We start from the raw sequence: 55,234 nt of genomic DNA, 5'->3' as shown, positions 1-55,234 counted from the left end.
GGTAAACTGGCGGCGAAGAAAACCGCAGGCGTGCTGGGCGATGATTTATCGCTTAACGCTCAACAGGTGAGTGGGGTGAGGGCCAACCGCGAACTGCCGGTGGTGTGGGGCGTGGCGAAAGGCTCCTTCCTGAATAAGGTGATTCTGGTGCCGCTGGCGCTGCTGATCAGCGCCTTTATTCCCTGGGCGATCACGCCGCTGCTGATGATCGGCGGGGCATTTCTCTGCTTTGAAGGCGTGGAGAAAGTGCTGCACTCCTTTAGCGCGCGCAAGGAGAGCGATACTCCGGAAATGCGCCAGCAGCGTCTTGAAGCGCTGGCCGCACAGGATCCGAAAACCTTCGAGCGCGATAAGGTCAAAGGCGCCATTCGGACCGACTTTATCCTGTCCGCAGAAATTGTCGCCATTACGCTGGGCATTGTGTCTGACGCACCGCTCCTGAATCAGGTCCTGATCCTCTCCGGCATCGCGATTCTGGTCACGGTAGGCGTGTACGGTCTGGTAGGATTGATCGTTAAGCTGGATGATATTGGCTACTGGCTTGAGGAGAAATCGAGCGCGGTGGCAAGAGGCATCGGTAAGAGCTTACTGGTGCTGGCCCCCTGGCTGATGAAAAGTTTGTCCGTGGTGGGCACGCTGGCAATGTTCCTCGTGGGCGGCGGTATTGTGGTTCACGGCATTGCTCCGCTGCACCATGCTATCGAACATTTCTCCTCGGAGCAGGGTGCTGTTGTCGCGGCGATACTGCCCACGCTGCTGAATCTGGTGCTCGGCTTTATCATTGGCGCTATCGTGGTCGCGGCGGTGAAGCTGGTTGAGAAATTACGCGGCACGGCGCACTAATTGTTACCCGCTGTGGGATGCAAAAAGACCGTTCCTCGTCTAAATTGAAACAGTTTCACCCTGATACAGGAGGCAGGTATGGTCTTTTTGGTCAGTGATGAAGTTAAGCCTAAGAAGGGCGGCCCACGTATGATTGTGACCGGGTATTCCAGCGGAATGGTGGAATGTCGGTGGCACGATGGCTATAGCATCAAGCGGGAAGCATTTCGTGAAGATGAGCTTCAGCCGGGTGACGGGCAGCACAAGCGGGATAAGGCTTAATCTCATAACGCCCGGCTTTGCCGGGCGTTTTTATCTCAAGTACCAGGCGTAAGGCAGTCATCAGGGAGTGTGTGTGCAGCGCGATACCTTTGTTGTAAAACAATCTTTTCTACAATGGCTGCATAAGCGTAGCAATCCTGGGTTGATTGTTAATCTCTGTTTTTTGACCGTTCTGGTGTTTTCCACGCTTCTGACCTGGCGTGAGGTGGTAGTGCTGGAAGAAGCGTATATCTCCAGCCAGCGTAACCATCTGGATACGGTGGCCAGTTCCCTGGACCGGCAGCTACAGAACAGCGTGGACAGGATGCTGTTGTTCCGCCAGGGCATGCGCGATGCGATCCAGACGCCGCTGGCGTTTGATGTCCTACAGAATGCGGTGTCACGCTTTAACACGGTCCGCATGCTCCCCACCTGGCAGCTTGCCGTTGAGAAAAAACGCACCCTCCCCATAAACGGCGTATCAGATGCCTTTGTTGAAAAAACCACGCTTCTGGATCGTGACGCTGAGCGCATCAGTCATGAAATTTCTGCCGCGCTCGAAGTGGGGTATCTGCTCAGGCTGGCCTCGTCGAGAGCGCAAACGGAATCGCGGGTCATCTACGTCTCCCGCGCCGGTTTTTTTCTTTCCACCGACACGCCGGATCGGGCGGGCGATATCACCGCCCGCTACTACCACCTGGTTACGCAAGCCTGGTTTACCCAGCAGTCGGAACGTAACAACCGCGCGCGCGCGGTGCGCTGGTTTATCTCCACGCCTTCATCCTGGACCAATGACGAACGCACGATCACCGCCAGCGTCCCCATCTATTTCGATCATTACTGGTATGGCGTCGTGGCGATGGATTTTACGTTGAACACGATGCAGAGCCTGCTGGCCGACGCAACGGAAGACCGAACGGAGGGGGAGTATCAGCTGTACGACACCCGGCTCAACCTGATTGCCACCTCTGCCCAGGCGGGAAACCCGATTAACCACTTCGACGAACGCGAGACGGCGCAGATTGCTCAGGCGATTGAGTACGATACCGGGGGCGGCATACGCCTCGGAAGCCGTTTTGTTAGCTGGGAGCGGCTCGATCACTTCGACGGCGTCGTCCTGCGGATCCACACCCTGCATGAAGGGGTGCAGGACGACTTCGGCAGCATCAGCATCGTGCTGGCGCTGCTGTGGGCGCTCTTTACCGCCATGCTATTGATCTCGTGGCTGGTTATCCGCCGGATGGTGAGTAACATGTACACGCTTCAGCATTCGCTACAGTGGCAGGCCTGGCATGATCCGCTTACCCGGCTGAACAATCGCGGCGCGCTGTTCGATCGCGCAAAAATGCTGGCGGAAACCTGTCGCCAGAAATCCCTGCCTTTTTCGGTGATTCAGATCGATCTCGACCATTTTAAAAACATCAACGACCGTTTCGGCCATCAGGCCGGGGATAAAGTGCTATCCCACACGGCGGGGCTGATTGCCAGCGCGTTACGCAAGAATGATGTGGCAGGACGCGTCGGCGGAGAAGAGTTTTGTGTCGTCCTGCCGGGGATCGATCTGGAGGAGGCGAGAGGCGTCGCGGACCGTATTCGCTGCCGAATCAACAGTAAGGAGATCCTGGTGAAGAAGAGTACCACGCTGCGCATCAGCGCGTCGTTGGGCGTCAGCGGTGCGGATGAGGCGGGGAACTACGATTTCGAGCAGCTGCAGTCCGTGGCGGACGCCCGGTTATATCAGGCTAAACAGGCCGGGCGTAACCGGGTCGTCTGGCGGGATCAGGACAGGAAGTGATCCAGCCCCTCGCGCCAGCCCGCAGGCCCGGGCTGCTGGGTGTGATACACCCGCTCGGGGTTGTCATCCCGTAGCGCGATGCCCTGGCGGTTAATGCCCTTAATCACCACCGCGTAGTCAACGCTGTCCAGCAGCGGCGCATCGTTAGGACCGTCGCCGAGCCCCAGGGTAGTGGGTTCGATCTCTTCCTGCTCATGGTACTGCTCAATTAGCCAGTTAACCGCCACGTCCTTGCCGCAGCGGACGTCCAGAATATGCCAGAAGCGCGCGCCCTGCAGGCATTGCAGGCCGCTCTGCGCCAGCGCCTCTTCAAACTGGAGCAGGTTCTCATCGGTGTCACGCCAGATGAGCGTAACGGAGGCTTCATGCCTGCGGGCAAGCGCCGAACGATAACGCGTCAGTCCCGTCCACTCGCTGATGACACGATCGTCCACGTCGTCAAAGGTGGTGAATTTATAGCCCATCTGCAGCCGGATTTGTTCGATTCGCGGGCGAATGTCCCGGTGCGTCATCCCTCTTATCTGACGCGGTACTTTTTCCCAACGCACGTCAGGCTGAATAACCGCGCCGTTCTCGGCAATAAAAGGTAAGCCTTCCAGCCCCAGATCCTGCTGGATATCCAGCATCTCAGCCGCCGTTTTGCTGCTGCAGAGAATGACCGGCACCTGGTTATCCAGCAGCCTGTCCAGCCAGGGCATTGCGGGTTGCCACGCATAGGTATGAATATCCAGCAGCGAGCCGTCCAGGTCAGAAAAAATCAGCAGTGAATCCCGCAGTGAAGGCATAGTGGCTCCTGGTAACGGCTGCGCTATGGGCTAAGAAAATTCCTAAAAAAATGCCGAGGTGGAAACCGGGAAAAGTGTACTGTCCCTGGCAAACCCGCATTCGGCGTATGTTATTGCTCATAACTAAAAGCATTACGTTAAAAATATTATATTCATCATGAGAATATATGCTTGTCAGACAATTTCGTTGGGGATAGTGTGGCATGTACATCAGATTTCCTGGTGTAACGAATTTTCAAGTGCTTCTTGCATAAGCAAGTTTTGATCCCGGCCATCCCCATGACCGGGATTTTTTTCGCCCTACCGATTGGCTTCCGACACGCTAAAGTCGTGAATATCCAGCTCGAAGGCCTCCGCCAGTTCACGATAGGTGTGATAATCCCTTCCGTTGACGATGACGTGGTCCGAATTGTCGTCCGACCGGCGGACTTCTGACTCACTGATCTCATTGATGGCGGCAAGCAGGGCATCGACGTCCACCTCGACTTCGCGCTTGATGGTGTCGCTGTACTCTTTATCGGTCTTCATTACGGGGTCCTCATTCAACCGTGTCCAGTGGTAAGTATAGACTGTGCATAAAAACGCCATTCACGCCGGGCAGCGATGTGCGTTTTTGCGTTTTGTTCTACACTGGCACAAAACCAGAGGAGGAATGTATGAAGGTCAACGATCGGGTAACCGTTAAAACGGACGGTGGGCCGCGCCGCCCGGGTGTGGTGCTGGCAATTGAAGAGTTTAGTGAGGGCACAATGTACCTGGTATCACTGGAAGACTACCCGCTCGGCATTTGGTTTTTTAACGAACTGGGGCATCCTGACGGCATTTTTGTTGAGAAAGCAGAGTAGTGAGGCGTCGGGTAGCGCATCGCATGCCCGACAACGTCCGCATAAGCAAAAATCTCTGGCCAGGCCAGAGATCAAAGGTAGGGTGCACAGGGTCTTTTCTTAAGCGACTAACGCATGTTGACGAAAATCCCGTTCGTCACATTATCGGTCAGGCGTACCACGTGGTAGATCACTTGCTTATTATGCGTTTTAATTTTCCTTTTAATATTTCCTTTGTGTGACGAAACGGTTTTAGCTTTAATATTCATCTGGTCGGAGATCTGAATAGTGCCCTGGCCCGCCATCCACATTCTCAGCATACTTGATTCAGTCCTGCTTAATGATAGGGTGGGTAAGTTAACCGCTCCTACATTTTTAACTTCTTTATTCAAATAATCACCCAGAATGTCATCCAGCGACTCTGGTTTAATCGATTTAGAACTGATCAATAAATTTTTACGGACCAACAAATACTCATCGAAATGGATATTTGCGATCGCCATAAAAACAATAAACAGGGTTTTTGGATGCTGATTAATGATTTGCTTAATGTGCTGACTGTTGGCTGGATCGTGAATGAAACAGTCCTCATTAATAAACACCACGCCTGGTTTTAGTTCGTCACAAGCGGCTGCGAGTTCGTCAACGGTGTGCGCATCGTTGATGTCTCTCTTTCTTACCCCTCTGCTTGCCAGGTACCCGGTTAACCCTAGCCGGGTGTAGCTGCATAAATCCATAATGATCGTTGACATGGCATACCCTCACTCAATGCGTAACGATAATTCACCATCTGCCTGAGAGCTCAAAACAGCCATACGGGATGGAAAAAATAATAAACCTGTGAGCATGACAAAGACTTTCAGGCGGACTCACTATCCCGTAAAGTTACGTATAATTTGCCAGGAATCTTCTTAAAGTAAAGTAAATATTAAGTATTGTGAGGTGGTTAGAAACAATTAAACCGCGTCAGATATATCCTGGAAGATGTTTTTCAGATTTTATTTTAGGAATATCCTCAGAAAGACAATACCAACAGTGAGGTTTATTATTTGCGAGGCAGTTCGCTGACAATATCCGCTAACAGGTTGAATATCTCGCCGAATAAATGTTCACAGAAGGGAGCGATAAGTGGCATCAGTAATGACATTAATAAAATTCCGACCGTCAGCGTCAGCGGAAAGCCAATCACAAACACCGACAGCTGCGGTGCCATTCGGTTCAGTAAACCTAATGCCAGGTTGACGGTCAGCAGCAGGGTGATGATCGGCAGTGCCAGCATCAGCCCGTTCAGGAATATCAGCCCCGCAGCGCGGGTGAGCGCCAGGAAGGCATTGCTGTTCACCGGATTTTCCCCAATCGGCAGCGTATGGAACGTATCCACCAGCATCGAGATAAGCCACAGATGGCCGTTGAACGACAGGAACAGCAGCATGGCGAGCAAATCGATAATGCGCGCCAGCACGGGCATGTTGAGATGACTGCCGGGATCAACAAACGTGGCGAACGATAACCCCATCTGCAGGCCAATCAGCTCCCCTGCGGTACGCACCGCGGCAAAGGCGAGCTGCATGGTAAAGCCTACGGCGACGCCAATCATGACCTGCTGCAAGGCCACCCATACCGCATTCGCCGAGAAAATCGGAATATCCACGGGGGGGAGGGACGGGGCGACGATAATGGAGATGATGATGCCCAGCCCCACCTTGACGCGTTTGGGGATCGATTTCTCGCTGAGAATCGGGGCGGTTGATATCAGCGCCATGATGCGCAGCATCGGCCAGAAATAGACGCCGAGCCACTGAACCCACTGGTCGCTGGTGAAGTGCAGCATCGTCAGGTCAGCCGATGATGTACGGCAGGTTGGTAAACAGGTTGCGCATATAGTCCAGCAGCAGGTTCAGCATCCACGGCCCGGCCACGATAATCGCCACGAACACGGCGATGATTTTCGGGATGAACGACAGCGTCATTTCGTTAATCTGGGTGGCGGCCTGAAGGATACTGATAATCAGACCGGTCACCAGCGCGACAAGCAGCAGTGGAGCGGCAACGGCAATGGCGATTTTCATCGCTTCCGTGCCCATCATCATGACCGATTCGGGTGTCATTGCCGTTCCTTAACTGTAGAAACTCTGCGCCAGCGAACTGACCAGCAGCTGCCAGCCATCGACCAGCACAAAGAGCATGATCTTAAAGGGCAGGGCAATGGTGGCGGGCGGAACCATCATCATCCCGAGCGCCATCAGGACGCTGGCGATCACCAGATCGATAATCAGGAACGGAATAAAGATGGTAAAGCCAATCTGGAACGCGGTCTTCAGCTCGCTGGTAACGTAGGCAGGTAGAAGAATGCGCATGGGCACCGCTTCCGGACCCTGCAGCTCGCCGGTGTTGGACAGGCGGGCAAAGAGGGCGAGGTCCGCTTCGCGCGTCTGGCGCAGCATAAATTCCCGCAGCGGCTGCGCGCCTTTATCCAGCGCCTCCTGCATGGAGATTTTATCTTCGCTGAACGGCTGGTAGGCGTCGGTGTAAATCTTATCGATCACCGGCGACATAATGAAAAAGGTCAAAAACAGCGCCAGCCCCAGCATAACCTGGTTTGGCGGAGCGGAAGGGGTTCCCAGCGCGTTTCGCAGCAAACCAAAAACGATGATGATGCGGGTGAAGCTGGTCATCATCAGCAGAATGGCCGGAATAAACGTCAGCGAGGTGATGAATACCAGCGTCTGCACCGGAAGCGACCAGCTTTGACCGCCGCCTGCGAGAGGGGTTGAAACCAGACCGGGCAGCTGCGCATAGACCGCGGGTGCAAACAGGCCAACGCCCGCAAGCGTCAGGGATAACAAACGGCGCATCAGGATCTCCCGGAACGCTTAAGCAAACTCTTCATGACGGACTGAAAATCCGCAGGGGCGTCTGCGCGCTCGTCCACCACAACAGGGGCGGGCGGCAGCTTATGTAATACGCTGATGTTTGAGGCCGTGACGCCCAGGACCAGGCGCGCGTCGTCCACTTCAACGATGACCACGCGTTCGCGAGGCCCCAGCGTGGTGCTGGCGCTGACCTTCAGGCCGCGGGTGCCGGCGGTTTTACCGGCCAGTCCAAAGCGCTTCGCCAGCCATGCGGCGATAAGAATAAAGGCAATAATACCGAGCAACGCCCCGCTCACCTGGAGCAGAGGTGAGCCGGGAACGGCAGAAGGTTGTGATATTGTTGCCTGGGTTTTCATGCTTAACGGCTCAGACGACGCATACGTTCAGACGGGGTAATGATGTCAGTGATACGTACGCCGTATTTATCAGCAACCACCACCACTTCACCCTGAGCAATCAGATAGCCGTTGATCAGGATATCCAGCGGCTCGCCGGCCAGGCCGTCAAGCGCTACCACGGAACCCTGCGTCAGGCGCAGCAGCTCTTTAATGGTCATGCGTGTGCGTCCCAGCTCAACGGTCAGCTTAACCGGGATGTCCATAATCAGGTCGATGTCCTGCAGCGTGCCGCTGACGTCACCGCCGCCGAGCTGCTGGAAGACGGCATCTGCAGCACTTTTAGCCGGTGTCGTTTTTTGCTCGTTTAACGCGTCAGCCCACAGATCGTCCAGTGCTCCGCTGTTTTCATCGGACGGATTGTTCATGTCACTCATTTGGGCTGTTCCTCATTCAGCGAATTCAAAATCGGGTTGATCAAGTGCTCAACGCGTAACGCATACTGACCGTTAATCGTGCCGTACTGGCTTGTCAGCACGGGGACACCATCCACGTGGGCAATAATGCGGTCGGGTTTTTCTATCGGCAAAACATCACCGGGTTGTAATTTCAGGATCTGAGATAACCGCAGCGGGATATCGGCGAAGCTCGCCACCAGCTCAAGCTGCGAATGCTGAACCTGGCGGACCAGGTTTTCACGCCAGTTCTGGTCTTCGTTGCGGGAGTTCTCCAGCGGTGGGTTCACCAGCAGCTCGCGCAGCGGTTCGATCATGCTGAACGGCAGGCAGATGTTGAACTCGCCGGTCAGGTTACCGATCTCTACGTGGAACGGCGTGTTCACGACGATATCGTTCGGGGAGGTGGTGATATTGGTAAATTTCACCTGCATCTCAGAACGAACGTACTCCACTTCCAGCGGGTTAATGGCTTTCCACGCGTCACTGTAAGACTCCAGCGCCAGCTTCAGCATGCGGTTAATGACGCGCTGTTCGGTGTGAGTGAATTCACGACCTTCTACTTTGGTCGGGAAACGCCCGTCGCCGCCGAACAGGTTATCCACCGCAATGAACACCAGGCTTGGTGAAAACACCACCAGACCGGTGCCGCGCAGCGGCTTCAGATGAATCAGGTTAAGGTTGGTTGGCACCGGCAGGTTGCGGGCAAACTCGTGATACGGCTGAATGCGGATCGCACCGACCGTAATGTCCGGGCTACGACGCAGCAGGTTAAACAGCCCCATACGGAACTGACGTGCAAAACGTTCGTTAATGATCTCCAGCGCCTGCAGACGTTCACGTACCACGCGACGCTGGGTATTCGGATCATAGGGACGAATATCGCTATCGCCGCCAATACCCGGTTGCGGATCGTCATTTTTATCGCTGTCGCCGTTAAGCAGCGCATCGATTTCTGCCTGAGAAAGAATACTGTCGCCCATGTCGTTACCGCAGAATGAAGGCTGTATACAGAACGTCAGTGACTTCCTGCTTGGGTTGGCCGTTTACCAGCGGGGTCGCCAGCGTTTGTTTAATGGCGTCGACCAGCTTTTGCTTACCCACATCGGTGGCCAGCGCCGAAGCGTCCTGACGAGAGAACAGCAGCAGAAGGCGGCTGCGCACCTCCGGGAGATAATCATTCAGCCGCGCGCGCGTGGCTTCATCCTTCAGGCGCAGCGTAATACCGACATACAGCACACGATCCGCATCACCGAGATTCACGGTGAAGGTGTCCAGAGGGAAAAATACCGGCGCCGGCGGTGGTGCAGGTTCGGCTTTGGCCGCAGCGGTCGAAGGTTCCTGCTGCATACGCCAGTAACTATAGCCCGCGGTAGCGCAGGCGGCGAGCGTGATCAACACCAGCAGCGGGATCCAGATGGAACGCTTACTTTTTTTGGTGATAGCGGAGTCAGTCATCTGATACGAGCTTCCTGTTTCGGTACAGCTTAATAAGGTGATTATCCCGTGTCCTGCTGTCGTCAAAGCGTGGAAAAGACGGGGATAATCACGCTACCTCTGGCGTTTAGGCGAAGATATCTACGGCACTGTTACCGCGCGCCGCGGATTGCAGGGCGGCTGGGACAGGCAGTAGCTCATCGCTCTCTTCATTAAAGCCGCCGGTATTGCCGGAACGCGAAGCCTGGTGCTGCTGCTGGGAGGAGGACTGCTGCTGCCCGGCAAAGCTCTCGCTGCTGACGCTGCTTTGCGTAAGCTGAATGCCGTTCTCCGCAAGCGAGGTCCGCAGGACCGGCAGCGCCGCTTCCAGTGCCGCACGGACATGGCCGTGCGCAGAGACCATCTGCAGCTGCGCCTGGTTATCATCCAGCTTAAGCGAGATTTGCACCTGACCCAGATCTTCCGGGTGCAGACGCAGCTCCGCTGTCTGCTGACCCTGCTTAGTGAACAGCGTGATGTGCTGGCTCAGGGATTGCTGCCATTCGTGGGTGCCCAGAGGCTGACTTAACACCGGCGCGGTGGCTACGGTGGCGGCTGGCTGGCTGGTCGCATGGCTGGAGATAATCGGTGCCAGTGTGGCCGTTGGCGACGTTGAGGAGGACGCGCTGGCGAATTCCTGCTTCTCTGCCGCAGCGGCCACGACCGGCGCAGCAGGCGCGTTGCCCGATAGCGCCGGTTCGCTGTTTTTCGCCAGGCCTTGGCTCAGGTTCTGGTAAGGCGCAGCCGTCTGCCCTTTATCATGGCTTCCCGGCAGGGCGTTCAGGGAGGGCTGGCCCGCACCCGCTTGTGCAGGCGTGGCGGAACCGAGCGCCGACCGTGCGGCAATACCATCGCTGGCTGCCGCGTGAGAGGTGCTGGTCTGCTGGTGCGGCAGCATGGCCATCAGCGCGCTTAATCCGGCCAGCTCTTCTTCGCTCAGGTCGCTTTTGCCGTTATCTTTGTCGCTGGCTGCGGTAAGCGTTTTCAGGGCATCGCCCTTTGATACCGGCACCAGCCCGGAAACCAGCGTTTCAGACAAGGCGGCAGGCGTGGTTTCATCGCCACGCAGCGCAGGCTGACGCGCGAGCAGGTCGGCAATTTTGGCCTGCAGGGTGGTATCGCCTTTGGCGTCCTGCGCGACGTTGGACAGCTTACTGCCGGCGGCTTTCAGGTCGGCCAGGGTCAGCGGCGCATCTTTGCCCTTGCCCGTTGCGTCCGTCAGGGCGACCGCCAGCAGAGAGAGAAAGTCTTGTGCACCGTCGGTACTTTTCCCCGTCTGCGTGCCGCCGGACAGGTCGCTGTCGCTCATCAGCAGTTGTTGCAGTGTGATCATTCCGGTTTCCTCATTGATGCGCGCTGGGCAAACTCATCCATTTTCTTCTGATCCAGGCGGTTTTCCGCCAGGGTCGTTGCCGCGATTTGTCGGTCCTGTAAGGTCTGCCAGGCCTGCAGTCGCTGCTTCTTCTCGCGCCAGAAATTCAGCGCGGTATCGACTTTTTGGGTCCACTGGTTAAGCTGCTGGCGATGCTGTTCTATCGCCTTCTCCAGCGTCTGGATAAACTGCTGATAGTTAATCCACCGCTGGCTGCCAATGCCCTGTGTCATATCGGTATTGAGGTTGGTGCGATATTCATGCTGATAGTCGATTAACATCTTCAACTGTTCTTCAGCCTGCTGGCACCCGCGTCGCATTGCGCCAAGCTGCAATGCGGCATCATCAACTTCTTTTTCTGCCAGATCTTTCAGCGTTGATAACGCGCTGTTTTGCGCCATGACCTTCGCCCTCCACCTGTGTTACGCCTGTGGGAAAATCAGCTCCAGTGCCTGAATTGAATCTTCCCAGTCGGCGCGTTCAAAAATGCCCTGTTGCAAAAATGCCTCCAGCTGCGGCCACAGGCTAATCGCTTTGTCGAGCATTGGGTCGCTGCCTTTGGCATACGCCCCGACGCTGACCAGATCGCGGTTGCGCTGGAAGCTGGAGAGGAGTTGTTTGAAGTTACGCACGCGGGCGTAGTGCTTCTCGGTTATCAGCGCCGTCATTGCGCGGCTGATAGAGGCTTCAATATCAATGGCCGGATAGTGCCCGGCTTCCGCCAGACGGCGCGACAGCACAATATGACCGTCAAGGATCGCGCGCGCGGAGTCGGCAATCGGGTCCTGCTGGTCATCACCTTCCGTCAGTACCGTATAGAACGCGGTGATAGAACCGCCGCCGCTGATGCCGTTCCCGGCACGCTCAACCAGGGCAGGGAGCTTGGCAAAGACCGAAGGCGGATAGCCTTTGGTCGCAGGCGGCTCACCGATGGCCAGCGCGATTTCACGCTGCGCCATTGCGTAGCGGGTCAGGGAGTCCATGATCAGCAGCACGTGCTTGCCGCGGTCACGAAAATCTTCGGCGATACGGGTGGCATATGCGGCACCCTGCATGCGCAGCAGCGGCGAAACGTCAGCCGGTGCGGCGATGACCACCGAGCGGGCGCGGCCTTCCGCACCCAGAATGTTTTCAATAAAGTCTTTTACTTCACGACCACGTTCGCCGATCAGCCCCACGACGATCACATCGGCCTGCGTGTAGCGCGCCATCATGCCGAGCAGGACGGATTTACCCACGCCTGACCCGGCGAACAGGCCCATACGTTGTCCGCGACCGACGGTCAGCAGGGCGTTAATCGGGCGTACGCCGGTATCCAGCACGTGCTCGATAGGGGTACGCTGCAGGGGGTTAAACGGTTGGGTGATCAGCGCGCCGGTTTCGGTGGTGTCCGGGGAAGGCAGACCGTCGAGCGGTTTCCCGCTGCCGTCCAGCACGCGGCCCAGCAGGGCAGGGCCAAGCGGCAGCTGTTTCCCACTTTGCAGCCCGTCGCCAGCGATGTTTTTGGCATACACGCGCGCGCCGGGCAGAATGCCTTCCACCTCTTCAAGCGGCATCAGAAACAGGCGTTGGCCGTTAAATCCGACCACTTCGCTTTCCACTTCCCGCGTATCCTGTCCATCCTGACGCTCAATCACGCAGGTCGCGCCCAGCGGCAGCTGCAGACCGGTGGCTTCAAGCACCAGGCCGGTGGCGCGCGTCAGTCGGCCATAACGACGCACGGATGGCAGCTGCGCCATCTTCGTCTCAAAGTTGTCGAGGGTGTTAAGCCAGCGGGTGAGGCGTGCGGTCATCAGACGACTCCCGGTGCCGCCAGGCGACACAGTTCCTGCCAGCGGGTGGCGACGCTGGCATCCAGGTCACCCTCGTCGGCAGAGACTTTACATCCGCCGTGATGTAACGACGGGTCACCGCGCAGGCGCCAGCCATGCAGGCTCAGCGTTGCCCCCAGGCTCTCTTCCACGCGCTGCAGGTCGTCCGGATGAACGCGCAGCTGCGGCTTGCCGCTGAACAGCGGCTCCTGCTGCAGCAGACCCTGAATTTGTTTGATCAGCGCCGTGTTATCCACCACGGGCGTCTGGCCGATAACCTGACGCGCGGCTTCCAGCGCCATCTGCATCAGCCGCGAGGCAATCACGCTGTCCAGCGCGTCCAGCGTATGCTGAAACTCGCTGACTAACTGCTGCATGCGGGCATGGATCGGTGCCTGCTGCTGGCGCGCCTGATCGATGCCGTGCTCTAGCCCTTTCGCCAGGCCCTCCTGATACCCCTGCTCGTGACCTTTCTGCCGGCCTTCGTTCACGCCGGCGTTATAGCCCTGCTCGTGCGCCTGCATTTGCAGCTGAGCCAGCATCTGTGCCTGCTGTTCTTCTTCGCTCAGCTCGGGCTGCTCGACGTCCGGGTCACTCTCCTCGGTCGCTATCACGGCTGGTGTGAACTCGGAGAGGGGAGGTGCCAGATCGTCCGGCGTCCAGCGCTTCCACGGCAGCTCATTAGACATAGGTGTCGTCTCCGCTGCCAATCACCATCTCGCCGGTTTCTGCCAGACGACGAACGATAAGCAGGATGGCTTTCTGTTCGTTTTCCACCTGAGACAGACGAACCGGGCCGCGGTTGGCAAGGTCGTCGCGCAGGATATCCGCCGCACGCTGCGACATGTTGCGCAGGAACTTCTCGCGCAGCGGCTGCTCGGCACCTTTGAGGGCGATAAGCAGAGACTCGGAATCCACTTCCTGGAGCAGGCGCTGGATGCTGCGGTCGTCCACTTCGACCAGGTTTTCGAACAGGAACATCTCGTCGATAATTTTCTGCGCCAGCTCGCCGTCGAATTCGCGAACCGCCGTAATGACCGCCTCTTCCTGCTGCGTTTTCATCAGGTTGATGATTTCCGCCGCCGTTCTCACGCCGCCCATTTTGCTGCGCTTGAGGTTCTGACCGTCGAGCAGGTTGTTCAGCACTTCGGTCAGCTCCGCCAGCGCGGCAGGCTGGACGCCACCGAAGGTCGCGATACGCAGCATCACATCGTGACGCAGACGCTCTTCGAACAGCGCCAGAATGTCGGCCGCCTGACCACGTTTGAGGTGGACAAGGATGGTGGCGATAATCTGCGGGTGCTCGTCGCGGATAAGGTCGGCGGCACTTTGCGGCTCCATAAAGTTAAGCGTTTCGATACCGCTGGCGGTATCGCGCGTTTCCAGAATGTCTTCCAGCAGGCTGGCGGCACGCTCTTCGCCCAGTGCCTTGACCAGCACGGAACGCAGGTAGTCATTGGCGTTGACGTTGAGCGCGGCAAACTGCTCGGCTTCCTGCTCAAACTCCGCCAGCACTTCGGTCAGCTGTTTGTTGGAGATCTGACGCACGTTGGCCATGGCCGCACTCAGAATTTGCACTTCCCGCTGGGAGAGGTGTTTAAACACCTCTGCCGCGCGATCTTCGCCAATGGTCATCAGCAGGATGACGCTTTTATCGGTGCCCGTAAGCGTATTACTCATGTTCGTTACCCATCCACTGGCGGATGACCAGCGCCACGACGCGCGGATCGTTATCTGACATTTCGCGAATGCGCTGGCTCATGACCTCAGCGCCCATGCGCTGGTTAGCACGACGCTGCTGCATCTGTTCATCTTTGCTGAGGCGGACTTCAACCGCTTCTTCCGTCTCCTGACGCGTGTTCATCTGCTCGCGAGCCGCTTTTTCGGCTTCAGCACGACGCTGGAGCTGTGGACGAACGCCCTTACGCCACAGCAGCCACGCGACAATCAGCACCAGCAGCCAGCGTCCTGCGGACAGCAGCTGGTCGATAAACGCCTGCTGTTGCCAGAACGGCAGTTCACCACCGGTCTCTTCAACCGAGTTGAACGGCGAGTTCACCACGTTGAGGCTATCGCCGCGCTTCTCGGAGTAACCCATCGCTTCACGGGTGAGGTCTTCGATCTGCTTCATCTGCTCGGCGGTCAGCGGCAGCGGTTTGCCATTCGGCAGCGTTTTGTAGTTCACGACCACGGCGACGGACAGACGCTGAATATCGCCCACGTTCAGTTTGGTGTGGCGAATCGTCCGGTCCACTTCGTAGTTTGTGGTTTCGTTACGGCTGCTGGTACGCGGACCGGCGCTAGTGGCCGTCGAGGTGGTTTGCTGATTTTGCTGACCGTTCTGCTGATTGGCCGGCGGCGTAGAGATTGGCGCCGCGTTAGCCGGGGCTGGCTGGTTAGACAGCGCGCCCGGCACGCCGCCCGGGTATGCACCACCGACCTGTTCATTTGAGTTGATCTGGCGCGAACGCATGACCGCCTGAGATGCATCGCCGTTCGGGCTGTACTGCTCTTCGGTTTGTTCTTTATTGGCGAAGTCAATCTGCGCGGTAACCTGCGCATGCACGTTGCTGTTGCCTACGACCGGACCGAGGATGGCTTCGATGCGACGCTGAAGACGGCTTTCGACATCGGCGGCATATTTCAGCTGCGCGTCGTTCAGATCGCGACCGGCGGTATTGGATTGCGTCAGCAGGTGGCCACTCTGGTCGACCAGCGTCACGTTACCCGGCGGCAGACCGGCCACGGCGCTGGAGACGAGGTGCGTCACCGCGCTGATTTGCCCTTCGTCCAGCGCGCGGCCAGGCTCGAGGTTCACGGTTACCGAAGCCGAAGGCGATTTCTGTTCGCGGACAAATAAGGAAGGTTTAGGCATTGCCAGGTGCACGCGGGCGCTCTTCACCGGGCCTAATGTTTCAATGGTGCGGGCCAGTTCACCTTCCAGCGCACGCTGGTAGTTCACCTGTTCGCTGAACTGGCTGATACCGAATTTTTCCTGATCCAGCAGTTCAAAGCCAACCGCGCCGCCCTTTGGCAGCCCCTGCTGTGCCAGACGCAGACGGAGTTCGTGCACCTTATCCGCAGGAACCTCAAGCGCGCCCCCGTTATCGGCAAAGCGATAAGGGATGTTCATCTGGGTCAACTGGGTGACGATGGCGCCGCCATCCTGATCGGAAAGGTTACTGTAGAGCGTCCGGTAGTCAGGGCTTTTCGCCCAAAGGACCATCGCTACAAGGATCGCAATTGCGGCAGCGCCTGCCACGATCAACGGGATTTTAGGATTCGCGCGAAGGCGGTTCATCCACTCGAGTGATTTATTCTGCGGCGCTGTCGATGCTGTTGCACTCATTGCGCACCTCTTAAATCCTGGTGGTTTACGTTATTCGTGTAGAGAAACAAAACTGACTCCCGGGTCGGCAAACACGACAAAAGTTCCATATTGATGGCCCTGCCATTATTTGATGATTCGTGATTTTCTATGCGTCAAATAACCTGGTTTTTTAACGCTATTTACCGCCATTATCTTATTGACAAGCTGTTAGTCTTGACCGCGTAAAAAACCATCCAGGGGAGAGTCATGGCTATTCAGGGTATTGAAGGGGTAATCAGTCAGCTGCAGGCGACGGCGATGACGGCCCGTAATCAGAATGTGGCAGATCAACAACCGAGCATCAGCTTTGCAGGGCAACTGCATGCCGCGCTTGACCGTATCAGTGATACCCAAACCGCCGCGCGCACCCAGGCAGAGAAGTTCACCCTCGGCGAGCCGGGCGTGGCGCTGAATGACGTCATGACCGATTTGCAAAAAGCCTCGGTTTCCCTGCAGATGGGGATCCAGGTGCGTAACAAGCTGGTGTCGGCCTATCAGGAAGTGATGGGGATGCAGGTTTAACGCCTGTCGATCTTCGCTGGCAGCCTTAGCGCTTTAATGCCACAATATTTTTTTCTTCGAATGCAGGAAAGATGATGAAAAAAATAGCAATTGCTGGCGCGCTGCTGGCACTGACCGGATGCGTTCAGGTGGATAACTATCAGGATGTGATCAAGCATCCTGTCCCGGCGCATCTGGCGGGATACTGGCAGTCGAAAGGGCCGCAGAGCAAAATGGTCAGCCCGGAGGCGATTGCCACGCTGGTGGTGACGGAGGAGGGCGATACGCTGGACTGCCGTCAGTGGCAGCGCGTAATTGCCGTGCCGGGTAAAATCATGCTGCGTTCAGACAGCTATTACAACGTGACCCGCAAGCTGGATATCTATCCGCTGGAGCGCGATGGCTCTGTGCTGGAGTACGACGGAATGGAGCTGCAGAAGGTCGACCGTCCAACGGTTGAGTGCGCCGATTACCTGAGCAAGAATCCGCTGGAGAGTAAACTTCCGTAGCCGTTTTTGCTGTTTGCGCCCTCTCCCTGTGGGCTGAGGGATCCCCACAAAATAATACCTGCACAGACGCCCCCTCTCCCTTGAGGGAGAGGGCTGGGGTGAGGGGGACATACGGCTGTGGAGGTTATTCCGTTCACTTTATGTTCCTTGCTACTCTGTAACGACAATACCTGTGAACGTGCCAGGGTGGCTCACTCGCCACCACCCTGGCGACCCGGGCTCCCGGCGGTAAATCGCCGCTTCGCGGTGCCCTCAGCTTATTCCTTCAGGCTATCGGGTCGGGCATGAGCCTGCATCCCTGCAGGCCATGCCCTCTCGGCGCATCCCTGCGCCTCGCCCCGGCCTTACGGAAACGCTTCGGCGATTTACAGCCGGACCAGGGCATCGCTGTAAGCCATTCATTTTCCTGAAGCAACATTCATCGCTTTCGGTTGAGAAATTACAGGGGATCCCTCAGCCATAGGGAGAGGGACGGGGTGAGGGCATCAGCCCACACTTTTCCAGTACTACAACGCATCCTCAATGACCCACACGCTCACGCTTCCCCCTTTGCAGGTAAAGGTGCCTTCGCCATCCGCTGCCGTGGTGACCGTTTCTTCGCGATTGCCGAGAAAATCACGCCACGTTTTGTTGCCGTAGTTTTCCCCAAGACAAATCACCTTCTCGCCGTCGTCTCCGTTCGACATCACCACCACGCAGCCGGGATCGTCATCGGTGCCGCTTCGGCTGAAGGCGATGCAGTTAGGATGGTCAAAAAACAGCGTCTGCACGCCGTGGGCAAAACGCTGACGAGCGAGGATCAGCTCGTGAAGCTGCTCAATGACCGGCATGTCAATATGGTACGTTTCACCGTCTCCTCCCGCGTCGTCATAGCTGGCGCCGAAGAGATCGGGATAAAAGACGCTCGGTACGCCATTTTCCCGCAGCAGGATCAGCGCGTAGGCCAGCGGTTTAAACCAGGCTTCGACCGGTGCTTCCAGCGCCTGCAGAGGTTGGGTGTCGTGGTTCGCGACGAGGGTGACCGCATGAAACGGATCGGCTTCCACCAGCGTACCGGTAAAGATTTGGCTCATGTCGTAATCCCGCCCCTGGCGTGACGCCTCGTGGAATTTCATCTGCAGGGGGGCGTCAAAGAGCATGGTTTTGCCCTCGACCTGGTCAATATAGGCCTGAAGTTTATCCACCTCGTGAGACCAGTATTCCGCCACGATAAACAGCGGCTGGTCGGCGACCTCCTGAACGTGTTCAATCCACTCTTTGTAAAACCAGGCGGGAATGTGTTTCACCGCGTCCAGGCGAAAACCGTCGCATCCCGTCTGTTCCATCACCCAACGGGCCCAGTATTTGATCTCTTCGGTCACGGCGTGATTGCGAAAATCGATATTCTCGCCCATCAGATAATCGAAGTTACCCATCTCATCATCAACCTGGTCGTTCCAGCCTTCGCCGGTGTAGTCATTGACGATTTTAAAGATGCCGTCTTCATCGGGGTTTTCTATATGGTCGACGCCGCTGAAGCATTTGTAATCCCAGATGAACTGCGAATATTGCCCGGCGCGGACAGGGAAGGTGTAGCGGGTCCAGGCTTCACACTCGATGACTTCATCGTCGATTTGCGTGCGGTCCTGCTCGTTGACGCGCTGAACGCGCACAGATTCCTTCTGATCGGCGCCCATTTTGTGATTGACCACCACGTCCAGCAGAACGGCAATGTCGTTGCTTTTGAGGGCGGCGATGGCCTCCAGCAGCTGTGCTTTATCGCCGTATTTGGTGGCAACGCTGCCTTTCTGGTCAAACTCGCCGAGATCGAACAGGTCGTACGAATCATAGCCAACAGAATACCCGCCGGATGCACCCTTATAGGCGGGGGGCAGCCAGATCATGTTGATGCCGATTTCGTTAAGATTGGGGGCTAACGCCGTGACCTCTGGCCACAACTCACCGCCAGCGGGGTAATACCAGTGAAAACATTGTAACAGGGTGGGGTTTTTCATCATCCTTGCTCCAGAAGCCGTATGGCTGACTTCTGGAGTATGGATGAAGAAATCATAATTGTGTGTCGCGGGTCAAACTTTCTGGATAAAGAATATTCCCCGACAGCTTTCCATAGGTAGAAGTGATGGATTGCTGTTTACCGGTTTGATCAATCAGGCTGCGCAGTTCATCCATGCGCGCGGCAAGAAGCGTTTTTAGCTCGGTCTCATTTTGCAGGGCCTTTTCGAGTAAAAAGCGTGCTTGCTCAATTTGCGAGGGATGAGCCTCTGAAATCGGGTTTTTGGAAATGTTCTCTACCAGCTGAACATAGGTAATCTCAAGCGTAATGAGCTCGTCCCAGAGACCGGAACGAGCATGTTTTAGCATGGTGAGGCTGAGGTTATAGAGGGCCTGCCAGTTATCGAGTGCGGTCGCTGGATTATTCATCAAAAGATTTCCTGAGAAGAAGAACCATTGGGACCAATGTGTTTCCACGCATCCGCAATGTTATTGAGCAGCGCTTCTACCTCGACAATCGCCTCCACGTCATTACGCAGATTCGCATGCAACAAGCGTCTGACCATGTAGTCGTACAGGGCGGCAAGATTGCCCGGCAGTTCACTGTCGATTTCCATATTCAGACCGGCTTTTAAACCATTATCGATGATATTAATTGCCTTCGATAAGGCTTCACCCTTCTCGGTGATTTTACCTTCGTCCAGGAAAAGACGCGCGCGGACAAGGGCACTAAGTGCCCCGTCGAACAGCATAACGACAAGTTGATGCGGACTGGCACTTAGCACCGCGCTTTCCAGCCCGACCTGCTGATAAGCTCGGGCGCCATTTTGTGCATACATATACGTTCCTTACGACTAAGAACTGAATTGCTGTTTCAGGTAGGTGGCCGTGTTGTTCAGTTTACTCATCATGGTATCAAGACTGTTGAACTGGGATTTATAACGGGCCATTGTGGCTTCGATGCTCGCTTCCATTGCGTCGTAACGCTTATCTAACGTTTTCAACGTGGAGTTGATACCGTCAGTGGCGCTTTTGATAATCCCTTCTTTACCGGTGGTCGTACTGAGCATGGTGGTCAGCGTTGCGCCCATCTGCGTGGCCAGACCGGTTGTTTTACCATCACCTACAAAGTAGGCCTGGACGGCTTCCGGGCTGTCGGTCAACGCTTTCGTCAGCTTGGTATCGTCGATTTTCAGGTTACCCATTGAGCCGTCGGCACCGACGGTTGGATCCTGAGTGATACCGAGCTGGGCCATGATCGAGTAGGAGCCAGACTGGACGACGGTTAACATATCGCGCAGCTGCGACTGAACAGAACGCACCGTGTTATCACCCAGCAGCGCACCGTTGCTGCCAGACTGATCGGCCCCGGCTTCCACCTTCACATATTTAGTGATGCTGGCGATGGTCGACTGCAGGGAGTTATAGGCGGTGACCCAGTCCGTAACGGCTTTTTTAGTGGCATCGGTTGAACGGGTAACGTCCAGATTCTCGCTCTTGGTGCTTTCTGACTTCAGCGTCAGAGTAACGCCCGGCAGCGCGTCATTAATCGTGTTAGTCGAACGTTCAATGTCGATGTCATTAATGGTTACCACGGCATTTTTTGATGCGGTTTGCTGATTCATCGCACCGGTATTCGTCGATGAGTCGTAGCTAATAATGCCTTTTAACGTGTCGTCACCGGTCACCGTAACCGTCATGTCGTTTGCCGTGCCGGTAGTTTTGGAGGACAACATTAAGGTGTACTGGTTGTCTTTCGACTTCACTACGGTTGCCGTGACGTTGCCGTTGGCCTTGTTAATCGCGTTAGCAATCCCGTTCAGGCTGGTGTCGCCGTCGGCAAGATCGACACTCAGCGGCTTGGTGGTGCCTGGCTGAGTAATAGTAATATTGCGCGTTGTGCCGGTTGTCGCACCCAGCTGCGCGGTGGCGCTGGTCTGTACGTCAGAGGTTAAAACCTGGGCTTTTGCCAGCGATTTTACCTGCACGCTATAGGAGCCTACCGCGGCACCGGCCGTGGTGGTGGCGCTAAAGGCGGTGTTGGTCGAGCCAATCGAAGCTGCGTTCCAGGTATCCGTTTTACCCAAGGCAGCAGTGGCGGTATTCAGTGACGTCATGGCGCTTTGCAGCTTACTGAACGCGCTCAGCTGGGCATTATAAGAGGTCTGCTGTTTGGTAATGGTGTTCAGCTTGGTTTTTTCAGCCGTTTCGAGGTTGTTATACAGTGTTGCCAGATCCAGACCTGAACCGACGCCCAGACTCGTAATTGTTGCGCCTGAAGAGAGAGTGATTGAGCTACTCGCCATTTTTTTATTTCCTTTAGCCAATGGTAGTTTCAGGTAGTTATCGGCGACTTATGCGGATAGTTTACGTTTCAGGTAAAAAAATTATCGACTGAATAGCGCTTAACCTTACGGTCATATAGCAGTATTGACGCGTGAGAGGCATATATAAAAGAAAAATGCGTGAAGGATAAAACCCTCAATCATTTTCTAAAAAAGGGGCCGCGAAGGGAGGCTTTAACGGGTTTTAATAATTAAAAATTCATCAATATCAAATGGTTAATATTTTTTTGACGAAAATTCTAAAGTCTTATTCAGACCCGTCGATAACTTTCATGACGGTGAGAGACGCCGTGAGTGTTAAGGCACCGACCCTAGAAACCATTTTTGAAGGAATTAAATTATGGCAGTTATCAATACTAACCTGTTGTCCCTGACCACTCAGAACAACCTGAACAAATCTCAGTCTTCTCTGGGCACTGCTATCGAGCGTCTGTCCTCTGGTCTGCGTATCAACAGCGCGAAAGATGACGCTGCTGGCCAGGCGATTGCTAACCGCATGACCTCCCAGGTTAAAGGTATGACCCAGGCGGCGCGTAACGCTAACGACGGTATCTCCCTGGTTCAGACTGCTGAAGGTAACCTGAACGAAATCAACACCAACTTACAGCGTATTCGTGAGCTGTCTGTTCAGGCTGCTACCGACACCAACGGTTCTTCTGACCTGACTTCTGTAAACACTGAAATCACTCAGCGTCTGGCTGAAATCGACCGTATCGCGGGCTCAGCTAACTTCAACGGTAAGAAACTGCTGGACGGTTCCGTATCTACCGCGCTGAAAATTCAGGTTGGTGCTGGTACTTCTGCTAACGATACCATCTCTATCGACAGCAACGCGCTGATCAACGCAACCTCTGGTACTCTGAGCGCTGGCCTGAGCACTGCAATCTCCGATAACGCCTCTGCACAGGCTGTTATCTCTGCTGCTGATGCTGCAATCGCGAAAATTGATACCGCGCGTTCTAACATGGGTGCGATTCAGAACCGTTTCGAATCTACCATCAACAACCTGAACAACTCTATCAACAACCTGTCTGCTGCTCAGTCCCGTATCCAGGACGCTGACTACGCTACCGAAGTTTCCAACATGTCTCGCGCGCAGATCCTGCAGCAGGCTGGTACTTCCGTACTGTCTCAGGCAAACCAGGTGCCACAGGCTATGCTGTCCCTGCTGCGTTAATCGCCGCGCCTGTTTCACAAAAGGTTGCTGGAAACAGCAACCTTTTTTTTACCCGCCAGACAATCTCCGAAATAAGCCCTTATTCCCGGGGGTGTTCCTTCCATTATCCCGAATATTCCCTTGTACGATGGGTGAGAATCGCAATCTGACTAAGAGAATCGGGATGAACAAGTTCGAGCGTACACGATCGCTGCATCAGTTTTACCGTGACGAATTTTCGCGGCTAATTTTTTTGCCAGAAACGGATGCATTGCCTGCGCACATCGTGACCGAAATCCTGCACTATAAAAATTCTGATATTTCCACGCTCGAACCCCAGATCATGGATGCAACGACCGATCTGGATGCGCATAAAGAACTCGCCGTTAAGCGCATGCTGTGCGCGATTGCTGCCGCAAACGCCGCGTTTGATTTTAAAAATCAAGGTAAGCCAACGCCATTTTCGAAAGAGCTGAGCGACACCATTACCGGCTGGGTCGTCGAGGCAATCCAGCACGACGACAGCATTAATCTTCTGGTGGCGGGTATTCAGGTCTTCTTTCGCATTAACGAAATTGAGGCCGCGCTATTCCTGATTTCAAATTACTACGCGGTGGTCAACCCATCCCCGGCCGTGATGAAAATATTGCTGCTAGTGTGTCTGATGGAAGATGACTTTAATCAGATGCAGACCCTTATTCAGCAGCTGACCGCCAATCCTGAACATATTGGTGAAGATGCGTTCACCATGATGATGATCGTCATGGGAATTCATAAGCTGGGTGGCTGCCCTGAATCGTTCATCGATTTTTCCGCATTGAAAATGACTGATTACGAGCCTGATTTTTCGCACTACGAATGGCTTATCCCTGCCCAGGAAAATGGAAAAACCACGGTTCTTGTTGCCTGTGACAAGCGCTATTATTTCGATCACGCCCTGACGCTGTTAGGGTCGATCTACCACACCAACGGCGACCAGCTTAACGTCCATCTGCATCTTTATAACCCTGATGATGAGACATTAGCGCACGTTCATTCGCTGCAACAGCGTTTTCCCGGCATGGTGATTTCCGCGACGTCTGAAAAGATTGCACCCGTTTTTGGTATCAACGTCTGGTACGCCTCAAGGCGTTTTGTTTTCCTCAGCTATGCGCTGAGCGTATTCACCGCGCCGGTTATGGTACTTGATGCGGATTGTCTGGTTCGTAAGAACTGGGCCGATATAAAGCAACATTTCCCGCAGAGTGAGATTGTCCTCTCGTACAGCAACGGCGCACCGCCGTGGGAGCAGGTTCCCGCAGGCTTTGTCTATACGTCGCCGGGCGCGCTTTCACGTAAATATCTGTCGCTTGTTGCGACCTTCATTGACTGGAATTTACGCCGCGGCAACGCGGAATGGTTCCTCGACCAGGTCGCACTGTCAGTTTCTCTTGATGCGCTGCCTGCGGTTGAGCAGATGGCCGTTCATCGCGAGCCGCTGGAGAAACTGATCGACATTCGCTACACCGACGACACGTTCAGCTGGACAGTGACCACGCAAAAATCAGGCGGCGAAGCGTATCAAAACTATAAAGCCGCGATGCAACAAACCTATTTTTGTTAACCCTGAAATCACGGAACTCTCTCTGAATGTTGTATCCAGATAATCGATTCACGCTATCGGGTTTACAGGCCGCAGCTGCCCTGTATCAGTTCCATGCCGGGGCGCCGGCGAGTGCGCGCGTCCTTGATTTAGGCTGTGGGCAAGGTGATGCGTTGTTATCCGCCGCTCTGGCCTGGCCAGGCTGTGTCGGGATTGGTATCGATCTCAGCGAAAACGCTATTGCCGAGGGGCAACGACAGGCGCAGCGTCTGGGTATCACCCAGATCGAACTGGTTGCGGCAGGGCTTAACGACGTGCTGAGCGTGTCACCGGGAGAGTTCGATTACATTCTGATTCGCGGGAACTTTACTCCTGCTGACATGGCAGAGCGAGACGCGTTGCTACAGTGGTGTCGTCGGCACCTTTCAGCGCAGGGCATCATTGCCTTCCATCAGGTCTTTACCCCCCCAGAATCTGCGGCTGAATATGTTCAGGATGCGTTGGCTTTCCATGCGCGTCTTGCGGATCGGCCTGAAGAGAAGGTTGCGTTCGCTCGGGGCATGCTCAGCTATCTGGCATTGACCCAGCCGGAAGGCGAAATCAAACAGCATGTGCTTGCGATGGAACGCGCTGAAGACGCCGTCCTTATCGACGTTATGGCACGCGCCACGCTGACTTCCGCTCATTTCAATCAATTTATCGAGAGCCTCACCTCATACGGGTTGCGCTATGTGGGGGACGCCGTTCCTCAGTACGAAAGCGGGGAGAGCGTTAGCGAGCACATTCACCAGCTGCATACGCTGGTGTCATCGGGGCAGGCGTCGACCGCTGCTCAGCAATACCTTGATTTTGCCGTCAACCGTCGCGAACGCGTCAGCCTCCTTTCCCGTGATGATGTCGTTAACGCGACAGCACTGGATTTTACCCGGTTAAATACGCTGCACTGGGCGGGTGATTTCAGACGCTGCCAAAACGATCGCGGCGAGGTCGTTAATGCTCATACCAACGCGGAAGGGAAGTTTTTCTCGACGCAAAATCCCACAACGCTGCACATTCTCGATCTGCTTGGTGGCGCATGGCCGCTGAGCCTCTCGTTTGAACAACTGGTATTCAACGCTCGTCTTCCCGAAAAAGAGGAGGATGTCGCCCAGCACGTGCTGGAGTCTCTGAAAGATCTCTTTCTCAATCAAATTCCGGGACTGCACTGGGCGGGTTCACCGGGGCCATACAATGCTCAGACTGAAAACGAGCTCACGCTAATTGCTCCCCTTCCGGTAGGAGAAAACGCTGAGGTCACGCTTAATCTCTGGGGGGAGCATGTAACCCTCAGTGAGGGCGAGCGAGAGTTCGTGACCGCGGGCATGGATGTGAATCGGTCCAGTAGCAGCGAGTATTTTTCTGCGCTGAAAGCGAAAGGCTTGTTAAAAGGCAGTCCTCAAGCGTGGCGCAAAGCGCAGCAGCATTTTCTGCGGCTGGGGGATGTTGATAACCTCAAACGCAGCATTGAGACGCTTTTACTGCTCAACGTCGGGCCGCAACAGGGCGGTTTACTGGCGGACGGACAGAACATGGCAGGGGAGAAGGATGAACAGGATCCCGCCATCGACCTGATCTACCAAAAGGTAAATGCTCTGATTGCTGCAGGTCTGGCGAAAGACGCGCGTGACTACATTGCGGGACTGATTGAAAAAGACCCCGATAATCTGCATATGCTTCGCTGCGCCTCTCGCGCCTGCCTGCTGATAGGCGACTGGGATGAAGCGCTGTCGGCACTCTGTCAGCTCATGAGCCGCTACGCTGCCGGTCAGGATATCTGGTTTGATCTGGCAACCGTGCTGCAGAAAAAGGGCGAGCTGCATTATGCCGCCCGGATCCTGCAGGCGCTGCTGCGGCTGAATAAACATAACGCGTCATTCTGGAACACGCTGGCGGTGGTTTATCACGCGCGTCGAAATATGGCCATGGCTGAACGCTGTGCAAGGGAGTCTTTGCGCTATAACGCCACGAACCCACTGCACCTTGCGATGATGGGCATCATTTTGAGTGACAATCAGAAACTGACGGAAGCACGCTATTTCCTCGAGAAATCGCTTGAGTTTGCGCCGGGTGATTTTGACTGTTTCACCAGCCTGCTGTTTGTTCTTACTCACGACTTTTCCATCTCCCCGGACGTGCTCTTCGAACGCCATCTTGCCTATGGCGAGCTGGTTGCCGCGTGGGCGAAAAAATTCGACCTGTCGCTGCCGTGGCAGGGTAGCAAGGATCCTGAGCGGCCGCTGCGCGTAGGCTTTGTGTCCGGAGATTTTCGTAACCATCCCGTAAGCCGCTTTCTACGCCCGTTCTGGGACGGCATGGATCGGAAGCGGTTCTCCCTCTACGGATATAGCACGCTGGACAAAGATGATGTTGTTACGGATCACTTCCGTAACACCTCCGCGAAGTGGTTATCCGTTACCCATCTCAATAACGTTGAGCTGGCAAAACAGATCCACAGCGACGGGATCGATATTCTTTTTGACCTTTCGGGCCACACCACCGGCACGCGTTTACCCGCATTTGCCTTTAAGCCTGCGCCGGTGCAAATCACCTGGCTCGGCTATCCGGGCACGACCGGGATGCAGCAGATGGATTACCGCATTATCAGCACCGGATTCGTCAGGAATGCTGCGATAGATGCTCAGTTCACCGAAAAGCTGATCGCAATCCCACTCGATAATTTCTTCGAGCCGGATGCCTCCAGCCCTGAGGTCAATGCGCTGCCAGCCCTGAAGAACGGATGGTTTACCTACGGTAGCTTCAACCGCCCTAAGAAATTGAATGATCAGGTCTTTGCGCTATGGGCGCGCATTCTGTTGCATAACGCTACGTCGCGCTTGCTGATTGGTTTTATGGATGACGATGCGATGATCGCCCGCTACCGCAAAAAGCTTCATGCGCTGGGCGTGTCGGATGAGCAGCTTATTTTCCGTAAAACCACGGGGCTGGAGGCCTATCTTCATATGCACCATGAGGTAGACATGCTGCTTGATTCCTTCCCATACAACGGGGGCACAACCACCAGTCATGGCATATGGATGGGCGTTCCGACGCTGACCCTGGCAGGGGCAACGTATCCCGCGCGGCAGGGGCTGGAGATCATGCATATCTACGGGCTGGATGAATTTGTGGCGGAAAGTCAGCAGGACTATTTCAACAAAGCCGTTAGCTGGCAAACCCGCCTGGAAACCCTCAATGCCTTGCGCCAGAACATGCGGAGCACAATCCCACCGCAGGGCCAGAGCAACGTAGCGATTCCTTTCCAGCAGGCCCTTCGTGAGGCCTGGCGAAAATGGTGTGCTGATGAGGCACCTTGCAGTTTCCGGGTATCAGGTACTGAGGATTAACTTATGAAAAATGTCTACGTTACCAGTCCACTTCTTCCGCCACTTGAGGAGTTCATCCCTTACCTGGAGACCTTGTGGGAAAGTAAAATTTTGACTAACAGCGGGCAATTCCATCAGCAGCTGGAAGAGGCGCTGGCCGCGTATCTGGGCGTGAAGCATGTCTGCCTGTTCTCCAACGGCACGCTTGCCCTGCTGACGGCGCTTCAGACATTACGTATTACCGGCGAAGTGATCACTACGCCGTACTCCTTTGTTGCCACCTCTCATAGCCTGCTTTGGAATGATTTAACGCCAGTCTTTGCCGATATCGACCCTGTTACCTTTAATATCGATCCGGACCGCATTGAAGAGCTGATTACGCCTAAAACAACGGCCATCATGCCGGTCCACTGCTATGGCATTCCCTGCGACATGGAGCGCATCCAGAAAATAGCCGATACCTATGGCCTGAAGGTGATTTACGATGCGGCCCACTGTTTTGGTGTCAAACAGGATAACGCCAGCATCCTCAATTACGGTGATTTGTCCGTGCTGAGCTTCCACGCCACGAAGGTATTTAATACCTTCGAAGGGGGAGCCATTATTTGCCATGATGCCAAAACCAAGCAGCGTATCGATTACCTTAAAAATTTTGGTTTTGCCGATGAAACCATTGTGATGGCGCCGGGTATTAACGCCAAAATGAATGAAGTCCAGGCGGCGATGGGGCTGCTGCAGCTGAACTATATTGATAGCGCGTTAGAGGAACGTGCCATCATCTATCAACGCTACGTTGAACTGCTTGATTCCACGCTCCCTGCGCTGGAATACATTAAGCCTGCCGACAATATTGAATGGAATTACTCCTATTTTCCGGTGCTTATTCGCGCAGATTCCGCGGTAAGCCGGGATGCCATCTATGCGGAGCTGCGCAAGCATAATATTTATGCCCGGCGCTATTTCTATCCGCTGATCAGCGCATTCCCAATGTATCGCCACTTCCCGACGGCGAATGCGCAACATCTCCCGGTGGCTGATGAAATTTCACATGCGGTGCTCTGTCTGCCAATTTATCCAGGCCTGCCAGTGGCAGATCAGCGTCGCATTATTGAGATTATCCAGGACTTGTTTATTGATGCGGCCCGTGCGGCAGAACCAGCGCTGGTCGTTAATGGATAGGAAGGGAAACCGATGAAGTTGGCGATTATGCAGCCCTATTTTTTCCCGTACTGCGGCTATTTCCAGCTGATGGCGGCAGTGGATGCGTTCGTGGTGTATGACAACATCAAGTACACGAAAAAAGGGTGGATTAACCGTAACCGCATCCAGGCTCGCGGCGCGGAGTCGTTAATCTCGCTGCCGTTAAAAAAAGACTCCGACTTTCTGGATATCCGGGCGCGGCAGCTCTCGGCTGCGTTTGACCGCAACAAGCTGTGCAACCAGATTGCGGGTGCGTACCGCCACGCGCCCTGGTATTCCGCGGTTATGCCGGTAGTTGAGGACATTATTCAGAACCCGAGCGATAACCTTTTTGAGTATTTGTGGCAGGGGCTGATCGGGTTGAGGGATTATTTCGGCTTATCCTGCGAGCTGATTGTTTCGTCTTCGTTACCGGCGAATCACGCCTTAAAGTCCCAGGATCGCGTCATTGATATTTGTCAGGTGATGAACGCCCGTACGTATATTAATCCCCCGGGTGGTATGGCGCTCTATTCCCGGCAGGACTTCGTCGATCGCGGGCTGAAACTGCAATTTATACAGCCGCAGCCATGGGACTATCCGCATTCTGACGCGGCGTTTATCCCCTGGCTGTCGATTATTGACGTCATGATGTTTAATCCTCGCGATGAGGTGGTTCGTCGCCTGCAACATGGTTATGAGTTAATTTAATATGTTTACATGGAAAAAATTGGGGAAGGTCTTTACCCCGCAGGAAGTCACCCATCTCCCATGGCTTAAAGAGTTTGCGCAGGCCCCCGCGACGCTGATCTTTGATGATTTCGTGCGCGTCTACTTCTCGTGCCGCCCGCCTGCCGATGACCAGGGGAAATATGTCAGCTATTCCGCCTGGGTGGATTTGGCTCGGGACGATCTCTTCCGGGTGTTGCGTTTCGCCCGAGAACCGATTCTCCCGCTGGGGGGATACGGAGAATTTGACGAGTTTGGTACCTATCCCGTCTCCGTGATACGCGATAACGATGTGGTAAAAGCCTGGTATGCAGGCTGGACGCGGTGTGAATCCGTGCCGTTCAACGTAGCAATTGGCATGTCGGTAAGCCATGACGACGGGGAGAGCTTCGTTAAAGCGGGGCCGGGGCCGGCAATCGGCTATTCGCCGGATGAGCCGTTCGTGATGAGTGGGCCTAAAATTCGCCGCTTCAATAACCAGTGGCAGCTTTTTTATATTGCCGGGCGCAAATGGAAGTGGGTGGATGGCCGCGCTGAGCCGGTCTACAAGATTCGCATGGCGACATCGGAGGATGGCATCACCTGGACGAAGCTGAATAAAGATCTGATCCCCAGCCGTATAGAAGAGGACGAGGCGCAGGCCAGTCCGGATGTGTTTTACGCCAACGGCAAATACCACATGTTTTTTTGCTACCGCTACAGCGCGCATTATCGCGGAAAACAGAACGGTTACCGCATCGGATACGCGTGGAGCACGGATATGATCGCGTGGCACCGTGATGATAGCAAAGCCGGTATTGACGTTTCTGCCTCCGGATGGGATGCAGAGATGATCAGCTATCCGCACGTCTTCGAACTGGATGGCAAGATTTATATGGCTTATCTGGGGGATCAGGTAGGGCGCTACGGTTTTGGACTGGCACAACTTGAGGGCAAATTATGTTAACCCTGAACTGGCGTAAGCATGGGCTTATCTATTCGCCGTCACAGTTTCCTCCGCTGGCGAATGGGGTTGGTTTTGCCCAGTCTCCGCAGGCGCTGGTGTTTGATGATTTTATCCGTATCTACTTCTCCACGCGTGAGCGGGAGGAAGATACCGCAAAATTTATTAGCCGCGTCTGCTATGTGGATATGGATAAGTCTTTGCGGGAGGTGCTTCGCGTCAGTTCCGAGCCGGTGATTGCACCTGCTGAGCTGGGCACATTCGACGAGCACGGTATTTTCCCCTGCAACGTCCTGCGTCACGAAGACAAAATTATGGCCTGGACAACGGGTTGGAATCGCCGCGTTTCGGTCTCAGTTGATACGGCAATTGGGCTTGCTGTCAGCACCGATAACGGCGAACATTTCACCCGTATCGGCACCGGCCCCGTAATGGGCCCCTCGCTGCACGAGCCGCACCTGGTGGGGGACGCCTTTGTTATCCACACCCGTGAACGTTTCCATATGTGGTACATCTTTGGCACGGGCTGGAAAAAGCGCACACCGGATTCGGTCCCGGATCGCATCTATAAAATTGCCCATGCGGAATCAAATGATGGCATTCACTGGCAGCGTGACGGCAGGCAAATCATCCCTTCTGTTCTGGGCGATGACGAATGCCAGGCGCTACCGACGGTGATTGAAATCAACGGCCGGTATCATATGGTCTTTTGCTTCCGGGAGTGTTTCGATTTCCGTACCGGTCAGGGGCGCGGTTACCGTCTGGGCTACGCCTGGTCTGATGATTTACACCACTGGCATCGCGATGACAGCCAGATGGCCTCGCTGGCGTCCGTGGATGACTGGGACAGCGATATGCAGTGTTATCCGCATCTTTTCCGCTGCGATGACAAAGTCTATTTGCTTTATAACGGTAATGCTTTTGGCAAAGCCGGGTTTGGCCTCGCGGAACTGGTGATATGAATCGCTGGGCGTTCTGCCAGAACCGCGCCACGCCGGAGGAGATCGTCGTCCATTTTAATCGATGTGACCCGCTTTTTATTGCCTCAATCACAGGTGTAATAGCGTTACACGACTATGCCCAAAAAATAGTGGACCGGGCATGGCGACACGAAGCCTGGCATAACAATACGCTCACAGGGCTGGTTGCTGCCTATTATACCGCGGAGCGTCAGCAGGGATTTATTACCAATGTTTCCGTTTTGCCTGACGCTCAGCAATGCGGCCTGGGCAGCCAGCTCTTAATTCAATGCATTGAACATTTACAGCGCCTGGGCGTGGCTGAAATTAATCTTGAAGTCGATGAGAATAATGCATCGGCGCAACGTTTATATCTAAAACATGGATTTACCTTCGGCGTTTCAAGCGGCTCAAAGATAACCATGACTTGCAGAGTGAGATAACAACATGACTCTTCGTGATTACAATCAGGAAATCAAAGATACAGCCGATCACCAGTATGCCTATAATTTTGATTTTGATGTGATGCATCCTTTTATGATTCGTGCATTTACGCCTTTCTTTAGGCCGGGTAATTTACTTGAGCTGGGGAGTTTTAAAGGTGATTTTACGGCACGCCTTGCTGAAAAATTCAACGCCATCACCTGCGTTGAAGCCTCGGCAGAGGCGATGGCTATCGCTAGCGAGCGTCTGAGTGAAAATGTATCGTTTGTCCATTCCCGCTTTGAGGATGTTGAACTGCCGGAACGCTATGACAATATTATTCTCACGCATGTGCTGGAACACATCGATGATCCCGTTAAGATCTTAAAACGCATTAATAATGAGTGGCTATCGGATGACGGATACCTTTTTTTGGTCTGCCCTAACGCACATGCCGCCTCCCGACAGATTGCCGTTAAAATGGGGCTAATCTCGCATAATAGTGCGGTGACGGAGGCTGAATTTCATCACGGTCACCGTTGCACTTATTCTCTGGATACGCTTGAGAGAGATGCCCGTCTTGCAGGCCTTAACGTTGTTTATCGGACGGGTATTTTCTTCAAGGCGCTTGCTAATTTCCAGTGGGACAAACTTTTACAGACAGATATCATCTCTAAGCAATACCTTGAGGGGTGCTACGAGTTAGGCCATCAATACCCGGATTTATGTTCGAGCATATTCTTGCTGTGCAAAAAAGGCTGATTATATTGGTAATGCAGGATGCATGTTTTAAGGACATGCATCCGTAACCCTCAAATAACCCCTCATTTTACCCACTATTCATCCAATTGAACGCCCTGCAGAATCGGATAATCATGCCGATAACTCAACTAACGCAGGGCTGTTTATCGTGAATTCACTCTATACCGCTGAAGGTGTAATGGATAAACACTCGCTGTGGCAGCGTTATGTCCCACTGGTGCGTCACGAAGCATTGCGCCTCCAGGTGCGTTTGCCGGCGAGCGTGGAACTCGACGATCTGCTACAGGCGGGCGGTATCGGGTTATTAAATGCAGTTGACCGATACGACGCTCTGCAAGGAACGGCATTTACGACTTACGCAGTTCAGCGTATTCGTGGTGCGATGCTGGACGAACTGCGCAGCCGCGACTGGGTGCCGCGCAGTGTTCGCCGCAACGCGCGCGAAGTGGCGCATGCGATGGGGCAGCTGGAACAGGAACTGGGACGTAACGCAACGGAAACTGAAGTGGCGGAACGTCTTGGCATTGCTGTTGAAGAGTATCGTCAGATGTTGCTCGATACCAATAATAGCCAACTCTTCTCCTATGACGAGTGGCGCGAAGAGCATGGCGATAGCATCGAGCTGGTGACGGATGAGCACCAGCAGGAAAACCCGTTACACCATTTAATGGAAGGGAATTTACGCCATCGCGTGATGGAGGCTATTGAAGCGCTGCCTGAACGCGAACAGCTGGTGTTAACCCTTTATTACCAGGAAGAGCTGAACCTCAAAGAGATTGGCGCTGTTCTGGAGGTGGGAGAGTCGCGGGTAAGCCAGCTGCACAGCCAGGCCATTAAACGCTTACGAACCAAGCTGGGTAAGTTATAGGTGATTAATTCACCCGAAAAATGCCGCACAACGTATTGACAACCAGGAGTTATCATGACGGTGCAGCAATCTAAAAGACGGCCTTTAAGCCGCTACCTGAAAGACTTTAAACACAGCCAGACGCATTGCGCCCACTGTAACAAGCTACTCGACCGTATCACGCTGGTTCGCCGTGGCGAAATCGTCAATAAGATCGCGATTTCGCGCCTCGACACGCTGATGGACGAAGCCGCATGGCTCGAAGAGCAAAAAGAGTGGGTGGCGCTTTGCCGTTTCTGTGGCGATCTCCACTGCAAAGAGCAAAGCGACTTCTTCGATATTATTGGCTTCAAACAATTCCTGTTTGAACAAACGGAGATGAGCCACGGAACCGTTCGCGAATATGTGGTTCGCCTGCGTCGCCTCGGCCAACATCTGACCGTGAACAATATTTCCCGCGATCTGCTCAAGACCGGTTATCTGGATGAGAATCTGGAGCCGTGGCTGCCTGCGACCAGCACCAACAACTACCGTATTGCCCTGCGCAAGTATGCGCAATACAAGGTACAAATGCCGGGTGCCGTGAAGCAGAAAGCCCACGCCGGAACAACTTCTGATATATATTAAAAAAGAATAAGATGTAGCGCAGTCGCCTTTGACGTTGCAGGCGATTTCTCTACACTACGTAAAAATTCCACTATATCGGGGTATTTATGAAATTTGCACTTCTGGGTCGTCAGGCGCTGATGGGTGTTATGGCCGTTGCGCTGGTTGCGGGCATGAGCGTGAAAACGTTCGCTGCAGAAAACCTGCTGAATAAAGTGAAAGAGCGCGGTACGCTGCTGGTCGGGCTGGAGGGAACCTATCCTCCGTTCAGCTTCCAGGGCGATGACGGTAAGCTGACCGGTTTTGAAGTGGAATTTGCTGAAGAGCTGGCGAAGCACCTTGGCGTGAAAGCATCCCTGAAACCGACCAAATGGGACGGTATGCTGGCGTCGCTGGATTCCAAACGTATTGATGTGGTCATTAACCAGGTGACCATCTCTGACGAACGTAAGAAGAAATATGACTTCTCCACCCCGTACACCGTATCCGGTATTCAGGCGCTGGTGAAAAAAGGCAACGAAGGCACCATCAAAACGGCTGCGGACCTGAAAGGTAAGAAAGTCGGCGTGGGTCTGGGAACCAACTACGAAGAGTGGCTGCGCCAGAACGTTCAGGGCGTGGATATCCGCACCTATGATGATGACCCGACGAAATACCAGGATCTGCGCGTGGGTCGTACCGACGCCATTCTGGTTGACCGCCTGGCGGCGCTGGATCTGGTGAAGAAAACCAACAATACCCTGGCGGTAGCGGGCGATGCGTTCTCTCGTCAGGAATCCGGCGTGGCTATTCGTAAAGGCAACGAAGACCTGGTAAAAGCGATTGATTCCGCGATTGCTGACATGCAAAAAGACGGCAGCCTGAAGGCGCTCTCCGAGAAGTGGTTCGGGGCAGACGTTACCAAATAAGTCTTTGACGTAAAAAAAGGCGCTTTTAAAAGCGCCTTTTTTATTTCTTACGCGTCTGCGTGCATAATGAAAAAATATCACATTTGTCTGAGTTACCGGAGAACCCATGCCACTACAGAATTTAACGCGCTTTCCTCGCCTGGAGTTTATCGGCGCGCCAACGCCGCTGGAGTATCTGCCGCGATTTTCTGATTATTTAGGCCGCGATATTTTTATTAAGCGTGACGACGTGACGCCGATGGCCATGGGAGGCAACAAGCTGCGCAAGCTGGAGTTTCTGGCGGCGGATGCCCTGCGCGAGGGCGCTGATACGCTCATCACTGCCGGGGCCATTCAGTCCAACCACGTTCGTCAGACGGCGGCAGTGGCGGCAAAACTCGGGCTCCACTGCGTGGCGTTGCTGGAAAACCCGATTGGCACGCGGGCAGAAAACTATCTGACCAACGGTAACCGCCTGCTGCTGGACCTGTTTAACGTGCAGGTTGAGATGGTCGACGCGTTGACCGACCCGACCGCCCAGCTTGACGAGCTGGCGACGCGTCTGGAAGCGCAGGGTTTTCGTCCCTACGTTATTCCCGTCGGCGGTTCGAATGCGCTGGGCGCGCTGGGATATGTGGAAAGCGCGCTGGAAATCGCGCAGCAGTGCGAGGGCGCGGTAAGCCTCTCCTCCGTGGTGGTCGCGTCTGGCAGTGCGGGCACGCACGCCGGGCTGGCGGTGGGTCTGGAGCAGCTGCTGCCGGACGTCGAGCTGATTGGCGTGACGGTATCCCGCAGCGTGGCAGACCAGAAGCCAAAAGTGGTGACCTTACAGCAGGCGGTAGCCGGGCAGCTGGAGCTGAAGGCAAAGGCCGATATTCTGCTCTGGGATGACTACTTTGCGCCGGGTTACGGCACGCCTAACGAAGAGGGAATGGAAGCGGTTAAGCTGCTGGCGCGCCTCGAGGGTATTTTGCTCGACCCGGTTTATACGGGTAAAGCGATGGCCGGATTGATTGATGGCATTGCGCAGAAACGCTTTAAGGATGAAGGGCCAATTTTATTTGTCCATACCGGCGGCGCGCCTGCGCTGTTTGCCTACCATCCTCATGTCTAAAAATCAGGTCGAAAAATAATAATGCAAGAAAGTATTCAACTGGTTATTGATTCGCTGCCGTATCTGCTGAAAGGCGCGGTATTTACATTACAGCTCAGTATTGGTGGGATGTTTTTCGGGCTGGTGCTGGGCTTTGTGCTGGCCTTAATGCGCCTGTCACCCATCCTGCCGGTACGCTGGCTGGCGCGTTTTTATATCTCCGTGTTTCGCGGTACGCCGCTCATCGCCCAGCTCTTTATGATCTACTATGGCTTACCGCAGTTTGGTATCGAGCTGGATCCGATCCCCGCAGCGATGATTGGCCTGTCGCTCAATACCGCGGCGTACACCTCTGAAACCCTGCGCGCGGCCATCTCCTCCATTGACAAAGGGCAGTGGGAGGCGGCGGCCAGTATCGGTATGACCCCCTGGCAGACGCTGCGCCGCGCCATCCTGCCGCAGGCGGCCAGAGTGGCGCTTCCACCACTCAGCAACAGCTTCATTAGCCTGGTGAAAGATACCTCCCTGGCGGCAACGATTCAGGTACCAGAGCTGTTCCGTCAGGCGCAGCTGATTACCTCCCGCACGCTTGAAGTCTTTACCATGTATCTGGCCGCCTCGCTGATTTACTGGGTGATGGCGACGGTGCTGTCTGCTCTGCAAAACTATTTCGAAAACCAGCTTAACCGCCAGGAGCGTGATCCAAAATGAGTGCTATCGATGTCAAAAACCTGGTGAAAAAATTCCACGGTCAAACGGTGCTCCACGGGATCGATCTTGAAGTTGAGCAGGGTGAAGTGGTGGCGATTATTGGGCCGAGCGGGTCGGGAAAGACAACGCTGCTGCGCAGCATAAACCTGCTTGAACAGCCGGAGGGCGGCACTATTCGGGTCGGGGAGATAACGATTGATACCGCGAAATCCATTAGCCAGCAGAAAGGTTTGATCCGCCGCCTGCGCCAGCACGTCGGATTTGTTTTCCAGAACTTCAACCTTTTTCCACACCGTACGGTGCTGGAGAACATTATTGAAGGGCCGGTCATCGTAAAGGGTGAATCGAAAGAGGAGGCGACGGCGCGCGCGCGTGAACTGCTCGCCAAAGTTGGGCTGGCGGGTAAAGAGACCAGCTATCCGCGCCGCCTGTCGGGGGGCCAACAGCAGCGCGTGGCGATAGCGCGCGCGCTGGCGATGCGCCCGGACGTGATCCTTTTTGATGAACCAACTTCTGCGCTCGATCCCGAGCTGGTGGGGGAGGTGCTTAACACCATTCGCCAGCTGGCACAGGAAAAACGGACGATGGTGATCGTGACCCATGAGATGAGCTTTGCACGCGACGTAGCTGACAGAGCCATTTTTATGGACCAGGGACGGATCGTGGAGCAGGGACCGGCGAAGCGCTTATTCGCTGACCCTCAACAGCCGCGAACCCGTCAGTTCCTTGAAAAATTCCTCATGCAGTAGCATTTTTGCACTAATTTGCTCCAGAAATTTACTCTGGGGCAAATTATTCTCCCTCTTCGCGCTGTGCCATGTTTTTTTATTCCGCCCTGCTCGGATAAACCTTATCAATAGTAAAGTTAATTGTGCTATTGCCGATATTTTGTAGTTAGAAATAAGTTTTCTGTGTTAGGTTATATTCACCATAATAATGATTATCTTTTCAGAGGCTTCATTTAGTAAGTATGAAGGATTCAGACTTTTTCACCTGGCGACGGGATTGCTCCCTCCGGTTTCAGGAATTGACCTGTACCGACGAGGTATATCAGGAACTACAGAGACAAACTCAGGCGCTGGAATTTGATTATTACGCGCTCTGCGTGCGCCATCCCGTGCCATTTACGCGGCCTAAGATCTCCGTGCAGACCACTTACCCAAAGCAGTGGATGGCGCAATATCAATCCGCGAACTATTTCGCTATTGATCCGGTTTTAAAACCGGAGAATTTCATTCAGGGCCATCTTCCCTGGACAGACGCATTATTCGCTGATGCACAGGAATTATGGCACGGCGCGCAGGATCACGGACTACGCACGGGAATAACGCAGTGCCTGATGCTGCCTAATCATGCGCTCGGCTTCCTGTCGGTTTCCCGTACTAGTGTCCTGGAAGGACCGTTTGCCAGTGAAGAAATAGAATTGCGGTTGCAAATGCTGGTGCAAATGGCCTTAACCTCCCTGATGCGTTTTGAAGATGGGATGGTCATGCCACCCGAAATGAAATTCAGCAAACGCGAGCGGGAAATTTTGAAATGGACTGCGGAAGGGAAGACCTCAGCGGAAATAGCGATCATTCTCTCAATCTCTGAGAATACCGTTAACTTCCATCAAAAAAATATGCAGAAGAAATTCAATGCGCCAAACAAAACGCAGATTGCGTGCTACGCGGCGGCTACGGGAGTGATTTGAGTAGATAAGACGTTCTGCGTGACAGACGAGATAACGGCTGAATGCCCTGCATTCAGCCGTTTTTTGTTACTGGCGGTAGGCTTGTTTGATCTGCTTAACGGTGTTCGCAAATACCGCAGATTCAGCCTGGTCTTCCATCTCCGCGATTTGTTTTTCCATTTTAATGATCACACGACCGGCGTCAGCCTGGCCCATCGCCTGCAGCATCAGCGTCAGCAGCGCTTTCAGGCAGTTTACTTCCTGTGCCAGTTCCTGGTTATTCTCCGCAGTGGCAAATTCAGGTGTGCTCATTTATTTTCCTCATTATTTAACGGCGCTAAAACGCGACGACGAAAGTCAAGGCGGCGGAGTATACCACAAGCTGACGCAAAAAATGCAGCGGTTGTTTTTCGTACTTTTACGCGGATGTTTAATTGCGTAAACAGAGCGAGCCGGTAAACTGAGCCGCTGTATATGGCAATTAATTGTTTATGTCCGGTTCGCTTGTCGTTAATTATTGTTACAAAAATTTGAGAGCTGTTTTTTTGCAGCTCAAGCGTGCAGGGTTTTTGTAACTTTTTGAATACAGATGCTTAAAAAAAGCCGCAACAGCCCTGTATGTACGGACTCTCTTTCCAGGGACTGTACAGGCTAATTTCCAAAAACGAGAGCGAAATCGAATAGCCGGTTTTTTAACGTTTTAATCTTGTGAGGAAAACCGTTAATATAAACCAAATTATCACTCAGTAGCGTTATCCCTATTCTGGAGACATTTCCTTTGATCAACGTCCTTCTTGTTGATGACCACGAACTGGTGCGCGCAGGGATACGACGCATTCTTGAAGATATTAAAGGTATTAAAGTTGCCGGTGAGGCGTGCTGTGGCGAAGATGCCGTAAAATGGTGCCGCACAAACTCCGCCGACGTGGTACTGATGGATATGAACATGCCCGGTATCGGTGGTCTTGAAGCAACGCGCAAAATCGCGCGTACCTTTGTTGATACGAAAGTCATCATGCTGACCGTGCATACCGAGAATCCACTGCCTGCGAAAGTGATGCAGGCGGGCGCCGCGGGTTACCTGAGTAAAGGTGCTGCACCCCAGGAAGTGGTTAATGCTATCCGTTCCGTGTTTGCCGGGCAGCGCTACATTGCTTCCGACATTGCTCAGCAGATGGCGCTGAGCCAGATCGAGCCCGAGAAAACCGAATCGCCGTTTGCCAGTTTGTCCGAGCGTGAATTGCAGATTATGCTGATGATCACCAAAGGTCAGAAGGTGAATGAGATCTCGGAACAGCTGAATCTCAGCCCGAAAACGGTGAACAGCTATCGTTACCGAATGTTCAGTAAACTGAACATTCATGGTGATGTTGAACTGACGCATCTGGCCATCCGACATGGTTTATGTAATGCGGAGACGTTGTTAAGTCAGTGAGTGATGTGTTCGATTCAAAAGCATTTCTAAAAACCGTAACCAGCCAGCCTGGCGTCTATCGCATGTATGACGCTGGCGGTACGGTTATCTACGTGGGGAAGGCCAAAGATCTAAAAAAACGCCTCTCCAGCTACTTTCGCAGCAACCTTGCTTCCCGTAAGACCGAAGCGCTGGTCTCACTCATTCAGAATATCGATGTTACCGTCACGCACACGGAGACAGAAGCGCTGCTGCTTGAGCACAACTATATAAAGCTCTACCAGCCGCGCTATAACGTCCTGTTGCGTGATGATAAATCCTATCCGTTTATCTTTCTCAGCGGCGACACCCATCCGCGCCTTGCCATGCACCGCGGTGCTAAACATGCGAAGGGTGAATATTTTGGGCCGTTTCCTAACGGCTACGCCGTGCGCGAAACGCTGGCGCTGCTGCAAAAAATCTTCCCGATCCGCCAGTGTGAAAACAGCGTCTACCGTAACCGCTCCCGCCCGTGCCTGCAGTATCAGATTGGGCGCTGCCTGGGGCCCTGCGTTGCCGGGCTGGTAAGTGAAGAAGAGTATGCGCAGCAGGTGGAGTATGTGCGCCTGTTTTTAGCCGGAAAAGACGATCAGGTGTTAACGCAGCTGATCGAACGGATGGAAAAAGCCAGCGCCGCCCTTGAGTTCGAAGAGGCCGCGCGAATCCGCGACCAGATCCAGGCGGTGCGCAGAGTCACTGAGAAACAGTTTGTCTCAAATACCGGTGACGATCTCGACGTCATCGGGGTGTCCTTCGACGCCGGGATGGCCTGCGTGCACGTTCTCTTTATTCGCCAGGGCAAAGTGCTCGGCAGCCGCAGCTATTTCCCGAAAGTGCCTGGCGGCACCGAGCTGGGTGAAGTGGTGGAAACCTTTGTCGGCCAGTTCTATCTGCAGGGAAGTCAGATGCGCACGCTGCCTTCTGAGATCCTGCTTGATTTCAATCTCGACGATAAAACCCTGCTGGCCGATTCGCTTTCCGAACTTGCCGGCCGTCGGGTCAATGTACAAACCAAGCCGCGCGGCGACAGGGCGCGTTACCTGAAGCTGGCGCGGACCAACGCGGCGACGGCGCTCACGACGAAACTGTCTCAGCAATCGACGGTGAACCAGCGCTTAACGGCCCTGGCGACGCTGCTGAAGCTGCCGGAAGTGAGGCGTATGGAGTGTTTCGACATCAGCCATACGATGGGTGAACAGACGGTTGCGTCCTGCGTGGTGTTTGATGCCAATGGTCCGCTGCGCGCCGAGTACCGTCGCTACAACATCACCGGCATCACGCCGGGCGATGACTATGCGGCGATGAATCAGGTGCTGCGTCGTCGCTATGGTAAAGCCATTGAAGAGAGCAAGATCCCGGATGTGATCCTGATTGACGGTGGGAAAGGGCAGCTTGGCCAGGCGAAAGCGGTATTTGAATCGCTTGACGTCAGCTGGGATAAAAACCATCCGCTGCTGCTGGGTGTCGCTAAAGGGGCCGATCGTAAGGCCGGCCTGGAGACACTGTTTTTTGAGCCGGAAGGTGAGGGCTTTAGCCTGCCGCCAGACTCCCCGGCGCTGCACGTCATCCAGCATATTCGCGATGAGTCGCACGACCATGCCATCAGCGGCCACCGTAAAAAACGGGCGAAGGTGAAAAATACCAGTACCCTGGAAACGATTGAAGGCGTGGGGCCGAAGCGTCGGCAGATGCTGCTGAAGTATATGGGCGGATTGCAAGGATTACTCAACGCCAGCATGGAGGAAATTGCAAAAGTGCCGGGTATTTCGCAAGGGCTGGCAGAAAAGATCTACTACTCGTTGAAACATTGAGGGCTCTGTAGCAACATAGAGCTAAATTTTACTGACAACAAATAGTTACCGTTACTATGCAATATAATATCCCTACGTTGCTCACCCTCTTTCGTGTTGTACTCATCCCGTTCTTTGTACTGGCGTTTTACCTGCCGGTCGTCTGGGCACCTTTTGCCTGCGCACTGATCTTCCTGATTGCAGCGGTCACCGACTGGTTCGATGGCTATCTGGCCCGCCGCTGGAACCAAAGCACCCGTTTCGGTGCCTTCCTCGATCCGGTAGCGGATAAAGTCATGGTCGCTATCGCGATGGTGCTGGTGGCCGAGCACTATCATACCTGGTGGGTAACGCTGCCGGCAGCAACCATGATCGGCCGTGAGATCATCATCTCCGCGCTGCGCGAGTGGATGGCTGAACTGGGCAAACGCAGCAGCGTGGCGGTCTCCTGGATTGGTAAAGTGAAAACGACCGCGCAGATGGCGGCGCTGGTCTGGATGCTCTGGCGTCCGAACGCCTGGGTTGAATGGGCGGGAATTGGTCTGCTGTGGGTGGCGGCAGTGCTGACGCTGTGGTCAATGCTGCAGTATTTGAACGCTGCGCGCGGGGATTTGCTTGATCAGTGATCGTTTCGCCGTAATTTTCAGCAAACGATCCGGGGATGCAAAAAATAACGTTGACTCATAACGTCATATCAGTAGAATGCAACGCATCGAACGGCGGCACAGCAAGCCGGACGATAATGAAATCAAGTGTTTAGAAGTTAACTTGATGACATGCGGGAATAGCTCAGTTGGTAGAGCACGACCTTGCCAAGGTCGGGGTCGCGAGTTCGAGTCTCGTTTCCCGCTCCAGATTAAAGACATGCGCAGTAGCGGGTGTCAGTTTGAAAGATTTAACGGCGCGTTAGCAAAGCGGTTATGTAGCGGATTGCAAATCCGTCTAGTCCGGTTCGACTCCGGAACGCGCCTCCACTTTCTTCCCTGGCCGGATGGTGGAATCGGTAGACACAAGGGATTTAAAATCCCTCGGCGTTCGCGCTGTGTGGGTTCAAGTCCCACTCCGGCTACCATGGGAAAACTAGAATAAAATCAATGATAAGCAGTGTCGTATAAACCACCGAAAGGTGGTTTTTTATTTCATTTGCGTTACTTCAGCATTTTCACTGTGCCATTTTCCGTTTCCGAGTCAAAAAAGCCTTCGAGGCTCTACGCCTGAAGGCTCATAAATCACATTCGTTTTACTACTTTCCTTACTAACAAACCAGTAAGAATCGCCGGAAGCAATCCAATCAAAGAGGCGATATCTACTAACGTATCCTCCAATTCTTCTATCCCGTGTGTGCCGAAATGATCCATCACTGTATAAGCCCATTCGGCAGGTATCAAAATAAAAAGCCATCGCGTATATAAAACAAAGCTGATAAGGCCGATTGCGAGGCTAAAAAGGATTTCTATAAAAGTCCTCATGTTACAGTTATTGTCCCGTAAGCTTTAAAGCTCGTGCAAGGTACCGGCATCATGGTTGTTTTCATGAGGGCGTCACGGAGATAGTCAAAGTCACTCAGATGGAGCAGGGTTATACATCCTTCGCTTAACCCCCTCGGGCCAATAGGATGAAGTCGAAAATGCCCGCGCCTCACTCCTTCAACAAACACTTGATCATCTATTTGCCAGTCATCTTTATATAGGGCAAACCAGGTTGAGCGATCGGTGCCATAAACATTTTTAAGGGCAAAATCATTTAAGCTTCCTAACCTGCCCCCACTCTGTCGGTTCACAATGAAGTACCGTCCGGGCGGTATCGGACCGATTTCTGGCTTGCTTACCATCGTCGGATTGTTTCTGCCGTAGAGTTGACCAGAGAATGCCGGAAAGTTTCCTACACCTGGAACTGTAAGGATAGATGACGGTAAGCCATTCAATGCGTAGCGGGCAATAATCATGCTGTAACCCGAATATTCCAGCCGTCTGTAAACTGGATATTCCCGTCGCAGTGCTTCCAGGTGATTTTCTCGTAACGCAGCTCTATCGCCTCAAGATGGTTGTGTTTTCCCTTGAGGGATTTTTTACGTTATGCATAACAGGCGTTATCCCTACGATTTTCACATTTTCTAAAAGCATGTTGAAATACTCAACTTCCTGCCCTGCATCGTTGACACGGTACCATTTGATTTCAGCTGATTTTAGGGTCTGGCCAGTTGCTACAGCCCGGTAAAGGTAAGGAGAGGATGAATCAAACTCTTTTTCGATTGTTAGTGGGGAGTGGATGCGGGTGCCGGTTAGTTTCCCCGTATTGCCATCGGTTGGAATGTGCAAACCATGACCGAACGATAAAACCTCAATACTACCTTCACGGTATTGAACATCGACAGACCCTTTGATGTTTGCGCCACCGTCATCTTTAAGCCAAAGGTATGCGGGTATAGCCATTCTGAACGCTCCTTTTCAGTGAGTTTAACGTGATTGTCAGAGACTAATAAATCAACAAACTCAGACCTTCTCAAGGCATTGCGTGCTATACTTTTAGTGAATATCTCATTGTTATTTATATGAAAATATTTTTAACGGTTCCTTTCGTATCAAATCATACCCCGCCCAAATAAGCCTTCCTGACCTCCTGATTGCCCAGCAATTCCTCACCGCTGCCGCTTAGCCGGATCTGTCCATTGACCATCACGTAACCGCGGTCAGACAGCTTCAACGCGTGATGCGCATTCTGCTCCACCAGAAAAATGGTCATCCCGCTACGGGCCAGCTCGCGCAGCGTCTGGAAGATCTGTTTCACCACTATTGGGGCTAAGCCCAGGCTCGGTTCATCCAGCAGCAGCAGCTTCGGACGGCTCATCAGCGCCCGGGCGATCGCCAGCATCTGCTGTTCACCGCCGGACATCGTCATTGCGCGCTGCTTTCGACGCTCTTTCAGGCGAGGGAAGAGGTCAAACATGGTTTGCATATCGTCAGCGGCAAACTGGCTGCCGATGGGGATGGTGCCCATCAGCAGGTTCTCTTCAACGGTCATATCGGGAAAGATACGTCGTCCCTCAGGTGCCTGCGCAATGCCGCCGGAGGCGACGTAGTGGGTGGATTTATGGCTGATATCCTCACCACTGAAAAGGATCTGCCCGTTGCGGATACGGGGCTGGCCAAAGATGGACATCAGCAGCGTCGATTTCCCGGCTCCGTTTGCGCCAATCAGCGCCACGGTTTCACCTTTATTGACCTCGAGAGATACCTGTTTCAGCGCCTGAATGACGCCGTAGAACACATCCACTTCGCGAAATGCCAGCAGCGGTTCGCTCATAGGGTGACCTCGCTTTCGTCAGTGCCCAGGTAGGCGGCAATCACCTTTTCATCATGCTGGATCTGCTCGGGTTTTCCTCTGGCAATCACATCGCCGTGGTCGAGTACGATAATGTCGTCTGAAATCTCCATCACCATCCCCATATCGTGTTCAATCAGTAATACCGTGATGTCATGGCGATCCCGCAGAAAGCGAATAATGCTGCTCAGCTTGTGCGTTTCAACCGGGTTAAGCCCGGCAGCGGGTTCATCCAAGCAGATCATTTCCGGCCCGGTGCACATTGCTCGCGCAATTTCCAGACGCCGCTGCTGGCCGTACGACATCTCTCCCGCCAGGCGATTGGCGCACTCCACCAGATCCACCACTTCCAGCCAGTAGAAGGCCCGGTCCAGGGCATCGCTTTCCGCCCGACGGTATGAAGGCGTATTTAAGATCCCGGCGAGCAGATTGCGGTTTACGCGCATATGCTGTGCGACCAGCAGGTTTTCCACCACCGACATCTCGCGAAAAAGGCGGATATTTTGAAACGTGCGGGCCAGCCCTGCGCGGTTGACCAGGTGCGTTCCGCCAAACATTTTGTAGAAAAGACGCTGCCCTAACTGGGCGGGATGGATCCAGTCGCCGGGCTGGAATTTTTGTCCGAGTACCTGAATGACGTTGGTCGTTTTATTGCGGGTATTAAATAAAATGTTGCCGCCCGAGGCTCGGTAGAAGCCCGTCAGGCAGTTAAACACGGTAGTTTTTCCCGCTCCGTTGGGCCCAATAAGGGTGGTAATTGACCCGCGCTGAACGTCGAGATTGACGTCGTTTAGCGCTTTAATCCCGCCGAAGTGCATCATCAGGTGTTCAACGCGCAATATCGTTTCGTTCATGGCGCGACGCCCTTACGCACGGCAAACCCGCTGCGGTTAATGCGGATCAAACCGCGTGGACGCCAGATCATCATCACCACCATGAGCATGCCAAACAGCAGGACGCGGTACTCTGCAAAACTGCGCAGCAGTTCTGGCGTGACCGTGAGCGCAAAGGCAGCCAGCACCACGCCCAGCGTCGAGCCCATGCCGCCCAGCACGACGATGGCGAGGATCAGCGCGGATTCAAAAAACGTGAATGAGGTTGGGTTTACGAACCCCTGGTAGGTCGCGAAGAACACCCCGGCAATGCCCGCGGTCGACGCGCCCAGCGTAAACGCCGACAGCTTGACCAGAACATGATTCAGCCCCATTGAGCGACAGGCAATTTCGTCTTCACGCAGGGCTTCCCACGCCCGGCCAATCGGCATTCGCGTCAGGCGGTGCTTGATATAGAGCACCAGCATCACCACCAGAAACAGCACCGCGTAGATAAAGATAAATTTCATGTTCGGGTTGTAGGTCAGGTGGAAGAACTCGTGAAACGGCACCCCACCTTCTTTCGCGCGCCGACCAAATTCCAGACCGAAGAAGGTGGGGGGAGGGGCCGACACGCCGTTAGGCCCGCCGGTTAAGGTCAGCCAGTTGTTCAGGATCAGGCGAATAATCTCCCCGAACCCAAGAGTGACGATGGCCAGATAGTCACCGTGCATGCGCAGCACCGGGAAGCCGAGCAGGGCACCCGCGGCGGCGGCCATGATTGCCGCCAGCGGCAGCATGCTCCAGAAGCCCAAGCCGAGATACTGGTACCCCAGCGCCAGGCCGTAAGCGCCAATCGCGTAGAAAGCGACGTATCCCAGGTCCAGCAGGCCGGCCAGACCCACGACGATGTTCAGCCCGAGACCCAGAAGCACGTAGATCAGCCCGAGGATGGCGACGGTCAGCACATATTTGGTGGCGACAAACGGGAAGCAAACCGCAAGGGTAATCACCAGAGGAATAATCCAGCGCATGCGGCTTTTGTATTCCGGTGGACGGACATACACGCCTGCGCTGTTGGCTTCGAAGCGCGCCTGGAAACGGGCGCCGGCAGGGGTACCTAAAAAAGCGCTCAACAGAAAACGGCCCAGCATTACAATGCCGACCATCCAGGCCAGGCGCTGGCCGGCGAAGTGAAAGCTGTACCCGTCCAGCACCACGCCCGCAATGGGGCCGAAGATAATCAGCGCAATCAGCCCGGAAAAAATCGCGTCCAGAATGCAGCGTTTAAGCGAAAAAGCGTGCGATACCATGTCGTTCTCCCTCACACTTTGGCCACAATCGGGCGCCCAAGCAGCCCCTGGGGACGGAAAATCAGGATCATGACCAGCAGCCCAAACGAGAAGACATCCTTATAGTCGGAGTTCACCATGCCCGAGAACTGCGCTTCCGCCACGCCGAGGATAAGGCCGCCGAGCATCGCGCCGGGCAGAGAACCGATGCCGCCCAGTACCGCCGCCGTAAAGGCTTTTATGCCGATCACAAACCCGACGTAGAAATCAAAGGTGCCGTAATTCATGGTGATCAGCACGCCCGCCAGGCCGGCCATCGCCGCGCCGATGACAAAGACCAGCGAAATGATCCGGTCGGTGTTAATGCCCAGAATGGAGGCCATTTTTCGATCCTGCTGCACCGCGCGGCACATCCGCCCCAGCCGGGTATGGTTGATTATCCAGGTGAGCACCAGCATGCCGGCAAACGAGGCGAGCAGAATAAATACTTTGGTGTAGGTTATCTGAACAAACCCGTCGCCCAGATGCAGTCGAATAACGCCGTCCAGCATGGTTGGCACCCCCTGCTGGCGCGGGCCCTGGCTCAGCTGCGCGTAGTTTTGCAGGATAAGCGACATTCCGATGGCGGAGATAAGCGGCGCCAGGCGCGTGGAGTTTCGCAGCGGCTTGTAGGCGATACGCTCGATAGTCCAGCCGTACACGCCGGTTACCACAATGGTGAACACCAGCGTCCCGAGGATCAGCAGCGGGAACGACTGCAGGCCGAAGAAGGAGAGCAGCGCCAGGCCAATGGCGCAGAGATAGGCGGAAATCATATACACTTCGCCGTGGGCGAAATTAATCATGCCGATAATGCCGTACACCATGGTGTAGCCGATGGCGATCAGGCCGTAGACGGAGCCCAGCGTTAAGCCATTGATTAACTGTTGCAGGAAGAATGTACTCATTTTAGCGCGCTCGTTTTATAGGCTGCGCGAGCCGCGCAGCCTGATGTTTATTACGCGCCGGCAGGCAGGCCCGCCGACGTTGAGCGTGACTCCGTCCCGTTACTGCACTTCCTTATATTTTCCTTTGTCGTCCCACTGGTAAACCACATAGTCAGAGACCTTCAGGTCGCCTTTGCTGTCCCAGGCTTTTTTGCCCATCACCGTGTCGACGGAGTTGGCTTTCAGCCACTCGCTGGCTTTGGCTGAGTCCTTGCCGCCGGTGGCCTTGAAGGCCGCAGCAATCGCCTGTACGGAAGCATAGGAGTAGAGGGTGTAACCTTCCGGCTCAAATTTACCGGCGCGGAATTTCTCGATAACCGCTTTACCATCCGGGATCAGGCGCGGATCTTTACCGAAGGTCATGTAAATGCCGTTGGTGTACTGCGGGCCGCCCGCGGCGGTGACCATCTCTTCGTTGACGATACAGTCGCCTGAGAAGAATTTCGCCTGCACGCCCTGTTCACGCATCTGGCGAACCAGCGGGCCGGCTTCCGGATGACATCCGCCGAAGAACACCACGTCCGGTTTTTGTGCGCCAATTTTGGTGACCAGCGCGTTGAAGTCTTTTTCACCGCGCGAGAGACCCTCGTACATCACATCCTGAACACCGCGTTTTGCCAGCGCCGCTTTGGTAGCATCAGCCAGACCTTGCCCATAGGTGTCTTTATCGTGAATGATGACCACGCGTTTGGCTTTAAGCTTGTCGATGATGAAGTCGCTGGCAACCTGACCCTGCTGGTCATCTCGACCGCACATGCGGAACATGTCGCTCATGCCGCGTTCGGTAATCAGCGGGTTGGTCGAGCCGGGGGTGATGGCGATGATCCCCGCATCGCTGTATACCTCGGAGGCGGGCATCGTGGAAGAGGAGCAGAAATGGCCGACCACGGCGCTGACTTTATCCTGGTCAACTAAACGGTTGGCGACGGCCACGGCCTGCTTAGGCTCGCAGGCGTCATCGCCCTGAACCAGTTTGATCTTCTCACCGTTAATGCCGCCGGCGGCGTTTATGTCTTCAGCGGCCTGCGTTGCGCCGTGCCAGTACTGATCGCCATAGGTGGCATTAGGACCCGTGAACGGACCGGCCACGCCAATCACAATATCGGCCCTGGCGGAAAACGCCGTCACCAGGCAGCCGGCCAACACGAGAGAAAGAGGAGTTCTGATAAATTTCAGCGACATTATTATGTTCCTTAGCAAAGAGGTTTTTGCACCACGGCGTAAACCCGAACGCCCGACGGCGCAGCCAATCCAAAACACGAACAAGAACAAAATGCACTAAACGAACAAGATACAGACGGCATCCTGCATATTACGGCGAGGTTTCCCTGCGCAGCATCGCGCGAAGAACAGCAAGCAAAAACGTTGCCAGAATGGTTAACCCATTGACGAGCCTATGACCTGTTTGAGTATAGAGCGCCGCGTTATGCCGCCCTGCGGGAGGAGAAGAAATTACAGCGGAGATCACATATCGTTAACAATAAAGCCCATAAGTTGTGCAATGCTCACGATTTGCACGTTTTTGCAGCAATAAAGACCTAAACTTCCGCCCGGAGAGGCGTGAGATATGTGTTAGGATCGTTTCCTTTTTATCAGGAGTGTCAGCGATGACTGAAGGCCCATTAAATGAAAGCGAAATGGCGTGGCTTGAAGAGACGTTAATGTCTTACGGTCATGATGATGCGTCCGTCATTGACGTATCCGAGCTGGACGGCATGCTCACCGCAGTGCTTTCCGGCCCTGTTGTCGTTGAGCCAGATGCCTGGCTGGTGGCGGTGTGGGGTGGCGAGAAATACATTCCGCGCTGGAAAAACGATCGTGAGATGAACCGTTTTATCGATCTCTGCTTTAAGCACATGAACGATATTGCCGAGCGCCTGAGCGAATATCCGGATCAGTTTGAACCGATGTTTGGGTATAACGACGTAGACGGTGAAAGCTATACCGTTGTGGAAGAGTGGTGCTACGGCTACATGCGCGGCGTGGCGCTGACGGACTGGTCAGCCTTGCCGGAAGCGCTGAAGGCCGATCTTGATGTGATTGCGCTGCACGGTACGGAAGAGAACAGCGAAAAGCTGGATGCGCTGACCGAAGAAGACTATATGGCCAGCATTGAGCATATTCAGCCTGCGGCGCTGCGCTTGTATAACTACTGGGTCAACAACCCGCAGCAGCCGGAAGTGAAGAAGCCGACGGTGAACGGCACCAAGGTTGGGCGTAACGATCCGTGTCCCTGCGGCAGCGGGAAGAAGTTTAAGAGCTGCTGTTTGCACTGATAAAAAAAGGGGCTGATGATAGCCCCTTTTTTATTTAACCCACTTCCGGCAGCATTCCCGCTGCAATCAACACCTGCACCAGAATAATCACCACTCCACAGGCAAACACAACGCACAGCAGCGGTTTGCCCCCCGCCACGCGGTATCCCTGCTGCGGATGCTGCAGGCGGCTCTTCCATGCCAGCAGGGAAGGGAGGAGCAGAGCAAGAACCGACAGCGCCACCCCTGCGTATCCCAGAGCCATCACAAACCCGCGCGGATAAAATAGCGCGAATGCCAGCGGCGGCAGGAAGGTAATTGCCCCGGTCTGTAAGCGCCCGGCGGCGGTATTGCGACGCTGGAACAGATCGGCCAGGTAATCAAACAGGCCAAGCGCCACGCCCAGGAACGAGGTCGCCAGCGCCAGGTCGGCAAACAGGTGTACCGCCAGCTCAACGTGCGGGGAGGTGACGACCTCGCGCAGTGCCAGCAGAAAACCGTTCAGGCCCGCGTGCTGGGCCATCAGCCCAATAAAGGTTGAAGAGTCAATGCTGCCCAGCGTGACCAGCTGCCAGAAAATATAGGCGATCAGCGGGATCGCGCTGCCGATGACAAAGACGCGGCGCAGCTTGCGAATATCGCCGTTCATATAGCTGACGATGCTCGGCACGCTGCCGTGGAAGCCAAACGAGGTGAAGATGACCGGGATGGCGGAAAGCGCCAGCCCTTTTTCCAGCGGCAGCGTCAGCAGGTTGACCTTATGTACATGCGGCGCCAGCAGGACCAGCATGACAATCAGGAACAGAATTTTGGCGCTGAACAGAAAACGGTTAAACAGATCGACCAGCGATGTCCCCACGCAGACCACGCCGCCGCCGATGAGCGCAAAGAAGATAGCCCCCGTCGCAGGGGTAATGTCAGAGCCGAACCAGTCATTAACGCTGGAGGCGATCAACTCCCCGGCGCCGCTGATGTAGGCGGCGGTCAGGGCATACATCAGGAACATCATGCTAAAGCCGGTGATCCACTGGCCGTAACGTCCCAGGTAGCGTGCCGCAAGTGAACCCAGGCCGGTGTCGGCGGGCACGTGCTGGTAAACCTCAAGCAGCAGCAGGGCGGTGTAACACATCAAGGCCCAGAGCGTACCCAGCAGCAGCAGGGTCATGCCAAATCCCACGCCTGCGGCCGCCAGGGGCATTGCCAGCATTCCTGCGCCAATTGTCGTTCCGGCGACGATAAAAATACTTCCCAGGGTTCTGTTTTTCACGCTTTCCTCTACAACGACGCTTAACCGCAACAAAATCTGCGGCGCAGAGTAAGGCAAAAGCAGTAATTCGTCAAACCACCGTTACAAGGGGTGTAATGCAAGGTTTACGCATTGCGCTGCCGCCAGTCCGACGTGGGGCAAGGGTCAGGCGTGACGTAAACAAGGCGTACAGGAAATAAAAGGGAGGTGATGAGGGGGAAGGGTAAATTAACGCGGTGCCGGAAAGCAGCACCGCATTGATATTAATTCTGCGTATCCAGAGTGGAAAGTTCTTTATCAATAAAGTAAAGACCTTCGCCTGATTTACCCACCAGAGATAATTTATCCAGAACGGATTTAAACAGCTTCTCTTCTTCGTGCTGTTCTGCGACGTACCACTGCAGGAAATTAAAGGTGGGATAATCCTGGCTGGTCATAGCGGCATGAACCAGTTCGTTGATTTTCTGCGTGATCAGCTGCTCGTGCTCGTAGGTGGCGCGGAACAGTTCGTCGAGAGAATTATATTCAGCAAAAGGGGATGTCACGGTTTCAATGCGCGGCAGGCTGCCCGTATCTGTCAGATAATCAAACAGACGCTGCATATGGGTCATCTCTTCCTGAGCGTGACGACGCAGAAACGCAGCTGCGCCTTCGAAGCTGTGGTAGCTACACCAGGCGCTCATCTGCTGGTAGAGGAGAGACGAAAAAAGCTCAAGGTTCATTTGTGCGTTGAGCTTGTCGATCATTTCAGTTTTCAGCATGGTGGCGCTCCGGGTTATTATTTCTGGTTCACAATGAGCGACACTATAATTTGTTATTTAATTATTTGCAAAACGTAAAATAATTATTTCTTTATTTAAAATACGAATGGGAATAAAACGCATTGGCGATATTTATATTTATTAATGAGAATTGTTTTTGTTCGTAATAAAATAAACCGCCAGCAAACGCTGGCAGCCTTGATCAATACCACGGATTATTTGACTTAGGGTTAACGGCATACCCCATACATTTGTACTGGATGGTCACGCTCTCGTTCAGACACAACGCGCCGCTGGTCAGGGTGCAGGTTTTGATGGGCTGACCATACGCTGAAGCAGTGGCATACCCCATGCTCTGACACGCTTTTGCCGCCGTGCCGTTATTCACATACTCATCGGAATACGCATTTTGCAGCACTGCCTGGCCGTAGTTGAGGCGGACGATGCCGTTCGGCGCGTCGAGGCTGCTGACTTCAGCCTGGCGGTTAATACTGCACCCTGCGAGCAGCAGGAGCGTGCCGGCTACAATGACTCTTTTCATGGTTCGCTCTGAGTGGATGGAAATACGTTATCGTACCCGCAGATGCCCGCAGCAATGCCTGGAATAGCCGGACAATCTGCCCTCACTCTTCGCAACGGGTCAGAGATGAACACTATCAGGCCACATGCCGGAAAAATTGTGATGGGCATCACAAAAATATTGATTTTTGTGACGATGGTCATATTATAGGCACGTTGATAATAAAGTTGTATAACAAGTTAATGGAGCCTCATCGTGAAACTGCGCAAAATCCTGAAAAGCATGTGGGCCAATTACTGCCGCACGTTCAAAGACGTGCCGCCGGGCGCCATGTTCTGATAAAAAAACCTGCTTCGGCAGGTTTTTTTGTCTTTGCAGACGACGAAGGGGAGATGAAAGGGGCTGCGTTTTGCTACTATGGCGGCCTTTAAATAAGGAGAACGCCCCCATGTCACAAAACCTGAGCGCCGATCAGGAGCTGGTGTCTGACGTTGTTGCATGCCAGCTGGTTATCAAACAAATCCTTGATGTTCTGGACGTGATTGCGCCGGTTGAAGTGCGCGAGAAGATGTCTACACAGCTGAAAAACATCGATTTCGCCAGCCATCCTGCTGCCGCTGACCCGGTTACGCTTCGTGCGATCCAGAAGGCTATTGCGCTGATTGAACTGCGATTCACGCCGCAGGGTGAGTCCCACTAAAGCGGGCAGATGGGCGACAGTCTGTGTCGCCCGTTGATGCCGCTAAAAGAATGTCTGGACCAGCAGGTAGCTCGCCGCGCACGCGCAGCTTACCCCAATCAGCCCCGGCAAAATAAAGCTGTGGTTGATGATAAATTTGCCGATGCGGGTGGTGCCGGAACGGTCAAAGCCGATGCAGGCCAAATCGCTCGGATAGGTCGGCAGGACAAAATAGCCGTATGAGGCCGGGAAAAAGGCGATCAGCATTTTCGGATCGATGCCCAACATCAGACCCATCGGCGCAACGGCCGTCAGCGCAGCCGCCTGGCTGTTCACCAGTTTTGACACCAGAAACAGGACAATCGCATACGTCCACGGGTGGCTTTTCACCACGCCTTCCAGCGCCAGCTTTAGCTCGTCGAGATGCGCCTGGAAAAAGGTATCGCTCATCCACGCCACGCCGAACACCGAGAAGATCGCGACCATTCCTGCCTTGAACACCGCGCCGTTTGAAATCGCGGACGCATTGACCTTGCAGGCCATCAGCATCACGGCGCCCGCAATCAGCATCATCATCTGGATGACAAGGTTCATCGACAGCGCCGTCATTTTGCCCTTCAGTTCAAAGGCGGGGCGCAGTTCAGGAAATGCTCCCAGCAGAACGACCACGGCAATACCGGCAAAGAAAATCCACGTGGACCAGTAGGCCTGTTTTGGGAAACGTTGATCCATTAACGTCTCCGTTCCGCCATAGATAAACTCGCGCTGCTTTGGATCTTTCAGCTTTTCCTGAAACTCTGCGTCGTCAGCCAGATCTTTTCCGCGGCGCAAGCTCCACAGGGCCGCAATGGCCACGCCGAAAAGGGAAGCGGGAACCGACACGGCGAGTATTTCAAGTATCCCCCACGCGTGACCGATCCCATGCTGGGCCGCCAGGATGGAGACCAGCGACACGACGGCAACGGAAACGGGGGAGGCCGTAATCGCCATCTGCGATGCCACCGATGCCACGGCCATTGGGCGCTCCGGGCGGATCCCTTTTTTCAGCGCGATATCCGCAATGATGGGAAACATGGTGTACACCACGTGCCCGGTTCCGCACAGGAAGGTGAGCATCCAGGTGGTAAACGGGGCGAGCAGGGTGATGTGCTGCGGGTGTTTGCGCAGCAGACGTTCGGCAAACTGCATCATGACGTTGAGGCCGCCCGCCGTTTGCAGGGTAGCCGCGCAGCCAATCACCGCGAGAATAGTCAGCATAACGTCGACCGGCGGCTTGCCCGGCTGCAGGCCAAAGACAAAACATAAAATAAATAGACCAATACCGCTTATTAACCCAAGCCCCATCCCGCCGAAACGTGTACCCGTCAGCAGGCAGAGGAGAATGACAACAAACTCAATGGTGATCATGATGCTCCCTCGTCAATGATTATGTAATTAAATAAATCATTACACGTTGTAGGGTTAATCATTGGGAGCAAGATCTGATTTGTTAAATTTCAGCAAAAGCAGGAGGTTGGAGACAGGGAAGGGAGTCCAGCCTCCGGTGGGCTGAGGGATCCCCATAAAATGATGCCTGCTCAGACGGCCCCCTCTCCCTTGAGGGTGTACGGTCCGGGGACATAGTGAACACTTGTTCGGGGACATGGTAGACACTTACAACTAAGGCATAAGAACCCGTTTAT

At 54.3% G+C, this 55,234-nt stretch carries 59 protein-coding genes, 3 tRNA genes and 2 pseudogenes (1 of these 64 cut by a window edge); 31 read left to right on the top strand and 33 right to left on the bottom strand.

Features of this window, described 5'->3' with window-relative positions; all coding sequences use genetic code 11:
* The 3 genes from M2433_RS10055 to dgcQ all read left to right on the top strand — a co-directional run.
* A protein-coding gene (locus tag M2433_RS10055; protein ID WP_429054615.1) for a DUF808 domain-containing protein crosses the window boundary here: on the top strand, positions 1-843 show its 3' portion. Its footprint begins 69 nt before the window's first position; 843 of the gene's 912 nt are visible here — the last part of the coding sequence; its start codon lies beyond the left edge, outside the window; its stop codon occupies positions 841-843.
* Between the two features lie 78 nt (positions 844-921).
* The gene (locus M2433_RS10050; RefSeq protein WP_008500307.1) at positions 922-1,104 is read left to right on the top strand and encodes a YodC family protein; all 183 of its coding nucleotides are present in this window, start codon (positions 922-924) and stop codon (positions 1,102-1,104) included.
* A 73-nt stretch (positions 1,105-1,177) separates the two neighbouring features.
* Positions 1,178-2,878, top strand: coding sequence for a cellulose biosynthesis regulator diguanylate cyclase DgcQ (gene dgcQ / locus M2433_RS10045; protein WP_429054617.1), 1,701 nt, complete (start codon positions 1,178-1,180; stop codon positions 2,876-2,878).
* Here the strand turns inward: dgcQ and M2433_RS10040 are convergent.
* On the bottom strand, positions 2,863-3,663 hold the full coding sequence (locus M2433_RS10040) for a mannosyl-3-phosphoglycerate phosphatase-related protein (protein WP_429054619.1): 801 nt from the start codon (positions 3,661-3,663) through the stop codon (positions 2,863-2,865). The two genes, dgcQ and M2433_RS10040, sit on opposite strands and share 16 nt — an antisense overlap.
* A gap of 300 nt (positions 3,664-3,963) precedes the next feature.
* On the bottom strand, positions 3,964-4,191 hold the full coding sequence (yodD, locus tag M2433_RS10035; RefSeq protein ID WP_080329534.1) for a YodD family peroxide/acid resistance protein: 228 nt from the start codon (positions 4,189-4,191) through the stop codon (positions 3,964-3,966).
* Positions 4,192-4,319: 128 nt separating this feature from the next.
* Here yodD and dsrB point away from each other — a divergent pair, with 128 nt between their 5' ends.
* Positions 4,320-4,508 (top strand): protein DsrB, encoded by a 189-nt coding sequence (dsrB, locus tag M2433_RS10030; RefSeq protein ID WP_013097741.1) that lies wholly within the window; start codon positions 4,320-4,322, stop codon positions 4,506-4,508.
* Positions 4,509-4,615: 107 nt separating this feature from the next.
* On the opposite strand, the gene rcsA is transcribed toward dsrB, so the two are convergent.
* The 14 genes from rcsA to fliF all read right to left on the bottom strand — a co-directional run bounded on the left by rcsA (position 4,616) and on the right by fliF (position 16,158).
* Positions 4,616-5,239 carry a transcriptional regulator RcsA gene (rcsA, locus tag M2433_RS10025; RefSeq protein WP_008500313.1) on the bottom strand — a complete coding sequence of 208 codons (624 nt, stop codon included), beginning with the start codon at positions 5,237-5,239 and terminating at the stop codon, positions 4,616-4,618.
* 293 nt (positions 5,240-5,532) lie between these two features.
* On the bottom strand, positions 5,533-6,318 hold the full coding sequence (gene fliR / locus M2433_RS10020; protein WP_008500314.1) for a flagellar biosynthetic protein FliR: 786 nt from the start codon (positions 6,316-6,318) through the stop codon (positions 5,533-5,535).
* A gap of 7 nt (positions 6,319-6,325) precedes the next feature.
* A complete protein-coding gene (fliQ, locus tag M2433_RS10015) occupies positions 6,326-6,595 on the bottom strand; it encodes a flagellar biosynthesis protein FliQ (RefSeq protein WP_008500315.1) in 270 nt (89 codons plus the stop codon).
* A gap of 9 nt (positions 6,596-6,604) precedes the next feature.
* Positions 6,605-7,342, bottom strand: coding sequence for a flagellar type III secretion system pore protein FliP (fliP, locus tag M2433_RS10010; RefSeq protein WP_047345993.1), 738 nt, complete (start codon positions 7,340-7,342; stop codon positions 6,605-6,607).
* The gene (gene fliO, locus M2433_RS10005; protein WP_059310226.1) at positions 7,342-7,716 is read right to left on the bottom strand and encodes a flagellar biosynthetic protein FliO; all 375 of its coding nucleotides are present in this window, start codon (positions 7,714-7,716) and stop codon (positions 7,342-7,344) included. The genes fliP and fliO overlap by 1 nt, the downstream gene beginning before the upstream one ends.
* A 2-nt stretch (positions 7,717-7,718) precedes the next feature.
* Positions 7,719-8,132 carry a flagellar motor switch protein FliN gene (gene fliN / locus M2433_RS10000; RefSeq protein ID WP_014170738.1) on the bottom strand — a complete coding sequence of 138 codons (414 nt, stop codon included), beginning with the start codon at positions 8,130-8,132 and terminating at the stop codon, positions 7,719-7,721.
* Complete coding sequence (gene fliM / locus M2433_RS09995) at positions 8,129-9,133, bottom strand: flagellar motor switch protein FliM (protein WP_014170737.1); 1,005 nt, start codon at positions 9,131-9,133, stop codon at positions 8,129-8,131. The genes fliN and fliM overlap by 4 nt, the downstream gene beginning before the upstream one ends.
* A 4-nt stretch (positions 9,134-9,137) precedes the next feature.
* The gene (fliL, locus tag M2433_RS09990; protein ID WP_021241388.1) at positions 9,138-9,608 is read right to left on the bottom strand and encodes a flagellar basal body-associated protein FliL; all 471 of its coding nucleotides are present in this window, start codon (positions 9,606-9,608) and stop codon (positions 9,138-9,140) included.
* 106 nt (positions 9,609-9,714) lie between these two features.
* Positions 9,715-10,959, bottom strand: a complete 1,245-nt coding sequence (fliK, locus tag M2433_RS09985; RefSeq protein ID WP_429054622.1) for a flagellar hook length control protein FliK — start codon at positions 10,957-10,959, stop codon at positions 9,715-9,717.
* Complete coding sequence (fliJ, locus tag M2433_RS09980) at positions 10,956-11,399, bottom strand: flagellar export protein FliJ (protein WP_014170734.1); 444 nt, start codon at positions 11,397-11,399, stop codon at positions 10,956-10,958. Before fliJ ends, fliK begins: the two co-directional genes overlap by 4 nt.
* Before the next feature lie 21 nt (positions 11,400-11,420).
* Entirely contained in the window at positions 11,421-12,791 is a 1,371-nt protein-coding gene (fliI, locus tag M2433_RS09975; protein ID WP_429054623.1) for a flagellar protein export ATPase FliI, read from the bottom strand.
* Positions 12,791-13,498 (bottom strand): flagellar assembly protein FliH, encoded by a 708-nt coding sequence (gene fliH, locus M2433_RS09970; protein ID WP_264437938.1) that lies wholly within the window; start codon positions 13,496-13,498, stop codon positions 12,791-12,793. The genes fliI and fliH overlap by 1 nt, the downstream gene beginning before the upstream one ends.
* On the bottom strand, positions 13,491-14,489 hold the full coding sequence (fliG, locus tag M2433_RS09965) for a flagellar motor switch protein FliG (protein WP_047345986.1): 999 nt from the start codon (positions 14,487-14,489) through the stop codon (positions 13,491-13,493). The genes fliH and fliG overlap by 8 nt, the downstream gene beginning before the upstream one ends.
* Positions 14,482-16,158 (bottom strand): flagellar basal-body MS-ring/collar protein FliF, encoded by a 1,677-nt coding sequence (fliF, locus tag M2433_RS09960; RefSeq protein ID WP_047345985.1) that lies wholly within the window; start codon positions 16,156-16,158, stop codon positions 14,482-14,484. Before fliF ends, fliG begins: the two co-directional genes overlap by 8 nt.
* A gap of 228 nt (positions 16,159-16,386) precedes the next feature.
* Between fliF and fliE the strand changes: the two genes are divergently transcribed.
* On the top strand, positions 16,387-16,701 hold the full coding sequence (fliE, locus tag M2433_RS09955; RefSeq protein WP_008500329.1) for a flagellar hook-basal body complex protein FliE: 315 nt from the start codon (positions 16,387-16,389) through the stop codon (positions 16,699-16,701).
* Positions 16,702-16,775: 74 nt separating this feature from the next.
* On the top strand, positions 16,776-17,189 hold the full coding sequence (gene yedD, locus M2433_RS09950; protein ID WP_025759923.1) for a lipoprotein YedD: 414 nt from the start codon (positions 16,776-16,778) through the stop codon (positions 17,187-17,189).
* Between the two features lie 506 nt (positions 17,190-17,695).
* Here the strand turns inward: yedD and amyA are convergent.
* From amyA to fliD, 4 genes are read right to left on the bottom strand one after another with little or no spacing between them, the layout of a single operon-like run.
* A complete protein-coding gene (gene amyA / locus M2433_RS09945) occupies positions 17,696-19,183 on the bottom strand; it encodes an alpha-amylase (RefSeq protein ID WP_429054692.1) in 1,488 nt (495 codons plus the stop codon).
* A gap of 52 nt (positions 19,184-19,235) precedes the next feature.
* A complete protein-coding gene (gene fliT, locus M2433_RS09940; RefSeq protein WP_264437935.1) occupies positions 19,236-19,610 on the bottom strand; it encodes a flagella biosynthesis regulatory protein FliT in 375 nt (124 codons plus the stop codon).
* Positions 19,610-20,020, bottom strand: a complete 411-nt coding sequence (gene fliS, locus M2433_RS09935; RefSeq protein ID WP_223560900.1) for a flagellar export chaperone FliS — start codon at positions 20,018-20,020, stop codon at positions 19,610-19,612. The genes fliT and fliS overlap by 1 nt, the downstream gene beginning before the upstream one ends.
* A 15-nt stretch (positions 20,021-20,035) precedes the next feature.
* The gene (fliD, locus tag M2433_RS09930) at positions 20,036-21,487 is read right to left on the bottom strand and encodes a flagellar filament capping protein FliD (protein WP_429054628.1); all 1,452 of its coding nucleotides are present in this window, start codon (positions 21,485-21,487) and stop codon (positions 20,036-20,038) included.
* A 379-nt stretch (positions 21,488-21,866) separates the two neighbouring features.
* Here fliD and M2433_RS09925 point away from each other — a divergent pair, with 379 nt between their 5' ends.
* The 16 genes from M2433_RS09925 (at position 21,867) to sdiA (ending at position 38,458) form a co-directional block, all read left to right on the top strand.
* Complete coding sequence (locus M2433_RS09925) at positions 21,867-22,703, top strand: flagellin (protein ID WP_249428001.1); 837 nt, start codon at positions 21,867-21,869, stop codon at positions 22,701-22,703.
* Between the two features lie 163 nt (positions 22,704-22,866).
* Positions 22,867-24,285, top strand: a complete 1,419-nt coding sequence (locus M2433_RS09920) for a hypothetical protein (protein ID WP_429054630.1) — start codon at positions 22,867-22,869, stop codon at positions 24,283-24,285.
* Positions 24,286-24,311: 26 nt separating this feature from the next.
* On the top strand, positions 24,312-27,647 hold the full coding sequence (locus tag M2433_RS09915) for a methyltransferase domain-containing protein (RefSeq protein WP_429054631.1): 3,336 nt from the start codon (positions 24,312-24,314) through the stop codon (positions 27,645-27,647).
* 3 nt (positions 27,648-27,650) lie between these two features.
* A complete protein-coding gene (locus M2433_RS09910; protein ID WP_429054633.1) occupies positions 27,651-28,805 on the top strand; it encodes a DegT/DnrJ/EryC1/StrS family aminotransferase in 1,155 nt (384 codons plus the stop codon).
* Positions 28,806-28,817: 12 nt separating this feature from the next.
* Positions 28,818-29,516: a WbqC family protein gene (locus tag M2433_RS09905; RefSeq protein ID WP_429054634.1), complete on the top strand. Its 699-nt coding sequence runs from the start codon at positions 28,818-28,820 to the stop codon at positions 29,514-29,516.
* Position 29,517: 1 nt separating this feature from the next.
* Positions 29,518-30,480 carry a glycosylase gene (locus M2433_RS09900; protein WP_429054636.1) on the top strand — a complete coding sequence of 321 codons (963 nt, stop codon included), beginning with the start codon at positions 29,518-29,520 and terminating at the stop codon, positions 30,478-30,480.
* Entirely contained in the window at positions 30,474-31,439 is a 966-nt protein-coding gene (locus M2433_RS09895) for a hypothetical protein (RefSeq protein ID WP_429054637.1), read from the top strand. Before M2433_RS09900 ends, M2433_RS09895 begins: the two co-directional genes overlap by 7 nt.
* Positions 31,436-31,879, top strand: coding sequence for a GNAT family N-acetyltransferase (locus M2433_RS09890; RefSeq protein ID WP_429054639.1), 444 nt, complete (start codon positions 31,436-31,438; stop codon positions 31,877-31,879). Before M2433_RS09895 ends, M2433_RS09890 begins: the two co-directional genes overlap by 4 nt.
* Positions 31,880-31,883: 4 nt before the next feature.
* A complete protein-coding gene (locus M2433_RS09885) occupies positions 31,884-32,621 on the top strand; it encodes a class I SAM-dependent methyltransferase (RefSeq protein WP_429054641.1) in 738 nt (245 codons plus the stop codon).
* A 148-nt stretch (positions 32,622-32,769) separates the two neighbouring features.
* Complete coding sequence (locus M2433_RS09880) at positions 32,770-33,489, top strand: RNA polymerase sigma factor FliA (protein ID WP_059310219.1); 720 nt, start codon at positions 32,770-32,772, stop codon at positions 33,487-33,489.
* 54 nt (positions 33,490-33,543) lie between these two features.
* Entirely contained in the window at positions 33,544-34,095 is a 552-nt protein-coding gene (gene fliZ / locus M2433_RS09875) for a flagella biosynthesis regulatory protein FliZ (protein ID WP_025759916.1), read from the top strand.
* A gap of 86 nt (positions 34,096-34,181) precedes the next feature.
* A complete protein-coding gene (tcyJ, locus tag M2433_RS09870; protein WP_182405549.1) occupies positions 34,182-34,982 on the top strand; it encodes a cystine ABC transporter substrate-binding protein in 801 nt (266 codons plus the stop codon).
* A 106-nt stretch (positions 34,983-35,088) separates the two neighbouring features.
* Positions 35,089-36,075: a D-cysteine desulfhydrase gene (dcyD, locus tag M2433_RS09865; RefSeq protein WP_429054642.1), complete on the top strand. Its 987-nt coding sequence runs from the start codon at positions 35,089-35,091 to the stop codon at positions 36,073-36,075.
* Positions 36,076-36,096: 21 nt separating this feature from the next.
* Positions 36,097-36,765 (top strand): cystine ABC transporter permease, encoded by a 669-nt coding sequence (tcyL, locus tag M2433_RS09860; protein ID WP_047345976.1) that lies wholly within the window; start codon positions 36,097-36,099, stop codon positions 36,763-36,765.
* On the top strand, positions 36,762-37,514 hold the full coding sequence (gene tcyN / locus M2433_RS09855; RefSeq protein ID WP_047345975.1) for an L-cystine ABC transporter ATP-binding protein TcyN: 753 nt from the start codon (positions 36,762-36,764) through the stop codon (positions 37,512-37,514). The genes tcyL and tcyN overlap by 4 nt, the downstream gene beginning before the upstream one ends.
* A 221-nt stretch (positions 37,515-37,735) precedes the next feature.
* Positions 37,736-38,458 carry a transcriptional regulator SdiA gene (gene sdiA / locus M2433_RS09850; protein ID WP_429054643.1) on the top strand — a complete coding sequence of 241 codons (723 nt, stop codon included), beginning with the start codon at positions 37,736-37,738 and terminating at the stop codon, positions 38,456-38,458.
* Between the two features lie 66 nt (positions 38,459-38,524).
* On the opposite strand, the gene M2433_RS09845 is transcribed toward sdiA, so the two are convergent.
* Positions 38,525-38,749, bottom strand: a complete 225-nt coding sequence (locus tag M2433_RS09845) for a DUF2594 family protein (RefSeq protein ID WP_008500345.1) — start codon at positions 38,747-38,749, stop codon at positions 38,525-38,527.
* Between the two features lie 25 nt (positions 38,750-38,774).
* Positions 38,775-38,843: pseudogene (locus M2433_RS09840) on the bottom strand (hypothetical protein); the annotation flags it as partial.
* Positions 38,844-39,215: 372 nt separating this feature from the next.
* On the opposite strand from M2433_RS09840, the gene uvrY reads away from it, so the two are divergent.
* From uvrY to M2433_RS09810, 6 genes are all read left to right on the top strand, one after another.
* Positions 39,216-39,872, top strand: coding sequence for a UvrY/SirA/GacA family response regulator transcription factor (gene uvrY / locus M2433_RS09835; protein WP_013096026.1), 657 nt, complete (start codon positions 39,216-39,218; stop codon positions 39,870-39,872).
* A complete protein-coding gene (gene uvrC / locus M2433_RS09830; protein WP_429054646.1) occupies positions 39,869-41,701 on the top strand; it encodes an excinuclease ABC subunit UvrC in 1,833 nt (610 codons plus the stop codon). The genes uvrY and uvrC overlap by 4 nt, the downstream gene beginning before the upstream one ends.
* 56 nt (positions 41,702-41,757) lie before the next feature.
* Positions 41,758-42,306 carry a CDP-diacylglycerol--glycerol-3-phosphate 3-phosphatidyltransferase gene (gene pgsA / locus M2433_RS09825; RefSeq protein WP_008500348.1) on the top strand — a complete coding sequence of 183 codons (549 nt, stop codon included), beginning with the start codon at positions 41,758-41,760 and terminating at the stop codon, positions 42,304-42,306.
* A gap of 152 nt (positions 42,307-42,458) precedes the next feature.
* Positions 42,459-42,534: transfer RNA gene (locus tag M2433_RS09820), tRNA-Gly, on the top strand.
* 46 nt (positions 42,535-42,580) lie between these two features.
* A tRNA-Cys gene (locus tag M2433_RS09815) sits at positions 42,581-42,654 on the top strand.
* Positions 42,655-42,665: 11 nt separating this feature from the next.
* Positions 42,666-42,752, top strand: a tRNA-Leu gene (locus tag M2433_RS09810).
* A gap of 393 nt (positions 42,753-43,145) precedes the next feature.
* Here the strand turns inward: M2433_RS09810 and M2433_RS09805 are convergent.
* From M2433_RS09805 to M2433_RS09775, 7 genes and pseudogenes are all read right to left on the bottom strand, one after another.
* The gene (locus tag M2433_RS09805) at positions 43,146-43,625 is read right to left on the bottom strand and encodes a DUF2778 domain-containing protein (RefSeq protein WP_059312423.1); all 480 of its coding nucleotides are present in this window, start codon (positions 43,623-43,625) and stop codon (positions 43,146-43,148) included.
* A pseudogene (locus M2433_RS09800) lies at positions 43,622-44,112 on the bottom strand (Hcp family type VI secretion system effector). The gene M2433_RS09805 and the pseudogene M2433_RS09800 overlap by 4 nt, the downstream one beginning before the upstream one ends.
* Before the next feature lie 154 nt (positions 44,113-44,266).
* A complete protein-coding gene (locus tag M2433_RS09795; RefSeq protein ID WP_429054648.1) occupies positions 44,267-44,983 on the bottom strand; it encodes an ABC transporter ATP-binding protein in 717 nt (238 codons plus the stop codon).
* Entirely contained in the window at positions 44,980-45,855 is an 876-nt protein-coding gene (locus M2433_RS09790; protein WP_429054649.1) for an ABC transporter ATP-binding protein, read from the bottom strand. The genes M2433_RS09795 and M2433_RS09790 overlap by 4 nt, the downstream gene beginning before the upstream one ends.
* Entirely contained in the window at positions 45,852-47,126 is a 1,275-nt protein-coding gene (livM, locus tag M2433_RS09785; protein ID WP_429054651.1) for a high-affinity branched-chain amino acid ABC transporter permease LivM, read from the bottom strand. The genes M2433_RS09790 and livM overlap by 4 nt, the downstream gene beginning before the upstream one ends.
* An 11-nt stretch (positions 47,127-47,137) precedes the next feature.
* Positions 47,138-48,052, bottom strand: a complete 915-nt coding sequence (locus M2433_RS09780) for an ABC transporter permease subunit (protein ID WP_047345968.1) — start codon at positions 48,050-48,052, stop codon at positions 47,138-47,140.
* A 99-nt stretch (positions 48,053-48,151) separates the two neighbouring features.
* On the bottom strand, positions 48,152-49,273 hold the full coding sequence (locus M2433_RS09775) for a branched-chain amino acid ABC transporter substrate-binding protein (RefSeq protein ID WP_429054652.1): 1,122 nt from the start codon (positions 49,271-49,273) through the stop codon (positions 48,152-48,154).
* 425 nt (positions 49,274-49,698) lie between these two features.
* Here M2433_RS09775 and M2433_RS09770 point away from each other — a divergent pair, with 425 nt between their 5' ends.
* Positions 49,699-50,367, top strand: coding sequence for a YecA family protein (locus M2433_RS09770; RefSeq protein WP_429054654.1), 669 nt, complete (start codon positions 49,699-49,701; stop codon positions 50,365-50,367).
* 34 nt (positions 50,368-50,401) lie between these two features.
* Here the strand turns inward: M2433_RS09770 and tyrP are convergent, their stop codons facing one another.
* From tyrP to yecR, 3 genes are all read right to left on the bottom strand, one after another.
* The gene (tyrP, locus tag M2433_RS09765; protein WP_429054655.1) at positions 50,402-51,613 is read right to left on the bottom strand and encodes a tyrosine transporter TyrP; all 1,212 of its coding nucleotides are present in this window, start codon (positions 51,611-51,613) and stop codon (positions 50,402-50,404) included.
* A gap of 242 nt (positions 51,614-51,855) precedes the next feature.
* Complete coding sequence (ftnA, locus tag M2433_RS09760) at positions 51,856-52,353, bottom strand: non-heme ferritin (protein WP_023336146.1); 498 nt, start codon at positions 52,351-52,353, stop codon at positions 51,856-51,858.
* 202 nt (positions 52,354-52,555) lie between these two features.
* A complete protein-coding gene (yecR, locus tag M2433_RS09755; RefSeq protein WP_429054657.1) occupies positions 52,556-52,894 on the bottom strand; it encodes a YecR family lipoprotein in 339 nt (112 codons plus the stop codon).
* Between the two features lie 234 nt (positions 52,895-53,128).
* Between yecR and azuC the strand changes: the two genes are divergently transcribed.
* Together azuC and M2433_RS09745 are read left to right on the top strand one after the other, a co-directional pair.
* Entirely contained in the window at positions 53,129-53,212 is an 84-nt protein-coding gene (azuC, locus tag M2433_RS09750; protein ID WP_014884364.1) for a stress response protein AzuC, read from the top strand.
* Between the two features lie 109 nt (positions 53,213-53,321).
* Positions 53,322-53,573 (top strand): DUF2766 family protein, encoded by a 252-nt coding sequence (locus tag M2433_RS09745; protein WP_008500405.1) that lies wholly within the window; start codon positions 53,322-53,324, stop codon positions 53,571-53,573.
* Positions 53,574-53,615: 42 nt separating this feature from the next.
* On the opposite strand, the gene M2433_RS09740 is transcribed toward M2433_RS09745, so the two are convergent.
* Entirely contained in the window at positions 53,616-54,959 is a 1,344-nt protein-coding gene (locus M2433_RS09740; protein ID WP_264437917.1) for an anaerobic C4-dicarboxylate transporter, read from the bottom strand.
* Positions 54,960-55,234 lie beyond the last annotated feature (275 nt).

The organism is Enterobacter sp. AC1 (assembly GCF_050434705.1).
In the GTDB taxonomy this organism is placed as follows: Bacteria; Pseudomonadota; Gammaproteobacteria; order Enterobacterales; family Enterobacteriaceae; genus Enterobacter; species Enterobacter cloacae_L.
Note: the sequence above shows the minus strand (reverse complement) of the source record. Positions and strands in the feature narration are given on the sequence as shown.

What these genes read in the sequence shown, in the direction of transcription:
- M2433_RS10050 (WP_008500307.1), top strand. Translation starts at nt 922, where the DNA reads ATGGTCTTTTTGGTCAGTGATGAAGTTAAGCCTAAGAAGGGCGGCCCA.
- M2433_RS10040 (WP_429054619.1), bottom strand. Translation starts at nt 3,663, where the DNA reads ATGCCTTCACTGCGGGATTCACTGCTGATTTTTTCTGACCTGGACGGC.
- yodD (WP_080329534.1), bottom strand. Translation starts at nt 4,191, where the DNA reads ATGAAGACCGATAAAGAGTACAGCGACACCATCAAGCGCGAAGTCGAG.
- dsrB (WP_013097741.1), top strand. Translation starts at nt 4,320, where the DNA reads ATGAAGGTCAACGATCGGGTAACCGTTAAAACGGACGGTGGGCCGCGC.
- rcsA (WP_008500313.1), bottom strand. Translation starts at nt 5,239, where the DNA reads ATGTCAACGATCATTATGGATTTATGCAGCTACACCCGGCTAGGGTTA.
- fliR (WP_008500314.1), bottom strand. Translation starts at nt 6,318, where the DNA reads ATGCTGCACTTCACCAGCGACCAGTGGGTTCAGTGGCTCGGCGTCTAT.
- fliQ (WP_008500315.1), bottom strand. Translation starts at nt 6,595, where the DNA reads ATGACACCCGAATCGGTCATGATGATGGGCACGGAAGCGATGAAAATC.
- fliP (WP_047345993.1), bottom strand. Translation starts at nt 7,342, where the DNA reads ATGCGCCGTTTGTTATCCCTGACGCTTGCGGGCGTTGGCCTGTTTGCA.
- fliO (WP_059310226.1), bottom strand. Translation starts at nt 7,716, where the DNA reads ATGAAAACCCAGGCAACAATATCACAACCTTCTGCCGTTCCCGGCTCA.
- fliN (WP_014170738.1), bottom strand. Translation starts at nt 8,132, where the DNA reads ATGAGTGACATGAACAATCCGTCCGATGAAAACAGCGGAGCACTGGAC.
- fliM (WP_014170737.1), bottom strand. Translation starts at nt 9,133, where the DNA reads ATGGGCGACAGTATTCTTTCTCAGGCAGAAATCGATGCGCTGCTTAAC.
- fliL (WP_021241388.1), bottom strand. Translation starts at nt 9,608, where the DNA reads ATGACTGACTCCGCTATCACCAAAAAAAGTAAGCGTTCCATCTGGATC.
- fliK (WP_429054622.1), bottom strand. Translation starts at nt 10,959, where the DNA reads ATGATCACACTGCAACAACTGCTGATGAGCGACAGCGACCTGTCCGGC.
- fliJ (WP_014170734.1), bottom strand. Translation starts at nt 11,399, where the DNA reads ATGGCGCAAAACAGCGCGTTATCAACGCTGAAAGATCTGGCAGAAAAA.
- fliI (WP_429054623.1), bottom strand. Translation starts at nt 12,791, where the DNA reads ATGACCGCACGCCTCACCCGCTGGCTTAACACCCTCGACAACTTTGAG.
- fliH (WP_264437938.1), bottom strand. Translation starts at nt 13,498, where the DNA reads ATGTCTAATGAGCTGCCGTGGAAGCGCTGGACGCCGGACGATCTGGCA.
- fliG (WP_047345986.1), bottom strand. Translation starts at nt 14,489, where the DNA reads ATGAGTAATACGCTTACGGGCACCGATAAAAGCGTCATCCTGCTGATG.
- fliF (WP_047345985.1), bottom strand. Translation starts at nt 16,158, where the DNA reads ATGAGTGCAACAGCATCGACAGCGCCGCAGAATAAATCACTCGAGTGG.
- fliE (WP_008500329.1), top strand. Translation starts at nt 16,387, where the DNA reads ATGGCTATTCAGGGTATTGAAGGGGTAATCAGTCAGCTGCAGGCGACG.
- yedD (WP_025759923.1), top strand. Translation starts at nt 16,776, where the DNA reads ATGAAAAAAATAGCAATTGCTGGCGCGCTGCTGGCACTGACCGGATGC.
- amyA (WP_429054692.1), bottom strand. Translation starts at nt 19,183, where the DNA reads ATGAAAAACCCCACCCTGTTACAATGTTTTCACTGGTATTACCCCGCT.
- fliT (WP_264437935.1), bottom strand. Translation starts at nt 19,610, where the DNA reads ATGAATAATCCAGCGACCGCACTCGATAACTGGCAGGCCCTCTATAAC.
- fliS (WP_223560900.1), bottom strand. Translation starts at nt 20,020, where the DNA reads ATGTATGCACAAAATGGCGCCCGAGCTTATCAGCAGGTCGGGCTGGAA.
- fliD (WP_429054628.1), bottom strand. Translation starts at nt 21,487, where the DNA reads ATGGCGAGTAGCTCAATCACTCTCTCTTCAGGCGCAACAATTACGAGT.
- M2433_RS09925 (WP_249428001.1), top strand. Translation starts at nt 21,867, where the DNA reads ATGGCAGTTATCAATACTAACCTGTTGTCCCTGACCACTCAGAACAAC.
- M2433_RS09920 (WP_429054630.1), top strand. Translation starts at nt 22,867, where the DNA reads ATGAACAAGTTCGAGCGTACACGATCGCTGCATCAGTTTTACCGTGAC.
- M2433_RS09915 (WP_429054631.1), top strand. Translation starts at nt 24,312, where the DNA reads ATGTTGTATCCAGATAATCGATTCACGCTATCGGGTTTACAGGCCGCA.
- M2433_RS09910 (WP_429054633.1), top strand. Translation starts at nt 27,651, where the DNA reads ATGAAAAATGTCTACGTTACCAGTCCACTTCTTCCGCCACTTGAGGAG.
- M2433_RS09905 (WP_429054634.1), top strand. Translation starts at nt 28,818, where the DNA reads ATGAAGTTGGCGATTATGCAGCCCTATTTTTTCCCGTACTGCGGCTAT.
- M2433_RS09900 (WP_429054636.1), top strand. Translation starts at nt 29,518, where the DNA reads ATGTTTACATGGAAAAAATTGGGGAAGGTCTTTACCCCGCAGGAAGTC.
- M2433_RS09895 (WP_429054637.1), top strand. Translation starts at nt 30,474, where the DNA reads ATGTTAACCCTGAACTGGCGTAAGCATGGGCTTATCTATTCGCCGTCA.
- M2433_RS09890 (WP_429054639.1), top strand. Translation starts at nt 31,436, where the DNA reads ATGAATCGCTGGGCGTTCTGCCAGAACCGCGCCACGCCGGAGGAGATC.
- M2433_RS09885 (WP_429054641.1), top strand. Translation starts at nt 31,884, where the DNA reads ATGACTCTTCGTGATTACAATCAGGAAATCAAAGATACAGCCGATCAC.
- fliZ (WP_025759916.1), top strand. Translation starts at nt 33,544, where the DNA reads ATGACGGTGCAGCAATCTAAAAGACGGCCTTTAAGCCGCTACCTGAAA.
- tcyJ (WP_182405549.1), top strand. Translation starts at nt 34,182, where the DNA reads ATGAAATTTGCACTTCTGGGTCGTCAGGCGCTGATGGGTGTTATGGCC.
- dcyD (WP_429054642.1), top strand. Translation starts at nt 35,089, where the DNA reads ATGCCACTACAGAATTTAACGCGCTTTCCTCGCCTGGAGTTTATCGGC.
- tcyL (WP_047345976.1), top strand. Translation starts at nt 36,097, where the DNA reads ATGCAAGAAAGTATTCAACTGGTTATTGATTCGCTGCCGTATCTGCTG.
- tcyN (WP_047345975.1), top strand. Translation starts at nt 36,762, where the DNA reads ATGAGTGCTATCGATGTCAAAAACCTGGTGAAAAAATTCCACGGTCAA.
- sdiA (WP_429054643.1), top strand. Translation starts at nt 37,736, where the DNA reads ATGAAGGATTCAGACTTTTTCACCTGGCGACGGGATTGCTCCCTCCGG.
- M2433_RS09845 (WP_008500345.1), bottom strand. Translation starts at nt 38,749, where the DNA reads ATGAGCACACCTGAATTTGCCACTGCGGAGAATAACCAGGAACTGGCA.
- pgsA (WP_008500348.1), top strand. Translation starts at nt 41,758, where the DNA reads ATGCAATATAATATCCCTACGTTGCTCACCCTCTTTCGTGTTGTACTC.
- M2433_RS09805 (WP_059312423.1), bottom strand. Translation starts at nt 43,625, where the DNA reads ATGATTATTGCCCGCTACGCATTGAATGGCTTACCGTCATCTATCCTT.
- M2433_RS09795 (WP_429054648.1), bottom strand. Translation starts at nt 44,983, where the DNA reads ATGAGCGAACCGCTGCTGGCATTTCGCGAAGTGGATGTGTTCTACGGC.
- M2433_RS09790 (WP_429054649.1), bottom strand. Translation starts at nt 45,855, where the DNA reads ATGAACGAAACGATATTGCGCGTTGAACACCTGATGATGCACTTCGGC.
- livM (WP_429054651.1), bottom strand. Translation starts at nt 47,126, where the DNA reads ATGGTATCGCACGCTTTTTCGCTTAAACGCTGCATTCTGGACGCGATT.
- M2433_RS09780 (WP_047345968.1), bottom strand. Translation starts at nt 48,052, where the DNA reads ATGAGTACATTCTTCCTGCAACAGTTAATCAATGGCTTAACGCTGGGC.
- M2433_RS09775 (WP_429054652.1), bottom strand. Translation starts at nt 49,273, where the DNA reads ATGTCGCTGAAATTTATCAGAACTCCTCTTTCTCTCGTGTTGGCCGGC.
- M2433_RS09770 (WP_429054654.1), top strand. Translation starts at nt 49,699, where the DNA reads ATGACTGAAGGCCCATTAAATGAAAGCGAAATGGCGTGGCTTGAAGAG.
- ftnA (WP_023336146.1), bottom strand. Translation starts at nt 52,353, where the DNA reads ATGCTGAAAACTGAAATGATCGACAAGCTCAACGCACAAATGAACCTT.
- yecR (WP_429054657.1), bottom strand. Translation starts at nt 52,894, where the DNA reads ATGAAAAGAGTCATTGTAGCCGGCACGCTCCTGCTGCTCGCAGGGTGC.
- M2433_RS09745 (WP_008500405.1), top strand. Translation starts at nt 53,322, where the DNA reads ATGTCACAAAACCTGAGCGCCGATCAGGAGCTGGTGTCTGACGTTGTT.
- M2433_RS09740 (WP_264437917.1), bottom strand. Translation starts at nt 54,959, where the DNA reads ATGATCACCATTGAGTTTGTTGTCATTCTCCTCTGCCTGCTGACGGGT.